General features: G+C 62.2%; 60 protein-coding genes (2 of these 60 only partly in view). 25 read left to right on the forward strand and 35 right to left on the reverse strand.

The genetic code is table 11. The features are described 5' to 3' along the window. The 4 genes from ACWA1U_RS02720 to ACWA1U_RS02735 all read right to left on the reverse strand — a co-directional run. Positions 1-244: the start of a LacI family DNA-binding transcriptional regulator gene (locus tag ACWA1U_RS02720; protein WP_463723812.1), read on the reverse strand. The gene continues 764 nt to the left of window position 1, outside the view; the window shows 244 of its 1008 coding nt (coding positions 1-244); it begins with the start codon at positions 242-244; the stop codon falls past the left edge of the window. Positions 245-349: 105 nt separating this feature from the next. Next, positions 350-1192, reverse strand: coding sequence for a nitrilase-related carbon-nitrogen hydrolase (locus ACWA1U_RS02725; protein WP_463723813.1), 843 nt, complete (start codon positions 1190-1192; stop codon positions 350-352). A gap of 6 nt (positions 1193-1198) precedes the next feature. Continuing rightward, positions 1199-2380: a cupin domain-containing protein gene (locus ACWA1U_RS02730; protein WP_463723814.1), complete on the reverse strand. Its 1182-nt coding sequence runs from the start codon at positions 2378-2380 to the stop codon at positions 1199-1201. 19 nt (positions 2381-2399) lie between these two features. Further along, positions 2400-3395 (reverse strand): nuclear transport factor 2 family protein, encoded by a 996-nt coding sequence (locus ACWA1U_RS02735; protein ID WP_463723815.1) that lies wholly within the window; start codon positions 3393-3395, stop codon positions 2400-2402. A 200-nt stretch (positions 3396-3595) separates the two neighbouring features. Here ACWA1U_RS02735 and hisD (ACWA1U_RS02740) point away from each other — a divergent pair, with 200 nt between their 5' ends. The 3 genes from hisD (ACWA1U_RS02740) to ACWA1U_RS02750 are packed head-to-tail and all read left to right on the forward strand — an operon-like array spanning position 3596 to position 6431. Then, a complete protein-coding gene (gene hisD, locus ACWA1U_RS02740) occupies positions 3596-4918 on the forward strand; it encodes a histidinol dehydrogenase (RefSeq protein ID WP_463723816.1) in 1323 nt (440 codons plus the stop codon). Continuing rightward, entirely contained in the window at positions 4915-5673 is a 759-nt protein-coding gene (locus tag ACWA1U_RS02745; protein WP_463723817.1) for an SDR family NAD(P)-dependent oxidoreductase, read from the forward strand. Before hisD (ACWA1U_RS02740) ends, ACWA1U_RS02745 begins: the two co-directional genes overlap by 4 nt. Next, positions 5673-6431, forward strand: a complete 759-nt coding sequence (locus tag ACWA1U_RS02750) for an HpcH/HpaI aldolase family protein (protein ID WP_463723818.1) — start codon at positions 5673-5675, stop codon at positions 6429-6431. The genes ACWA1U_RS02745 and ACWA1U_RS02750 overlap by 1 nt, the downstream gene beginning before the upstream one ends. A 115-nt stretch (positions 6432-6546) precedes the next feature. Here the strand turns inward: ACWA1U_RS02750 and ACWA1U_RS02755 are convergent, their stop codons facing one another. The 5 genes from ACWA1U_RS02755 to hisD (ACWA1U_RS02775) all read right to left on the reverse strand — a co-directional run bounded on the left by ACWA1U_RS02755 (position 6547) and on the right by hisD (ACWA1U_RS02775) (position 11950). Further along, positions 6547-7242, reverse strand: coding sequence for an alpha/beta fold hydrolase (locus ACWA1U_RS02755; RefSeq protein WP_463723819.1), 696 nt, complete (start codon positions 7240-7242; stop codon positions 6547-6549). 17 nt (positions 7243-7259) lie between these two features. Beyond that, positions 7260-8147 (reverse strand): carbohydrate ABC transporter permease, encoded by an 888-nt coding sequence (locus ACWA1U_RS02760; RefSeq protein ID WP_463723820.1) that lies wholly within the window; start codon positions 8145-8147, stop codon positions 7260-7262. Then, on the reverse strand, positions 8147-9013 hold the full coding sequence (locus tag ACWA1U_RS02765) for a carbohydrate ABC transporter permease (protein WP_463723821.1): 867 nt from the start codon (positions 9011-9013) through the stop codon (positions 8147-8149). Before ACWA1U_RS02765 ends, ACWA1U_RS02760 begins: the two co-directional genes overlap by 1 nt. Positions 9014-9081: 68 nt before the next feature. Continuing rightward, entirely contained in the window at positions 9082-10395 is a 1314-nt protein-coding gene (locus ACWA1U_RS02770; protein WP_463723822.1) for an ABC transporter substrate-binding protein, read from the reverse strand. Between the two features lie 235 nt (positions 10396-10630). Continuing rightward, positions 10631-11950 carry a histidinol dehydrogenase gene (gene hisD / locus ACWA1U_RS02775; protein ID WP_463723823.1) on the reverse strand — a complete coding sequence of 440 codons (1320 nt, stop codon included), beginning with the start codon at positions 11948-11950 and terminating at the stop codon, positions 10631-10633. A 72-nt stretch (positions 11951-12022) separates the two neighbouring features. Between hisD (ACWA1U_RS02775) and ACWA1U_RS02780 the strand changes: the two genes are divergently transcribed. Next, on the forward strand, positions 12023-12949 hold the full coding sequence (locus tag ACWA1U_RS02780; RefSeq protein WP_463723824.1) for a LysR family transcriptional regulator: 927 nt from the start codon (positions 12023-12025) through the stop codon (positions 12947-12949). A gap of 143 nt (positions 12950-13092) precedes the next feature. On the opposite strand, the gene ACWA1U_RS02785 is transcribed toward ACWA1U_RS02780, so the two are convergent. The 3 genes from ACWA1U_RS02785 to ACWA1U_RS02795 all read right to left on the reverse strand — a co-directional run bounded on the left by ACWA1U_RS02785 (position 13093) and on the right by ACWA1U_RS02795 (position 15215). Beyond that, positions 13093-14010, reverse strand: a complete 918-nt coding sequence (locus ACWA1U_RS02785) for a YdcF family protein (protein WP_463723825.1) — start codon at positions 14008-14010, stop codon at positions 13093-13095. A gap of 253 nt (positions 14011-14263) precedes the next feature. Continuing rightward, on the reverse strand, positions 14264-14617 hold the full coding sequence (locus ACWA1U_RS02790) for a YciI family protein (protein WP_463723826.1): 354 nt from the start codon (positions 14615-14617) through the stop codon (positions 14264-14266). Between the two features lie 121 nt (positions 14618-14738). Beyond that, positions 14739-15215, reverse strand: coding sequence for an SRPBCC family protein (locus tag ACWA1U_RS02795; RefSeq protein ID WP_463723827.1), 477 nt, complete (start codon positions 15213-15215; stop codon positions 14739-14741). 196 nt (positions 15216-15411) lie between these two features. Between ACWA1U_RS02795 and ACWA1U_RS02800 the strand changes: the two genes are divergently transcribed. The 7 genes from ACWA1U_RS02800 (at position 15412) to ACWA1U_RS02830 (ending at position 21288) form a co-directional block, all read left to right on the forward strand. Beyond that, positions 15412-16734 (forward strand): APC family permease, encoded by a 1323-nt coding sequence (locus ACWA1U_RS02800; protein WP_463723828.1) that lies wholly within the window; start codon positions 15412-15414, stop codon positions 16732-16734. 118 nt (positions 16735-16852) lie between these two features. After that, a complete protein-coding gene (locus ACWA1U_RS02805; protein ID WP_463723829.1) occupies positions 16853-17596 on the forward strand; it encodes a hypothetical protein in 744 nt (247 codons plus the stop codon). A gap of 109 nt (positions 17597-17705) precedes the next feature. Next, entirely contained in the window at positions 17706-18374 is a 669-nt protein-coding gene (locus tag ACWA1U_RS02810; protein WP_463723830.1) for a hypothetical protein, read from the forward strand. 37 nt (positions 18375-18411) lie between these two features. Then, complete coding sequence (locus ACWA1U_RS02815) at positions 18412-18615, forward strand: hypothetical protein (RefSeq protein WP_463723831.1); 204 nt, start codon at positions 18412-18414, stop codon at positions 18613-18615. Between the two features lie 74 nt (positions 18616-18689). Then, positions 18690-19025 (forward strand): hypothetical protein, encoded by a 336-nt coding sequence (locus ACWA1U_RS02820; RefSeq protein ID WP_463723832.1) that lies wholly within the window; start codon positions 18690-18692, stop codon positions 19023-19025. 123 nt (positions 19026-19148) lie between these two features. Further along, positions 19149-20600: an APC family permease gene (locus ACWA1U_RS02825; RefSeq protein WP_463723833.1), complete on the forward strand. Its 1452-nt coding sequence runs from the start codon at positions 19149-19151 to the stop codon at positions 20598-20600. Positions 20601-20631: 31 nt separating this feature from the next. Next, positions 20632-21288, forward strand: a complete 657-nt coding sequence (locus ACWA1U_RS02830) for an alpha/beta hydrolase family protein (RefSeq protein ID WP_463723834.1) — start codon at positions 20632-20634, stop codon at positions 21286-21288. Between the two features lie 21 nt (positions 21289-21309). Here the strand turns inward: ACWA1U_RS02830 and ACWA1U_RS02835 are convergent, their stop codons facing one another. Further along, entirely contained in the window at positions 21310-22203 is an 894-nt protein-coding gene (locus ACWA1U_RS02835; protein WP_463723835.1) for a LysR family transcriptional regulator, read from the reverse strand. 82 nt (positions 22204-22285) lie between these two features. Here ACWA1U_RS02835 and ACWA1U_RS02840 point away from each other — a divergent pair, with 82 nt between their 5' ends. Then, positions 22286-22987, forward strand: a complete 702-nt coding sequence (locus tag ACWA1U_RS02840) for a LysE family translocator (RefSeq protein WP_463723836.1) — start codon at positions 22286-22288, stop codon at positions 22985-22987. Here the strand turns inward: ACWA1U_RS02840 and ACWA1U_RS02845 are convergent. The 8 genes from ACWA1U_RS02845 to ACWA1U_RS02880 all read right to left on the reverse strand — a co-directional run bounded on the left by ACWA1U_RS02845 (position 22984) and on the right by ACWA1U_RS02880 (position 30162). Further along, positions 22984-23238 (reverse strand): hypothetical protein, encoded by a 255-nt coding sequence (locus ACWA1U_RS02845; protein WP_463723837.1) that lies wholly within the window; start codon positions 23236-23238, stop codon positions 22984-22986. The two genes, ACWA1U_RS02840 and ACWA1U_RS02845, sit on opposite strands and share 4 nt — an antisense overlap. Positions 23239-23475: 237 nt before the next feature. Beyond that, positions 23476-23916, reverse strand: coding sequence for a hypothetical protein (locus ACWA1U_RS02850; RefSeq protein ID WP_463723838.1), 441 nt, complete (start codon positions 23914-23916; stop codon positions 23476-23478). 233 nt (positions 23917-24149) lie between these two features. Further along, positions 24150-25037 (reverse strand): F510_1955 family glycosylhydrolase, encoded by an 888-nt coding sequence (locus ACWA1U_RS02855; protein ID WP_463723839.1) that lies wholly within the window; start codon positions 25035-25037, stop codon positions 24150-24152. A gap of 86 nt (positions 25038-25123) precedes the next feature. Further along, on the reverse strand, positions 25124-25786 hold the full coding sequence (locus ACWA1U_RS02860) for a DUF305 domain-containing protein (protein WP_463723840.1): 663 nt from the start codon (positions 25784-25786) through the stop codon (positions 25124-25126). Positions 25787-25907: 121 nt separating this feature from the next. Then, positions 25908-26387: a hypothetical protein gene (locus ACWA1U_RS02865; protein WP_463723841.1), complete on the reverse strand. Its 480-nt coding sequence runs from the start codon at positions 26385-26387 to the stop codon at positions 25908-25910. Positions 26388-26484: 97 nt separating this feature from the next. After that, positions 26485-28653 carry a heavy metal translocating P-type ATPase gene (locus ACWA1U_RS02870; protein ID WP_463723842.1) on the reverse strand — a complete coding sequence of 723 codons (2169 nt, stop codon included), beginning with the start codon at positions 28651-28653 and terminating at the stop codon, positions 26485-26487. Between the two features lie 48 nt (positions 28654-28701). Beyond that, on the reverse strand, positions 28702-29037 hold the full coding sequence (locus ACWA1U_RS02875) for a heavy-metal-associated domain-containing protein (RefSeq protein ID WP_463723843.1): 336 nt from the start codon (positions 29035-29037) through the stop codon (positions 28702-28704). A 153-nt stretch (positions 29038-29190) separates the two neighbouring features. Continuing rightward, complete coding sequence (locus ACWA1U_RS02880; RefSeq protein WP_463723844.1) at positions 29191-30162, reverse strand: glycoside hydrolase family 43 protein; 972 nt, start codon at positions 30160-30162, stop codon at positions 29191-29193. Positions 30163-30213: 51 nt separating this feature from the next. Between ACWA1U_RS02880 and ACWA1U_RS02885 the strand changes: the two genes are divergently transcribed. After that, complete coding sequence (locus ACWA1U_RS02885; protein WP_463723845.1) at positions 30214-30957, forward strand: alpha/beta hydrolase; 744 nt, start codon at positions 30214-30216, stop codon at positions 30955-30957. Further along, a complete protein-coding gene (locus ACWA1U_RS02890; RefSeq protein WP_463723846.1) occupies positions 30957-31517 on the forward strand; it encodes a dihydrofolate reductase family protein in 561 nt (186 codons plus the stop codon). Before ACWA1U_RS02885 ends, ACWA1U_RS02890 begins: the two co-directional genes overlap by 1 nt. An 8-nt stretch (positions 31518-31525) precedes the next feature. On the opposite strand, the gene ACWA1U_RS02895 is transcribed toward ACWA1U_RS02890, so the two are convergent. The 3 genes from ACWA1U_RS02895 to ACWA1U_RS02905 form a co-directional block, all read right to left on the reverse strand. Further along, complete coding sequence (locus tag ACWA1U_RS02895) at positions 31526-32137, reverse strand: hypothetical protein (protein ID WP_463723847.1); 612 nt, start codon at positions 32135-32137, stop codon at positions 31526-31528. Positions 32138-32205: 68 nt separating this feature from the next. Continuing rightward, positions 32206-32376, reverse strand: coding sequence for a hypothetical protein (locus ACWA1U_RS02900; RefSeq protein WP_463723848.1), 171 nt, complete (start codon positions 32374-32376; stop codon positions 32206-32208). Between the two features lie 67 nt (positions 32377-32443). After that, positions 32444-32863, reverse strand: coding sequence for a VOC family protein (locus ACWA1U_RS02905; protein ID WP_463723849.1), 420 nt, complete (start codon positions 32861-32863; stop codon positions 32444-32446). A gap of 101 nt (positions 32864-32964) precedes the next feature. On the opposite strand from ACWA1U_RS02905, the gene ACWA1U_RS02910 reads away from it, so the two are divergent. Further along, positions 32965-33909 (forward strand): helix-turn-helix transcriptional regulator, encoded by a 945-nt coding sequence (locus ACWA1U_RS02910; RefSeq protein ID WP_463723850.1) that lies wholly within the window; start codon positions 32965-32967, stop codon positions 33907-33909. 23 nt (positions 33910-33932) lie between these two features. Then, positions 33933-34487, forward strand: a complete 555-nt coding sequence (locus ACWA1U_RS02915; RefSeq protein WP_463723851.1) for a GNAT family N-acetyltransferase — start codon at positions 33933-33935, stop codon at positions 34485-34487. Here ACWA1U_RS02915 and ACWA1U_RS02920 read toward each other — a convergent pair. The 8 genes from ACWA1U_RS02920 to ACWA1U_RS02955 form a co-directional block, all read right to left on the reverse strand. Continuing rightward, positions 34484-35554 carry a Gfo/Idh/MocA family protein gene (locus tag ACWA1U_RS02920; protein ID WP_463723852.1) on the reverse strand — a complete coding sequence of 357 codons (1071 nt, stop codon included), beginning with the start codon at positions 35552-35554 and terminating at the stop codon, positions 34484-34486. The two genes, ACWA1U_RS02915 and ACWA1U_RS02920, sit on opposite strands and share 4 nt — an antisense overlap. A gap of 24 nt (positions 35555-35578) precedes the next feature. Further along, the gene (locus tag ACWA1U_RS02925; protein WP_463723853.1) at positions 35579-36598 is read right to left on the reverse strand and encodes a LacI family DNA-binding transcriptional regulator; all 1020 of its coding nucleotides are present in this window, start codon (positions 36596-36598) and stop codon (positions 35579-35581) included. Between the two features lie 49 nt (positions 36599-36647). Continuing rightward, the gene (locus tag ACWA1U_RS02930) at positions 36648-38126 is read right to left on the reverse strand and encodes a GH1 family beta-glucosidase (RefSeq protein WP_463723854.1); all 1479 of its coding nucleotides are present in this window, start codon (positions 38124-38126) and stop codon (positions 36648-36650) included. Next, on the reverse strand, positions 38126-39031 hold the full coding sequence (locus ACWA1U_RS02935; RefSeq protein WP_463723855.1) for a carbohydrate ABC transporter permease: 906 nt from the start codon (positions 39029-39031) through the stop codon (positions 38126-38128). The genes ACWA1U_RS02930 and ACWA1U_RS02935 overlap by 1 nt, the downstream gene beginning before the upstream one ends. After that, positions 39028-40143, reverse strand: coding sequence for a carbohydrate ABC transporter permease (locus ACWA1U_RS02940; protein WP_463723856.1), 1116 nt, complete (start codon positions 40141-40143; stop codon positions 39028-39030). The genes ACWA1U_RS02935 and ACWA1U_RS02940 overlap by 4 nt, the downstream gene beginning before the upstream one ends. A 62-nt stretch (positions 40144-40205) precedes the next feature. Then, the gene (locus tag ACWA1U_RS02945) at positions 40206-41525 is read right to left on the reverse strand and encodes an ABC transporter substrate-binding protein (protein WP_463723857.1); all 1320 of its coding nucleotides are present in this window, start codon (positions 41523-41525) and stop codon (positions 40206-40208) included. A gap of 250 nt (positions 41526-41775) precedes the next feature. Then, positions 41776-44094, reverse strand: coding sequence for a beta-galactosidase (locus tag ACWA1U_RS02950; RefSeq protein ID WP_463723858.1), 2319 nt, complete (start codon positions 44092-44094; stop codon positions 41776-41778). A gap of 49 nt (positions 44095-44143) precedes the next feature. Further along, a complete protein-coding gene (locus ACWA1U_RS02955; protein WP_463723859.1) occupies positions 44144-44905 on the reverse strand; it encodes a hypothetical protein in 762 nt (253 codons plus the stop codon). 182 nt (positions 44906-45087) lie between these two features. On the opposite strand from ACWA1U_RS02955, the gene ACWA1U_RS02960 reads away from it, so the two are divergent. Genes ACWA1U_RS02960 through ACWA1U_RS02970 form a run of 3 tightly spaced genes read left to right on the forward strand, consistent with a single transcriptional unit; the run spans position 45088 to position 45864 of the window. After that, positions 45088-45348: a hypothetical protein gene (locus tag ACWA1U_RS02960; RefSeq protein ID WP_463723860.1), complete on the forward strand. Its 261-nt coding sequence runs from the start codon at positions 45088-45090 to the stop codon at positions 45346-45348. Next, positions 45345-45626 carry a hypothetical protein gene (locus ACWA1U_RS02965; RefSeq protein WP_463723861.1) on the forward strand — a complete coding sequence of 94 codons (282 nt, stop codon included), beginning with the start codon at positions 45345-45347 and terminating at the stop codon, positions 45624-45626. Before ACWA1U_RS02960 ends, ACWA1U_RS02965 begins: the two co-directional genes overlap by 4 nt. Beyond that, entirely contained in the window at positions 45619-45864 is a 246-nt protein-coding gene (locus tag ACWA1U_RS02970) for a hypothetical protein (RefSeq protein WP_463723862.1), read from the forward strand. The genes ACWA1U_RS02965 and ACWA1U_RS02970 overlap by 8 nt, the downstream gene beginning before the upstream one ends. A 41-nt stretch (positions 45865-45905) precedes the next feature. Here the strand turns inward: ACWA1U_RS02970 and ACWA1U_RS02975 are convergent, their stop codons facing one another. Next, positions 45906-46412 carry a GNAT family N-acetyltransferase gene (locus tag ACWA1U_RS02975; protein WP_463723863.1) on the reverse strand — a complete coding sequence of 169 codons (507 nt, stop codon included), beginning with the start codon at positions 46410-46412 and terminating at the stop codon, positions 45906-45908. A 92-nt stretch (positions 46413-46504) separates the two neighbouring features. Between ACWA1U_RS02975 and ACWA1U_RS02980 the strand changes: the two genes are divergently transcribed. Continuing rightward, positions 46505-46726, forward strand: coding sequence for a hypothetical protein (locus ACWA1U_RS02980; protein WP_463723864.1), 222 nt, complete (start codon positions 46505-46507; stop codon positions 46724-46726). Here ACWA1U_RS02980 and ACWA1U_RS02985 read toward each other — a convergent pair. Together ACWA1U_RS02985 and ACWA1U_RS02990 are read right to left on the reverse strand one after the other, a co-directional pair. Further along, complete coding sequence (locus tag ACWA1U_RS02985) at positions 46723-47223, reverse strand: GNAT family N-acetyltransferase (protein ID WP_463723865.1); 501 nt, start codon at positions 47221-47223, stop codon at positions 46723-46725. The genes ACWA1U_RS02980 and ACWA1U_RS02985 overlap by 4 nt on opposite strands. Positions 47224-47278: 55 nt before the next feature. Then, positions 47279-47788: a hypothetical protein gene (locus ACWA1U_RS02990; RefSeq protein WP_463723866.1), complete on the reverse strand. Its 510-nt coding sequence runs from the start codon at positions 47786-47788 to the stop codon at positions 47279-47281. Positions 47789-48610: 822 nt separating this feature from the next. On the opposite strand from ACWA1U_RS02990, the gene ACWA1U_RS02995 reads away from it, so the two are divergent. From ACWA1U_RS02995 to ACWA1U_RS03015, 5 genes are all read left to right on the forward strand, one after another. Continuing rightward, complete coding sequence (locus ACWA1U_RS02995; protein ID WP_463723867.1) at positions 48611-50104, forward strand: type I restriction-modification system subunit M; 1494 nt, start codon at positions 48611-48613, stop codon at positions 50102-50104. Positions 50105-50115: 11 nt separating this feature from the next. After that, positions 50116-51297, forward strand: coding sequence for a restriction endonuclease subunit S (locus tag ACWA1U_RS03000; protein WP_463723868.1), 1182 nt, complete (start codon positions 50116-50118; stop codon positions 51295-51297). Positions 51298-51299: 2 nt separating this feature from the next. Further along, positions 51300-52196 carry a HipA domain-containing protein gene (locus ACWA1U_RS03005; RefSeq protein WP_463723869.1) on the forward strand — a complete coding sequence of 299 codons (897 nt, stop codon included), beginning with the start codon at positions 51300-51302 and terminating at the stop codon, positions 52194-52196. After that, complete coding sequence (locus ACWA1U_RS03010) at positions 52193-52936, forward strand: HIRAN domain-containing protein (protein WP_463723870.1); 744 nt, start codon at positions 52193-52195, stop codon at positions 52934-52936. Before ACWA1U_RS03005 ends, ACWA1U_RS03010 begins: the two co-directional genes overlap by 4 nt. A gap of 119 nt (positions 52937-53055) precedes the next feature. Further along, positions 53056-54868, forward strand: the 5' portion of a protein-coding gene (locus ACWA1U_RS03015; RefSeq protein ID WP_463723871.1) for a DEAD/DEAH box helicase family protein. 1646 nt of this gene lie beyond the right edge of the window; only the first 1813 of its 3459 coding nucleotides appear in the window; the start codon lies at positions 53056-53058; its stop codon lies beyond the right edge, outside the window.

A 54868-nucleotide genomic window follows, 5' to 3' on the forward strand; every position in this document is an offset into this window, starting at 1 on the left:
GCGGGGCGATCAGGTAGGGGTAGAAGGGATTGGTCAGGTCGCTGACAACAACCCCAACCCGCTTGCTGACCCGCGTGACGAGGCTGCGGCCGGCTTCGCTGGGAACGTAACCCAGCGCATCGGCCGCCTTGCTGACAGCCAACCGGGTCTGCTCGGATACCTTCGGATCACCGCGCAGCGCGCGCGAGACCGTGGGCTGGGAAACACCGGCCAGCCTGGCCACATCACGACTCGTGACCGTCATCGCCATCCTCTTTCTCCGGCGCTGATCCGTGCCTTACCGCCGGCGCCCTCGCCATCATAACCGGGCGAATCCTTCGCGCGCGGCACCACGTGGCCCCAGCAGCTCTCACAACCCGGTCTTCCCGTGCTCCGCATACAGGTGCGGCTGACGGTCAAGCCATACGTCGTTATGTGGGCCAAGGGCCTTGCTTACTGAGGTGGAGGGATCGATGTCGGCCACCAGGACCGCTGGGAGCGAGGTTTCGCCGTCGTCGTTCGTTGCAGGGCCTGCGAGCAGGTACCCGGAGTTCTCGCAGATGGCGCTCCCGCCAATCCACTCGGTACCCCTCTCCAGCCCGCAACGGTCAGCCGCGACGATGTGGACGCGGTAGGAGCCGGCCGCCGCCTGCAGTTTGATCACTTCGAGCGGACGCTCTCCGTCGGGGCGAGGCAGCAGCGGCCAGTTGCACGGCGCCGCGATGAGTTCGGCACCAGCCTGCGCTGCCAGCCGCACCCACTCTGCAATTTCGAGGTCGTAGCAGATCAGGACGGCGATCCTGCCGGCAGACGTGTCTACCACCTTGGGCGGGACCTGGCCCGCGGTGAAGAATTCGGGCTCGCTGCCCCACAGGTGCGTCTTCCGGTAACAATCCACCAGCTCACCGTTGTCCACGGTGACGGCACTGTTGTAGATCCGGTCATCCGACCCAAGCTCGCAGATTCCAGCGACGATCACGCAGCCGGTTTCCCTGGAGAGATCCTTCAGGGAGCGAACCGAGGGTCCCTCGAGACCCTCGGCCGCAGCCCGTGCTTCGGCGACCGACTCGAAGCTGTACCCGCTGAAGGCCAGCTCCGGGAGCACTGCTAGCCTGGCGCCCTTCGACACCGCTTCCCGCACAGCATCCTCCGCGATGGAGGTGTTGTGCTGGCCGAGGTGAACGGGGATCTGGCAGGCAGCGACGGTGATCATGGCAGGTTAGTCGTCTTCCGTTGCGGTGCGCATTACTGCGGCGGGTGCAAGGTAGCCGTTCGGGTCGATGACCCAACCACTCTTCGTGGCGGCGCTGATAACTTCGCGGTCCCACTCCAGAGATACGCGGCCGTCGCCTCCGTTGACCACGAGCAGCTCGCCCTTGCCCTGGTCGGCAGGGCGGCCGCCTTCGGCGTCCAGGAGTTCGAACGAACGCCACGCGCCAGCCGGAATCGAGAGGGTGTCCATGGGGCCAAGCTCGACCGTGCGCTCCTCGCCGCTCTCATTCAGGGTGACCCGCCAGTGCCCGGCCTTGCCGGTGACAACTGAAACGTGGTCGTGGCGGTGCTTCAGCACACCTTCTCCGGGCTTTGCCCGCAGCCAGGCCAGGTTGAAGCTGTGCGGCTCGTGGAGCCTCGGGGCTGCGCGGCGGTCTTCGCTCATGCCGTAGCCGATGACGAGGCTGAGTTCAGCTCCGCCGCCCGGCAGTGATGAGCAGAGGAAGGGGTTGGAGATCCACTGGCGGTCGCCGTTCTGAGTGACGCGCGCGCGCATCTGCTCGACGGTGAAGACGTCCAGCTTGTCGATTTCCGACTGGGGCATCGGCTTGATGAGCTCGACGTCGTCGGGGATCGCGTCTCCGGCGACGGTGTCGATCAGCCGGTTGTCCGCGGTCAGGTGGAGGCCGTGGGACTCGGCTTCCTTCAGGACCGACGGTCCCCAGATGATTCCACCGGTGTCGCTCTGGCCGAGGACCGTAAGGAGGATGCCGTCGTCGGGCCCTATGTTCGTGAAGCCGCGGAAGATCCAGGCCGGCACGGAAATGACGTCGCCGTCCTGCGAGACGTATTCGCCCTGCTTGCCGTCGGCGCCCCAACGGGTGCGGAACTCACCGCCGAAGTTGATGAAGACTTCAGCCGTGAAGTGCAGGTGCAGGTTGTTGTTGACACCGTTCGGCATGCCGGCCGCGCCGAGGTTGAACCCGTGGTTCTCCTGCAGGTTGATGAACTGCTCGGCGCTCTGAGAAACGCCGACGCCGATGAACGAGTAATTGTCCTTCTTGTCCGAGCCGGGTGTGCGGCAGTCAATGAAGGCAGCCTTGCAGGGAACCCAGTCTTTGCGGAGGATCGTCCGGCGTTCAAGCTCGTCAGACGAAACGGTGGTCGCGGGGGCGGTGGTGACAGTCATGATTTCGACTCCTAAAGGATTAGTAAATATTAGTGAAGGGGGCGTCGCCGTCGCCCCGGGTGCTGTTGATCTGTGCGCGGAGACCGATCTCGTCGTAGACACGCACTTCACGCTCAATTCGGCCGTCCCGGACCAGGAACTGGGAGACGCCGAGCAGGTCGACGGGCTTGTTGGTGAGCGGGCCGAAGTGTGCCGAACCGTTGTAGGTCCCCTTTAACACCCACATCACTGCGATGCGCAGGCCGGCATAACGGTCGCCGAAGTTGGTCTGGATGTCCCGCACCTCGAACTGCGCGTTGGGGAACGGCGCGATCATGCGCAGGAGCTCCCGCTGGTAGCCGTCCGGGCGGACCACAGTCCGGTCACCGATGGTGTGGAGGAACGAATCCCGGACCATGTACTTAGGCACCAGGCTGAGGTTGCGCTTGTTCCAGACGTTCTCGATGAACTCGAGGACCATCTCGCATTCGCTCCGGAAATCATCGGGGCGGGGGCCGCTGTCACCCTCAGTCAGGACGTCTTTCGGAGCTGGTTCGAGCATGGATCCCGAGAAGCCCTGGAAGGTCATGGCGCGGGCTGCTTCCTCCGGATCCCGGCCGGTCTGCAGCACCTTGGCAAGTTCATCGCGAACCACCCATTCCTCAACCATTTTGCCCCTGCGGTAGAGGCAGTTCGCCACCGTGCGGCCGCGGAGTTCCCGGGCGTTGGCACCGATGGTTACAGCGTCCGCCGAGAACACCAGGTGGGAGCTGAGGAAGGCGTCATTTCCGCGGGCCTCCCAGATGACGTCCTCTGCGACACCCACGTGCTGCGGTGTTTCAGCGATGCGCATCAGGCTTCCCTCGATGACGCCGTCACGGCCAACCAACGTTCCCAGGGAACCGTGGACGATCGAATTCGGCTCGTAGTTGTCAACGATGTGCGAGATGTCCCTTTGCACCCAGATGAGGTCGGTGACCTCCCGGATGAAATCGTCGGGATCAGCCCACGGCTCGTACGCAACCTTGTCCAGCATGTTTGTGCTCTCCTCGCACTCTTCGGACCACTCCCATGGCCCCGAATAAAAAGGTGTATGCGTATGCACACTAGAGGAGTATTGAATGGGACGCAAGGGGATGGCGGGGTGAAAAGGCGCCAATTTGCCCCTGTCTCTTGACGCGCAGGCAACTCCAAGCTTCACTGTTAGTTATACGTATGCAGAAAGGTAAAGCCCCCATGGCATTCCATCTCAAGTCCGCACCTACGGTTTCCTTCGCGGACCGCACCCGGGAAGACGTCTCGGACAGCGTGAAGGCCGTCATCGGTGAAATCCGCTCCGAGGGCATGACCGCAGTGAAGCGGTACTCGGAGAAATTTGACCGCTGGACTCCTGAAAACTTCCGGCTCAGCCCTGAAGAGATCGAGCAGATCATCGCCACCCTGCCCCAGCAGGTCATTGACGACATCGAATTTGTCCAGACGCAGGTGCGCAACTTCGCGCAGATCCAGCGTGACTCATTGAAAGACGTCGAAGTCGAGACCCTGCCCGGAGTGCGGCTCGGCCACCGGCACCTGCCGATCGACGCCGTCGGCGCCTACATTCCAGGCGGCCGCTACCCACTCACGGCGTCCGCCCACATGACCATCGTGACCGCGAAGGTAGCCGGTGTGCCCCGCGTTGTTGCGTGCACGCCGCCCATCCGCGGCGAAATACCCGCAGCCACCGTCGCAGCCATGCACATGGCCGGCGCTGACGAGATCTTCATCCTCGGTGGAATTCAGGCGGTCGCGTCCATGGCCGTCGGCACCGAGGATATGGAGAGGGTCAACCTCATTGCCGGTCCAGGTAACGCCTATGTGGCCGAGGCCAAGCGCCAGCTCTTCGGCGAGGTGGGCATCGACCTGTTCGCCGGTCCCACCGAGATCCTGATCCTTGCCGATGACCGCGCCGACGCTTTCACCACCGCCGTCGACCTGCTCTCCCAGGCGGAGCACGGCCCTGACTCCCCCGCCGTGCTGGTCACCACCAGCGAAACCCTTGGCCGTGAGGTGGAGGAATTGATCGAGAAGATCCTCCCGAACATGCCCACCAAGGACTTCGCGGAACCGGCCTGGCGCAACCACGGGCAGATCATCGTGGCTGACTCAATGGATGAGCTGTGGCGGATCGCGGATTCCTTCGCGTACGAGCACGTCCAGGTCTTCACCGCCGAACCACACGAAGCACTGACCCGCATGAGCAACTACGGTGCGCTCTTCCTCGGCGAGGAAACCTGCGTTTCCTACGGTGACAAGGTCATCGGCACCAACCACGTACTCCCAACCCTCGGGGCAGCCCGCTACACGGGCGGACTCTGGGTCGGCAAGTACCTCAAGACGGCCACCTACCAGTCCATTTCCAACCCGGACAGCAGCGCCGACCTTGGCCGCGTCTGTGGACGCGCAGCCAGGGTCGAGCTCTTCGAAGGGCACGCACGCTCCGGAGACGTACGCGCGTGGCGCTACGGCAACGAGAAGTTCGACTGGATCGAGCAGGTTGTGGGAGCGGAGTCGAAATGACCTCGCTCGAAGGCCGCACCGCCCTGGTTACGGGCGGCGGAAGCGGCCTTGGCAAGGTGATTGCCGAGGCTCTGGTCGCGGAGAAGTGCCGGGTCGTCGTCGTCGGACGCCGGCTGGAGAAGGTGCGCGAAGTTGCCCTCGGGCTTGGCCCGGCCGCGCGTGCAGCAGCGTGCGACGTCGGCGATCCCGCCAGTGTTTCCGCACTCGCGGCCGAGCTGGCTGACGAGCAGATTTCGATCCTGGTCAACAACGCGGGGATCGGCGGTCCGGTGGCACCGCTGGTGGACATCGACCCGGCGGAGTGGGACGAGGTTTTCGCCGCGAACGTCCGCGGCACGTTCCTGATGTGCCGGGCTTTCCTGCCGCAGATGATCGAGCGGAACGCCGGTGACATCATCAACCTCGCATCCGTCTCCGGTAAACGGCCGCTTGCCCGCCGCACCCCGTACTGCGCGTCGAAGATGGCTGTCATCGGTCTCACCTCCACACTGGCCTTCGAGGTTGGCGAGTACGGTATCAACGTCAACGCGCTTTCCCCCGGGCCCGTCGATAGCGAACGGATGGAGCGCAACTTCCGCCTTGAAGCGGAGCGCACCAATACCGATTACGACGCCGCCCGCGAGGCTTTCGTGAACCGTTCCGCTTTGGGGCGTCTGGTGGCGCAGGACGAGGTGGGGCGCGCCGTCGTCGGCATCCTGAATATGCCGGGCATGACTGGCGCCGACATTGACCTCTCCGCAGGGATGGTGGCCTGATGCCGGTACCTTCTTTCACTGTGAAGCAGCGGCTGGCTGCCGGCGATCGGCTGACCGGGTGCCTGCTGCGGATGCCGGCCGAGGAGACGGTCGAGATGCTCGCGTTAGCCGGGTTCGACTTCGTGCTCATCGACTGCGAGCACGGGCCGGCCGACGTCATAGACCTGCGCCAGCACATCGCTCTCATCCAGCTGCACGGAATGGCGCCGTTGGTCCGCGTTGGCCTGGGTGAGCACGCGCTGATTCTGCGGGCGCTGGATCAGGGTGCGGAAGGTATTGTCGCGCCGCATATCGACACCGTCGAGGAGGCTCGAAACCTAGTGCAGGCGGCGCACTACCCGCCGCTTGGTGAGCGCGGTTTTGCCACCTACTCCCGTGCGGGCGGCTTCGGTTTGATCGACACCGCCGAGCACCGCGACAAGATGCTGGATGGGACGCTGATCCTTGCGATGCTCGAGTCCCCGAAAGCAGCGCAGAACGCATCGGAGATTCTGGGCTGTGCAGGGATAGACGGCTACCTCATCGGGACCGCCGACCTCCGCGCCTCCATCGGTGAAGATGACCTGCCCTTTGCCGATTCGATTGCGTCGATTCGCTCGCAGTCCGCGGGCACCGGTGCTTTGCGGGCGGACCTCGCCTCGTCGCTCGAGGACGCCGAAAAGGCGTTCGCGGACAGTGCGCAACTGGTCGTATACAACCTGGCGCACATCATGATGTCGGTGTTCCAGGGCTTGCTGCCGGCTAAGCCGCACGTCTGAGCGGGCAAATCTAACGCGTTACGGGCCAGCGACACAGCAACAACTGCGTCGCTGGCCCGTACTGTGCCATTTAAGACCTACCGCATCAGCGCGCAGCGACCTACGGCCGCCCGGATTAGACCGTCAACCAGCGCGTGAGCTCCGCAGCTACTTCCCGCGGTTGCTCCATCGGCGAGAGATGTCCCGTGGAAGGCAGTACCACCAGTCGCGAACCCGAAATCAGCGCATGCAGCTCCTCATGCCTGGACACCGGGCAGAGCGCATCTCGCTCGGCCGCCAGAATGAGAGTCGGCACGCCAACCCGCGTCAAGGCCCCCCGCTCGTCAATACGCGTGGCTTGCATGGCGAGCTGCTCCGACAAAACGAGCGCACCGACGTCGTCGGCCATGGCCAGAATGTCGGCCTCCAAGCCAGCCCGCACGTCCCCGGATACCAACACGGGCATCAACGCCTGTTGAATATCCCGCGCCGAGCTGCCTGCCCGAAGGGCGGCCGACGTCTCGGCCCAGGAAGCCAACTGCGCAGGGGTGGGCCCATGCGGGTTGGTGGACATGAGGCACAGCCTCGACACGCGTTCGGGGGCCTGACGCACCAACGCCATCGCCACGATCCCGCCGAGACTGAGCCCCGCCAACGCGAATCGCGAGGGCAGGACAGCGAGGAGTTCCTCAACACACTCATCGATACTGGACCCTGAAAGCTCCGCTGCCCGCACATCAACTCCGGGCAGGACGCCCCGAAGTTCCGCCTCCATGGATGTCCAGAGGGAGGCGGAACAGTTCATGCCGGGAAGCAGGACAAGCGGGTCCATGCGGTTGATAGCGGAGGCTATTTCACTGATCCTTCAGACAGGCCCGCCACCAGGTACTTCTGGGCAATGAAGGCGAATCCGACCACCAACAGCGTCAACAGAACCGACGCGGCGCCGGCCTGCTGCAGCATGGGCAGCGTCTGGCCCAGCTGGGTAGCGATGAACAGCGGAACCGTCATGGCGTTCGAGTCAGTGAGGATCAGCGCCGTAAGGTACTCCTGGAAGGCGAACAGGAACATGAAGACGCCTGCGGTCAGGATGCCCGGACCCATCATCGGAATGATGACCCTGCGCAGTGCGCCGAACCGGGAACAGCCGTCGATCATGGCCGCCTCATCCACTTCCTCCGGCACCTTGACGAAGAAGTTTCGCAGCAGCCAGATACTGAAGGGCTGGTTGATCGCCACCAGGGCGGCGGCCAGGGCGAAGGTGGTGTCGTGGATTCCCAGGGCCCTCGACATTTCGTACATGGGAAGCACGACGGCGAAGCGCGGCAGGGAGCGGAACACCAGGGCGATGATCAGCAGGATCGCCGAGACGTAGCCGGGGGCACGGGCAAGTGCGTACGCCGCCGGCAGCCCGATGACCAGGGCGACGATGGTGCTGATGATCGCGACCACCGTGGTGTTGATGAGGTACTGGTAGAAGTTCGTTGTCTCCCACAGGTCGATGAAGGCCTGGAGCGTGGGTTCGTAGAGCATCACCGGTGGACTGACGAACGCCACGTTGGTGGGCTTGGTGACGGACATGATCGTCCAGATGAAGGGGGCCAGCATCGCGAGGCACACCACAATGAGGAACGCCCCGCCAACGAGTGAGGTGGAACGGCTCTTCGTCCGCTTCCCGCCGTTCGGGCTGTTTCCGGCTTGCTTGCCCCGAACTATTGCTTCAGCTGTCGAAGTCATCAGCGCTTCGCCTCCTTGAGAGTGTTGCGGATAAACGGAGTGAGCATGACGAGCATGATCAGGATGGTCAGCACGTTGATGACGCTGCCCAAGCCAAGCTGTTGCCCGCCGTCCTGGAATGCCATGTTGTAGGTGTAAAGGGCTATCGACTCGTTACCGTTCAGCACCGCGTTGGGGGCAAGCGGAACCAGGTTGTCGAAGGTCCTGAGCACATCCATGATGGTGATGATCGCTACGAAACCGACCATGCCCTTGATGGTCGGCAGGATGACGTACAGGTGGCGGCCCATGGTGCCAGCGCCGTCAATCTTGGCTGCTTCGATAATTTCTTTTGGCACTCCCTGGAGCCCTGCGAGCATGATCAGCATGGCGAAGGGAAGCATGGACCAGATGATGTTCAGCGCGATCATCACCCGGTTTGGCCAGGTGTCGGTGAACCACAGGATTTCCTGGTCGGTGAAGAGGCCAAGGATGACGTTTGCCACGCCGCCGAAGTTCTCATTGAAGAGCCAGGAGAACATGGACGCACCAACCACGTTGGGAATTACGTAGGAGATCAGCAGTATCCCGAGAACCAGGGGGCGCACACGGACCAGGTTGTTCACCAGCACGGCGAGGATGTAGCCGAGGACGATCACCACAACCATGACGATCAGCGTCAGCCCGACGGTGAACAGCACCGAGCGTCCAAACCGCTCATCCGTCAGAGCCAGGATGTAGTTGTCGAGGCCAACGAAGGTGCCTACCTCGCCATAGTTGACGTCTTGCAGGCTCCACTCGATGGTTCGGTAGATCGGGATCATCAGCAAGCCGAACATCACCAGCAGACTCGGCAAGATCAAGATCCAGTATTCACGCCTACGCATCCGGACTCCTCAGGGTTTGATGGGGAAGGAGGAGGCCCGGCAGAACCGGGCCTCCTCATCACTTGGGGTTATCGGGCGTCGAGTACTTGTTGTGCTGTTTCCTGCATCTGCTTCACGCCTTCTTCGGGAGTGGTTGCGCCGGTGAGCACCTCCGCGATGACCGGGCGGACCGAGTTGCCCAACTCGGGTATGTAGGGGAAGGGCTCGAGCGTCGGAGCGTTACCGATGGCGTCATTGGCGGCTTCCGCGTACGGGCTGTTCTCTTCGGTGACCAAACCTTCGCGTGCGGGGTAAGCCGCGGGGATGGCTTCCAGTGACGCATCTTCGCTGACCGATGAAGCGATCATGTGGAAGAGAACCTTCGGATCCACCTTGGTGTTGGCCGGAATCGACCAGCCGTCCACGGACAGGGCGCTGAACTGCTTGCCACCCTCAATGACCGACGGCGGTGCAGCAAAAGCGAAGCTGTCGAAGTACTGGCTGTTGCTCTCCTGGGTCAGGTCAGTCATGCGGCCTGAGAACATGATGGCAATCGCAGCGGTTCCGTTGTACATCTGCTGCTGCACCGTCGGCTGGTCAAAGGTGGTGACCTGCGGATCCATGTAGGGCACCAGTGACTTCAGTTCCTCGAACGCCTGTACCGCTTCAGGTGTATCAAAATTCGGGGTGCCGTTCTCGTGGTCCGCCAGGTCCACTCCGAGCGAGCCTAGTGCGGCGTCGTAAGCGGTGAGGATGTCAGCGCTGGCGAGCCAGGGAAGTGCAAGCGGGTAGTCAACGGTGCCGGCGTCCTGAATGGCTGCCGAGACCGTCCGCAGTTCCTCGAACGTTGTTGGCGGTTCGAGGCCCAACTCGTCGAAGATGTCCTTGCGGTAGGCCATCGTGTACACCTGAGCCTGCATCGGCAGGGCGTAGACCTGTCCGTCGTAGCTCATGGCGTCGACCATCTGCTGATTGAGTCCGTCCAGCTGGTACTGGTCACCGAACTCCGCGATGTAGTCATCGAGCGGCAGGATCTTCTCACCGGCAGCAAACTCCGGAATCACGAGGCCGTAGGTCTCGAGAATGTCGTAGGTACCCTCGTCGCCCGCAAGCGTGGTGGTGGTGCGCTGCACCTGTCCGCCGAAGTCCACAGGTTCGTGAACAACCTCGACGTTGTCCTTGGAACAGCTGGCAACCATCGTGTTGGTGAAGGGATCGATGGCCGAAGAGTTGTACGCCAGCACATTCACGGTGAGGTCCGAAGCCGGCGGCTCGAAATTACAGTCAACCTCGGTTGCGTCCCCTCCTCCAGTCCTGGAACCGGCGCCACAGCTGCTGAGCAGCAACGCCGCGGTTGCCCCTAGCGCGAATGTAGCCATCAACGGGGATCGTCGTGCGCTCATATCAAACTCCTATCAAAAATGGGTGGATCAAGGGATCAGGTTCGCGGGCCTTGGCACTGCTCGCTTCGTAACGTTGGTTTATACGTATGTAATTTTGGGATCTGTCCCGATCACACGGTGATTCCGGCGTTCGCGACGTTGCAGTCACCTAATGTGAACCACGCCACATCAAAACCATACCGTAGTGCATACGTATACGCTAGAGCTTTTCCCAACCGGTCGGGACAAGTGACACCTAGCGGTTGTAACGTGCGGTTCGCAGTGTCGCCGTGTTCTTGTGCGCTTCCATTCCCTCGTAGTCCGAGATGTTCGCGACGTGCTGCGCGAGGCGCGGAGTAGCTTCCCGGGACACTCGCTGGAAGGTGAGTGGCTTCAGGAACCGGGAAACGGAGAGCCCAGCGGAGGAACGGGCACCGGTCCCGGTTGGAAGAACATGGTTCGTTCCAGTGATGCCCTTGTCCGAGTAGGCAACCGTTGACCAGGGCCCAAGAAAGATTGACCCGTAATTGGTGAGGTTCTGGTGGTAATAGTCGTCATCCTCGGTAAGGATTTCCAGGTGCTCCGGAGCCAGCGTGTCCATGAGTTCGATGGCGGTCTCCCGGTCTTCTGCGAGGTACACGGTCCCGTAGTCACGCCAGGCCGGGCCGGCGATCTCCTTGGTGGAGAGGACTGCCAACTGCTTCTCGACCTGTTCGATGACGGCTAGGCCCAGCTCGCGGGAGGTGGTCACGAGGGACGCCGGCGACTGCGGGCCATGCTCGGCCTGGCCAAGTAGATCGGCCGCAACAAGTTCAGGGTCGGCTGTCCCGTCCGCGATCACGGCTACTTCAGAAGGTCCGGCGAGCAGGTCAATGCCGACCCGCCCGAACAGCTGGCGCTTGGCCTCGGTCACGTACGCGTTTCCTGCACCGACAAGGATGTCCACCGGCTGTTCGCCCAGGAGTCCAAAAGCCATCGCAGCCAGTGCCTGCACGCCTCCGACGGCGAACGCACGGTCCACTCCCGATAGGTACGCCGCGTGCAAAACGGCCGGGTGACCGCCGGTTGGCGAGGTGGGCGGCGAACACGCAATGACCGTGGGGACGCCGGCGGCCTTCGCCACGCCCACCGTCATGAACGCACTGGCGAGGATGGGGAACCGCCCGGCTGGGAGGTAGGCACCCACGCGGGGAACGGGAATGTATTTATGCCCGGTGATGACGCCGGGGATAAGTTCAGCCTCAAAGTCGCTGAGGTGTTCGCGTTGCTCGATCGCGAACAGGCGGGTCCGCTCAGCACCGGCGGCGAGTGCTTCGCGCAACTGCGGCGAGAGTTCATCACCGGTGCGCGCGAGGTCCGCAGCGCTGATTTCGATGTCGCTTCCCTCCCAGCCGTCGAGCTTGCGGGAGTAGTTGATTACGGCGTCGATCCCGTTTTTCTCGATGTCCGAGAGCATGGAGGAGACGGTCTCAATAACAGCGGGGAGGCGCTGTGCAGGAATGCCGCCGATTTCGGGTTCCTTGAGGACGGAAAACTTGCCTTTGATGTATGCCTTGTCGGCCTCGTTGATTTGCATGCAGCTAACGTAGGTCAGATCACATCGTCAGGACAAGCCTGTATGCGACGATGCGAGGGATAATCTAAACCTATGACACTCGCCCAACTCCGAGCCTTCCTGACGGCCTATGACCTTGGCTCCTTCACCGCCGCGGCGCGCCAACTGGAGACCAGCCAGGCTTCCATTTCCGAGCTCATTGCGCGCCTCGAGGACGAGGTGGGCTTGAGCCTGTTCACGCGCGGGTCACGCAAACTGATACCGACGACGGCGGCAGCTGAGTTGAGGGTCCACGCCCAGCAGGCGCTCACTTCAGTGGACAACGGCCTCGACGCCCTGCGCTCACTGAAATCGCTCGACGGCGGTGTCTCCACCTTCGGTGTACTGCGCAACGCCGGGTACTACGACCTCGCAGACCTCGTGCAGCGATTCCACAAGCGCTACCCGAAGGTGAGGGTACGGATGATCGGCCTCAACTCGGGGCTTGTAGCTGAGTCGATTGCTGCCGGCGAAATTGAATGCGGCCTGGTGGTGCTTCCCATCGAGGAAGAGGGCCTGACCGTCAAACCTCTTTTCAAGGACGAGGTGCTCTATGTATCCACCTCCCGGGATCCCCGTGGCGGGCCGGTGACTATTGAGGAGATGGCGGCAGCTGATCTGGTTCTGTATGACGCCCACTCGGGCTGGAAGGACCCGACGCGCCGCCAGATCCGCGAGCGCGCCCACGTTGCCGGGGTCAGGATTGATCCGGCTATAGAGGTGGAGCACGTGGAGACCGCCATCAACCTCGTAGCCTCCGGCGCAGGGGACTCCATGATCAGCAAGACCATCGTCAACAGTGCCGGCTTCCCAAAGAACATCCGCTCCTTCCCCTTCGCCGAACCGCTGTACGACACCATTGCACTGGTTCAACGGGAAGCTGCATACCTCTCCCCCGCTACCAGGAAATTCGCGCAACTGGCGCAGAAAACCCTGCTCGCGAAAGTTGGTGCCGAGACGGGACGCGAACTCGTCGACTAAACCTGGGTGGAGGTAAGCGCCCTAGATCGAAACGCTCCCGCCTGCGCCGAACAGTGCGCTTTCTGCTCCGGTCCCGAAACGGACTGAATCGAACCCCTCCCTACCTCACCAATACAGTGCCTCGGCGCAAAGTTATACAAGGTTCAAGCACTGAGGGAGACCCAGGCGAAGGTCATCATGACTGCAACTGTCAGGCCCGTTAGACAGAGTAGTAAGCGATGACCGGTCATGACTGCAATAAACTCCCGAAGGTATGCGCTGGGCCAGAAGTATAAGGCGGTAGGTGAGCCGATGGCTTGTGCGTCGATACCCAGCCTTCGTGCCAGAATCGCTGCGCGCGGTGCGTGGTAGTTGTTCGTCACGATCAGGTAAGGCGGATCTATCGCGTACTGCTGCAGCAGACGGGCGCTATAGCGAAGGTTCTCTTCGGTAGTCCGTGCTCGGTCCTCGACGATGATGTGCTCACCAGGAACTCCGTGCTCGCGCAACCACTCCGCCATTGCTTCGCCTTCCGAGCGGGGCTCATCATCACCTTGCCCACCACTCGGCACGATCGGGATGTTCTGACGTGTTACTCGTCGTTGTTGTGCTGCTGTGATGGCTTGATGGAGGCGTCCTGCCAAGAGCGGTGGAACCTTCCCGGACACCAGACCGGCTCCGAGCACAATGACTGCGTGGGCCGGTGCTTGATGGGATGCAAATGCGTAGAGCGCGGTATGAGCGACGAATATGATGAATAACAGGCCAAGACAAACCTGAGCGGTCAGCAAGCCCACAGCTATTGTGCCGGTCACCCTGTTCTCGTGACGCAACAACCACACGACAATAAGGGGAAGAACCAATAGTGCGACCCCCGCTAGCAGAGAGAGCAGATTAGCGAGTGATTGGTGCTCCCGGCGAAGCATAAGAATCCCATTAGCAATCATCAAGAAGGGCAACAGCAGCAGACTCAGGGCACATACCCCAAGGACCATGAGCCTGACGACGTCGGACCCCGTTTCGAGGACCGGCACACTTGAGGTCACGAACGAGATCAGGCCCAAAAAATAGTACGAGGCCACCACGGCCAGAAGACCGTTGCGTAAGGGCCGAGGGTCTCGGCGCAACGACCACCACAGCAAACTCCCACTGAGAACGAATCCGAGGGAGGCAGCGAAGGTCTGAGCGAGAGCCATCTGCCAGGGCACTAGATCCGTCAATGGTTTCCCCCGGTGGCAGGCGTGGTCCTGAGATTTGTGCTTATTATTTCACCTGTCTGATCGCGGAAAGATCAAAAGGGCATGGGCACAGAGACCTTCTACGCGCCGCTCCTTACTAGGCGGTAAGTGTGATCCCTCCACTATGAACGGGGCGGATCTCGACACCACCCGTACTCGTTCTTACCGCCGGGTTAAGCCGAGCGATTGTTATCGCGGCGTCGAAGTCAGGGGCATCGAGAACGTAGAAGCCAGCCACGAACTGGTCTGCTTGTACAAAGGGGCCTGACGTCATGCTGTCACTGCGGATGGACACTGCTGCCGCGCGAGGTGTGAGCGCATAGGCGAGGACCATCGAGCCTGAGGCTTCAAGGTCCCGTGCGTGTTGGTCGTTTTCTTCAAGCTCAGCCTCTGCCGCGTCAAGGGCGTGGATGGACTCATCGGCATAGATGAGGATAGCGAACTGTGGCATTAGTCTTTCCTTTTGTTAGGCCGGTGGAGCAGGTCTAAAGGTAGGCACCGTGGCGACCCTGCAGATCGAACACTGAGGGCAGCGAACGGTTTAGACGAGTCATCGACCGCTTTCAACATCCTCAACGGCGTGCAACAAGCTGGGCTAGGTGTTGCAACGAAGTCTGCAGGTACTCAGCGCCAAATGGTGGGAAGCCTATCGCCTCTCGGGCCTGGTCGGTTGCTTCCGACCAGTCGTAAGTGAGGCAAGCCCGAGTCGCGCCATCCGGTGCTGGTGCAAGGTCATAGCGCCAGACCCAGCCGCCGAAGCTCAGGCGCCCCACGGAATCCTCCGTCCCAGGCCGCCAGGAAATCACCCGCAGGTGATCAAATTCTCTGATCTGGTTGGCGATTTCGTAGTGGCCGTCAGGGTGAGCGGCATGAAACATACTCATACGGAACACCTGCCCGGGCTCAGTCAGTGATTCGGTGTCCAACGCCTCACAGACCCAGCCTGTGCCATCAATTTCTGCGTGACTTGCAGAATCAGTGAGTACCGCGAACACTGCGTCCGGCGGCGCTGCAATAGTGATTGTCGCTGAGAGGGCCTCTACTGGCATGGTTTCCCTTTTCAGTTGCTGCTTACAGGTACACAAGAGACGTAACGACAAGCAGAAAGTCATCGGCCGCCGCCACCATGAGCTGGCTGTTGAGTTGGGGGCAGCCTGGACAAGCGGCAGGCGGCGAGTGTATCCGAACCCATTCAGCCTCAAACAGTGAAACCAAGCAGGCTTACTATCCGCTAGGATTCGGAAGATGACCATTGAGACGGCACCGGAATCCAAACTCAAGCAGGGCATTTCAGGCAAGCTGCTGTACCTGTTCATCCTTGGTGATGTGCTCGGCGCGGGGATCTACGCCCTCGTCGGCGTGATCGCTGGTGAAGTGGGCGGGGCAATCTGGATCCCACTGATCGTGGCCCTTGCGCTTGCGCTGCTGACTGCCGGTTCGTACGCGGAACTCGTGACGAAGTATCCGAAGGCTGGCGGCGCCGCCGTCTTCGCGAAGCGTGCCTACAAGGTCCCGTTCATCTCATTCCTCGTGGGGTTCTGCATGCTGGCTGCAGGCGTCACGAGCGCAGCCGGCCTGTCCCTTGCATTCACGGGCTATCTGGAAACGTTCGTTGCCGTGCCGGTGTCTCTGGCCGCCGTCGTCTTCCTCGCTCTGCTCGCCCTCCTGAACGCCCGCGGCATCAAGGAATCGGTCCGCAGCAACGTGGTCATGACGGTGATTGAGGTTTCCGGGCTGGTGCTTGTGATCGTCCTGGTTGCCATGTTCCTCGGTCAGGGGGGCGGCAATCCCGAGCAGATTTCACAGTTCCCGCAAGGCGTCAACCCCGGAGCGGCCGTCCTGGGTGCTTCCCTGATCGCCTACTACTCCTTCGTGGGCTTCGAGGTGTCCGCCAACGTTGCCGAGGAAGTGAAGAATCCCGCGAAGGTCTACCCCAAGGCGCTTTTCGGTGCACTCGCCACGGCAGGTGCTGTATACCTGCTGATCGGTCTCGCCTCCGCTGCCGCGTTGCCCGCCGAAGACCTCGCCGGATCCAACGCTCCACTGCTCGACGTCGTTACCGCCACCGGCTTCGGCATCCCGCCCTGGCTGTTCAGCGTGATCGCGTTGATTGCAGTCGCCAATGGTGCGCTGCTCACCATGATCATGGCCAGCCGGCTTACCTACGGCATGGCGGAAGAGCGCCTGTTCCCGTCGGTTCTCGGAAAGGTCCTGCCGAACCGCCGCACGCCCTGGGTGGCCATCGTCGCGACGACGCTCGTAGCCATGGCGCTCACCCTTACCGGCAATCTCGAATCGCTTGCCGAGACCGTGGTGCTGCTGCTCCTTTTCGTGTTCATCAGCACCAACATCGCCGTACTGGTCCTGCGCAAAGACAAGGTGGACCACAAACACTTCCGCATCCCCACGGTGATTCCCTACCTCGCAATCGCTTCCTGCATCCTGCTGCTCACCCAGCAAACCGCCGAAATTTGGCTTCGCGCAGCAATCCTGATCGGGGTGGGCGTGGTGCTCTACGCCATCAGCGCCGTTGTCACCAAACGCACCGAAAACTCCGCCCGCTCATGACCGGTTCCGCAATTTCGATCGGTATCTTCAACGGCACCCGCTTTTCGGGCGCGATAGACGAGATCGATCGATACTGCGGCAGGAAAGTAGAAGCAGGAAGGAAACGTGATCGGCGGAGATGGCGCTGATAGGTTCCCTTGTCATTGCGATCATCCTCGCGGGCCTGCACCTCGCAGCCACGCACATTCGCAAATTGCCGCTGGTCCCTGAGCATGTGACAGCGTCATTCGCTGGTGGCCTGGCCGTGGCTTATGTCTTCCTGCACTTGCTGCCTGAGATCGCGGAGGGCAACGAGGCAATCGGTGAACTGCTCGAGGACACCATCGAGGTCACGCCGCTCTTTGACCTCAGCATCTTCGTGGTCGCCCTCACCGGGTTCACCGCGTTCTACGGCCTGGATCGCCTCGCCACCACCCGTCGCGAGCAAAAGGCCGGCGATTCGGCAGGCGTCTACTGGCTCCACGTCGGGGCGTTCTCCATCTACAACGCCCTCATCACCTACACCATGACGCTGCGAATCGAGACGGGCGTGATGTTTGCGATCCTGTTCAGCATCGCGATGGGCCTTCACTTTGTCCTGACCGACAGGCATCTTGAGGAGCATTACACGCACCGGTTCAAGGCCAGCGGCCGGTTGGTGCTCGCAGGTGCGCTCCTGTTCGGTTGGGTGTTGTCGGTGCTCTTCGCCCCGACGAGCACCGTAGTGGTTGCGATCCTCACCGCGCTGCTGGGCGGCTCGGTGCTGCTCAACGTTTTCAAGGAAGAACTGCCCTCCAACCGGGGATCCAGCTTCCCCTGGTTCCTGACCGGCCTGGTTCTGTACTCGGCGCTGCTGGCGCTGATAACGGTGGTGGCCGAATGAGAAAGCAATCCGCCGACCTTGCGTGGACACGCCCCGGCTGGGACACCCTCCTTTTCAATGCAGCGTCGGAGGACAGCCAGGAGAAGAAACTGTTGACGGGAGTGGTGTGATGAAGGTTCTGTCCCGACTGGCACAGGCGGCTGGATCCGGCCTCAAGGCGGTCTTCGCCTTGCTCAAGGTGCTGCGGCCCGACCGACCAATCCACCGGCACGGGGTGGTGCTCGAAGGGACTCTGACGCACAGCCCGGCTTCCAGCGGTGAGGAGTGGATCAACGCAGCCGGTGAGGAGCCGGTCCATGCGCGGATTTCCCGGTCGATCGGACTGCCTGATGCGTTGCCGGACATCATCGGGCTGGCGCTGCGGATCGGGGACGCTGATGTGTTGCTCTCGACGACCGGGCAGGGTTTCCCAGGCCGATTCCTCCTGACGCTGCAGCGGTCCGTTGTGGACGGGCCGTTCACCTCGCTGATGCCATTCCAGGGGGTAGGCGGTCCGCTTGTCCTTGCGGTGAAACGCGACGGTTGGGCGCCTAAGCTCTCCCGGTTGTCGGAATTGCGTAGCCACGACGGCGAACTGCAGTTTGGGGTGTATTACAGCCGGCTGCTCGGCCCCTGGACCCGGTTCGGCACGTTGCGGCTTTCAGTCGCCGTGCTGCCCGACGAGGCGCTTCGTTTTGACCCGGTGGGCCGGCCGCCTGCGGGCTTGCGGACGTACGGGTGGAGCCGTAGCCTGCGCTTTCCTTCCTACACCCTCGCCCAGCGCAGGCGGCGCGGTTAGACTTCGAGAAATAACCATTCGAAGTCGAAAGCGACCCATGGAAACGAACCATAAAATTACTCCTGATGACCCGTTCCCCGAGGACCTCACCACGCTCGACGATATCGAGGTGGCGGTGCTCAACAGCCGTGTCCACAGGGAGCTCGATGCGGAGTACGCCGAGGGTTTGCCGGAGCCCGAGACGGAGGTGCGGCTCGAAGAGGTCAACCTCGAGTTGAACCGCAGGGAGCAGCAGGGCTGACACTTCCCGCCCGCTTCCTTTATTCGAAAATATGTTCTACTTTTAACTTCCGGCGCAGCGGAAGGTAGCAGGGCATGACGGCACAGACAGACGAAGTAGACCCGGGGTCAAGGCCCCTCAACGAGGAAGCGGATGTCCGCTTCAACTCACGTCATGAACCACTGGCACTGCGTTGGCGCGGGAGCATCTGGCAGGTGGTGGGCGAACCGCTGAGCTGGAGCAGCTCCCGCAGCTGGTGGGAGCCGGATCCGGCCGGGATCATGGGGCAGGGCAGTCTCATCACCCTGCGGTACTGGCGGTTCAAGGGCCAGACGGGGCCAGCATCGCCCGTCCTGGTGTTCGACATCTGCAGCGATCCGCGGTGGGAAGGTTGGCGCTTGATTCGGGTGACCAACCTGGCGGCGCACTAACTTGTGCCCTACAAGCGAAACCTATAAGGGTCATTGGGATGCATGTGGTTGTCCTGTCCCTGTGATCCGGGTTACGTTCTTCGGTAGGCAACTCCTCAGACACGGCATCTAGGACGGACGCAAATGCACACCGACAGCAAGCACCCACCAGCGGCCAACGGCTCGCTGAAGAAGACACTTGGCGTAATCGACGCTTACGCACTCGGTTTCGGCGCGATGATCGGGTTCGGCTGGGTTGTCCTCACCGGTGGGTGGATTAACGACGCCGGCACCATGGGCGCTGTCGCAGCGATGCTCATCGGGGGGCTCATCATGGCGGTGATCGGCCTGACCTACGCGGAACTTACCTCAGCGATGCCCCGCGCCGGCGGGGAACACCACTACCTGCTGCGCGGCATGGGAGCGCGCTGGTCGTTCATCGGCTCGTGGGGAATCACCGGCGGCTACGTGACCATCGTTGCGTTTGAGGCCGTTGCCCTGCCGCGCACCGTCGAGTACATCTTCCCGGGCCTGAGCCAAATTCCGCTGTGGACTATCGCCGGATCCGAGGTCAACCTCATTTGGGCGCTGGTGGGCGTCGCTGCCGCCGTCGTCATCACCGGCATCAACATCCTCGGCATCAAGCAGGCCGGGGTGACGCAGACGTTTGTGGTCATCTTCCTGCTCATCGTTGGCCTGATGCTGATGTTTGGATCCTTCACTGCCGGGTCGGTGGCCAACATGGAGCCGTTCTTCACCAACGCGGGGGGCCTGCTGACGGTTCTCGTCGTCGTGCCGTTCCTGTACGTGGGATTCGATGTGATTCCGCAGACCGCGGAGGAACTCAACATGCACCCGCGGCGGATCGGCAAGCTGATCATCATCTCCGTTCTGATCGCCACCGCCTGGTACGTCATGACCATCCTGACCGTTTCCTCCTCCATGCCGGCCGCCAGCTTGCTCCAGACTGACATCGCCACCGCCGACGCCATGGGGCTGCTCTTCAACAGCGACGTCATGGCGAAGATCCTCATCGCGGGAGGCATCGCGGGCATCCTCACATCGTGGAATTCGCTGTTGATCGGAGCCTCCCGGCTGGCCTACGCAATGGGCAAGACCGGCATGCTGCCCGCCTGGTTCGGGAAACTGCACCCGCGGTTCGGCACACCGGTCAACGCGCTGCTGTTCATCGGCGGTATGTCCGTGCTCGCGCCGTTCTTCGGCCCCGGCATGTTGGATTGGCTGGTTGCCTCTGGCTCACCGAGCATCGTCATCGCGTACCTTCTGGTGAGCATCGTCTTCGTGATCCTGCGCCGGCGGGAACCGGGGATGGAACGGCCGTTCAAGGTGGGGCGCGGAAACTCCGGCATGGCGCTCGGCATCCTTTCGATCATCCTCTGCGTCGCCCTGCTCTCCCTCTACATTCCGGGAATGCCAGCTGACATCGGCACCATCCCATACGTCCTCTTCGCACTCTGGTGGATCCTTGGCACGGTGTTTCTGCTGCGCATTCCGCGCGGGATCGAGCCCGGGCCGCATGCTGAAGAGACACTCATGCGCCGGTTGTCGGAGAAAGCGTCAGGCCGCACCCGCTGATCCTTCCGAGGTGATACGGCATCATGGTGGGATGGCTTTCACCGAGCAACTCACGATGGAGGCTGACGGCGCCAGCTTCTCCGGCACTTACGTCAGGCCAGAGACGACGACGGCGACACTCGCCATCGCGCACGGCGCTGGCGCCGGGATGGACCATCCGTTCCTCTTCGGCTTCAGCGATGCGTTGAACGCACTGGGCTACGCAACGCTGCGCTTCAACTTCCCGTACATGGAGGCCGGCAGACGCTTTCCGGACAAGCCTCCGAAAGTGATCGCGGCGTGGAGACGGGTTCTGGACGAAGCCTCAAGGCGCTCGGATGGAGAACCGGTGTGGGCGGCCGGCAAGTCCTTTGGCGGCCGGATGGCGTCGATGGCCGTTGCGGAAGGCATGCCCGCGGCGGGCCTGGTGTTCCTCGGTTACCCGCTGCATCCGCCGGGCAAGCCCGAAAAGATCCGCGACGAACACCTTTACGGCATCACGGTTCCGATGCTCTTCCTGCAGGGAAGCAACGACGCCTTCGCGAAACCGGACCTGCTTGACGCCGTCGTCGGGCGCCTGCCGGGTGCCACCCTTCAGGCGGTAGCCGACGCCGACCACTCCTTCGCGATCAAGGGCCACAAGCGGCATCAGCTTGAGATCGGCGCCTCACTGGCGCCGGCGGTGGCTGAGTTCGTCGCGACGCACTGACCTCGTGGGAGAAACTGCCCGCTATCGCGCTGCAGCCTCCCGCAGCGCACCGAGAGCCGCCCTGATGAGCTGATCCCGCGCAGGATGCATCCGCGCGTGGGCAACAATGCGTCGATAGACAGGCGGGTCAGCGAGGGGTCGTATCACCAGCGACTCGGTCAGCCCCGCTATCGCCATCCGCGGCAGCACTGTTATTCCCAACCCTGCCGCTGCCAGGCTGATCGCCGCGTGATGGTCGTCGAGCCGGGCAACGTAGCGCGGCATAAACCCCGCACTCTGGCATGCCCGTGCAATGATCTGGCCGGTCGGGCCGTCATGCATGTCGTGATCGATCCACGGTTGATCACCGAGCTCACCGAGAGAAACCGCGGGTCCGGCCGCCAAATCATGCCCGGCGGGCAGCACCACGTAGAACTCCTCTTCGGCGAGCACGCGACGCCGGTAGCCCTCAAGCTGAAGACCCATTCCCTCAACCGCTTCATTCCGGACGTCGACGTCCGGTCTCTGCCGGCCGCCGCCGGGATTCATCTCATTGCTGCTCATATCGACAACGACGCCGGGGTATGCCGCATGCAGTGATCGCACAACGTGAGGCATCCACGCCTGCGCCACGGAGGCGAAGCAGGCGATAGCTATCCGCTCAGAACGTCCGTCGCGGAGATCCTTCACGGTGCGCTCGAGGCGTTCGAGGCTGACAAGCGCGTCCTCGCTGGCCTCGGCTAGATGACGGGCTGCCGGCGTGGCTTCGATGCCACGGCCCGCCTTCTCAAACAAGACAAGCCCGGTCTGCCGGGCCAGTGATTGAAGGTGCAGGCTGATCGTAGCGGGTGAAAGGTGCAGACTTCTGGCAGCGGCGTGAACCGACCCGGCCGCAACCACAGCGCGCAAGACGGTCAGGCGGTGGGGGTCAAGCATGCACTCACTGTATGTCAGTACCGAACGATTCGATGGAAATCTTTGCTAGTGCAAGGCAGTCGTCCGATGCCAGAGTGATTCTATGAACACCTCGAGCTACCTCGCCCTCCTGGGCGTCGCCATCGTCCTCGCCATTACCCCCGGCCCGGACACCATGGTCACGCTCACCAACGCGCTTCGGGATCGCCGCGCCGGACTCATGTCTGCACTCGGAACCACGGTCGGCGTCTTTGGCTGGGCCGCGCTCGTCGCCGTCGGCGTGGCAACGTTCCTCGCAGAATCGCCAATGGCGTTCCAGGCGCTTCGCCTGCTCGGCGGCGCTTACCTGCTCTACCTTGGGTACCGCGCGGTGCGGACCTACCTCCGACCTGCCCCTGCAGTCGAACCCGCAGCAACTGGCGAGATCGCGTCGAGTGGAGGAGTAACAGGAACGACGACGGCGGTCAAGGTGCGCGCGATCGCTCCCCGAACAATACGCTCAGCCTTCACAGCCGGGCTGTTCTGCTGCCTCACGAACCCGAAGACGGGCCTCTTCTTCCTCGCACTACTCCCCCAGTTCACGCCGCCGGGGGCGGGAGCCCTGTTCGTCGTCGTCGTCATGGGTGGAACGGTGGCGGTCACGCTGGGTGTGTACCTCGTCGTCGTCGCGCTCGCTGCGCATACCGCAAGCCGCTGGCTGAAACGGCCGAGCGTCACGCGTTGGATAGAACTTGCTTCCGGCGTCATCTTCGGTGGGCTGGGCCTGATGGTCGCTATGCCGGTAATCCTGTCCTGGCTCGGCTAGTCCCCTGGAGGATTGAACACAAGCTCGGCCCTTGGCCGTGCAGGCAGTTCGTCGATCAGTTCGTTGAGGGCAAGGGCAATCGTGTTTCGCTCCCGCACTGGCAGCGGGTATATCCCGTGCAGGTAGGCGTCCAGTTCGTACGGCTGAAGGTTGCCGCCGACGCTGTAGTAGTGGAGCCAGATGTCATTGGCGCTCAAATTCGCCGCGCATGCAGCTATCCAGGTGCTGTGCTGTTGGGTCTGCTCAGTCATGATTGCCTACTTAGGCGTACGACCGGGAAACGAATAATGCCCGTGCTCTTGAAAACACACCAGGGAACCGGAATAGCCCCAGGTGGGCAAATAATTATAAGTAAGCTTACCTTCCGGTCCCGCCTGCTTGCTAGGGCGGACCGGGTAGATAGGCTCGGCAATTGGCCCCGCTCAACCCGTTCTGGCACAACCTGGCGCGCACCGGCCTATGCGGGCCTGTCGTTTCTCTGGATGTCGTTACCCGTTGGCTTGATGGAGCGCTATTTCGCTGGGGAGTGTGTCGCCTGCTTCTTGCTGCACCTGAGCAAAAGTGTCGACGTCGTTTGTAGCTTGGTAGAGGCCCGCGTTGCTGCCGGTGATGTAGAACTGGGAGGCGAGCTCACCGGTGAGCCCGGAGGGTGTGAGATAGAGAAGGTAGGTTTGCCCTGTTTCCATGAGCGTCGTCGCTGCAGGCTGGGAGTTGGATCCGATTTGCCTCACGACCACCCTTGATCCTTCGGTGAGTGGCCCGTCCGACTTAGCGACGTCCGTGACGGTGACGGTTGACAGGGTGAAAGGTGTGGTGGAGTCAATGTCCGTTGCCACCTGCTGAGTGGAGACAGACCCCACGAGGACAATTGAGCTGTCCTCCGCCAGGGTGGCGACAGAGTCATACAGTTCGACACGGGAAGCGCTCATGCTGCCGCGATTATCACCGTTACTGTCAGCACTGGCATTGGTAGGACTGCACCCTGTGATGGCAGCAACGAACGCGCTGGCACTTATGACCAGCGCTACCCTTTTGCTTCGCGTTGTGTTCATTAAAAGCCCGTTTCCTGGAACGCGTTCGACGCTCGCTCACACAGACGGTACTCCTCAGTCACGTTTCCGTAAATCGTCAGAGACATGTCACAACGTTCTAGGCGCTCTACTTATTGGTGGTGTGACCGTATGTCGGTGAAGGTCTGACCGTTGTCGTTGGAAACTTGGGCACTGTCCGAGGTCGCCACCCAAATTCTTAGAGTCGAGTCATCGAGTGTGTCGGCTGCGATAGCAGCGGCTTGGCCTGGGAACATTCCTCGTTCGGTCCAGGTCAGGCCGGCGTCTTCACTGGTATAGATCTGGCCTTCGGGTGTGATTCCGGCTGCTTGATCTTCGGAAAGGGCGGTGAGCATCAACAAGGGGGCATCGGGTACGGCTGCCCAGGTTGCGCCGTGGTCGGTGGAGCGTTGGAGGCCTTCTTCGGTGGTTGCCAGGACGATACCGTCGCTTGGTGTGGCGGAGAGCTGGTAGGCGGCAAATTGCTGTTGTGCTTGATCCCACGACATCCCGTCGGAGCTTGTGCGGAGCTTACCGTCGAAGCCGATGATGCCGGCGTCTGTGGCCGCTAATGCATGGAAGTCGGATTCTTCTTGGCGGGACAGCGGCTGCCAGGTTTGTCCGCCGTTTGTGGATCGGATGAGGCCAACCGGGTCGGGCAGTTCTGATCCTGGGCCGGGGTGGCCGGAGGCGTAGAACTCTCCGTCAGCCGTCGCGGTGAAACCCATGAGGTCGATGGTGGGGCCGACCTGGATGGCGGGCACTTTTGAGACGTTGAAGAGACCGTCGTGGGTCGCCAGTAGCACCCGGTTGGAGGAGTCCACAGTCATACCGTGAATGTGGCCTGTCGGGTAGCCCTCGGAAGCGGCGGGTTGTCCGGCTGTTTCCGCGTTTCGCGTGGCGTCAGGCGAGCAGCCCGCAAGGGCGAGGACTGCCGTTGTGAGAATGGTGGCAGTCATGACAGTGCGCTGGTGTGAATGATGGAGGCTGGCCCGGGGCATGATGGTGGTCCTTAAAGGGTCGGGAGAATCAGGAAGGGTGGGAGGGCCAGTCTCACTGGCCCTCCCTTGGTGTGAGCTCGGGCCGGTTAGAGTTCGGCGAGCAGCTCTTCCATTTCCTGGATCTCGGCCTGCTGAGTTTCGATGATGGTTTCGGCGAGGGTGATCGCGTCGGGGTTTTCGCCGTTGTCGATTTCCTCTTGAGCCATGTCGACGGCGCCGTTGTGGTGCGCGGTCATGGACTCGAGGAACATCCGGGCTGCTTCTTCACCTTCAGCAGCTTCGAGCTCGGCCATCTGGTCTTCGCTCATCATGCCGTCCATACCCTTTATACCGCCGCCCATGGAGCCCATGTCGTGGCCTTCCATTCCGCCTTCAGCTTCCACGGGTTCGCTCCAGGCGTCGAGCCAGCTGGTCATCGTTTCGATCTCGGGGGCTTGGGCTTCCTTGATCTTGGTGGCCAGCGCGGTGATTTCCGGGCTGATGTCTTCCTTGGCGAGCATGATGTCGCTCATCTCCACTGCCTGCTGGTGGTGAGGAATCATCATTTGGGCGAACATGACGTCCGCTTCGTTGTGCTCTGCCGACACTTCTTCGGTGCCGGACTCGGGTGAGGTGGTTGTTTCGGGAGCTGAGGCTGATGCTGATGGTTCCCCGGCTGGGGGTACGGTCTCGAGGGCATCGCTGCCGCATCCGGCGAGGGTGATGACAGTGGCAACGCTTAAGGCTGAGAGGGAAAGGTAACGCTTCATGGTGATCTGATCCTTCGGGTTTACCTGATGTGGACTGTGCTGTGCTGCCTGGGATGGGCAGCCCGTGACCGCCACACACGTCAGCCACTTAACGGCGAACGGTGACGGCTTGCGCAGTGGATCATGTCCGGCTGATGCAGAGCCGGATCAGTGAAGGAGCAGGAAAGGTTAACGGTCGCAGGAGTATCTGCGGAGGACCGCGCAGGAGTACGGTGCCGGGCACGAGTCGTCCAGCGGTAAGGAGGAAGGCGAGGAGGGTGATGACGATGAACGCCAGAACGCACAGTCCCATGGCAGCAACTTCATCCCCACATGAACCAGCACAGCCGTGCCCTACTTCGGTAGCGTTGGTTGTGTTCGCGGATGAGGCGGTATGCGTTTGCTCGGCTGATCCGGTGTGTGAGCTCGCCTCGAAAACCAGTGAACCCGAGAGTGTTGCGACGGGATCGGTGGGGATGGTAGGCCCGTGTGCAGCGGATCCGTGTCCACCCATCCACACGTGCATGGCAAGGATCCCGACGATGACAGCACTTAGGCCGAGGAACCTCAGGGCGGCACGCGGGAAAGCCAGGGCTGCCCTGATGCGTCCTGCTTTGCTCACTGCCACTTTCCTGTCCTTTCCTGTCCGATGCTTGGTCCTAAGCCTAGTGAAGGACCCGCATCCTCCCCCAACGTAGGGGAGGATGCAGGTCATGGTGTTAGTTACTACTACGTGCCGGTGCGATGATGCGTTCCGGGCTGAGGTCGATCCGGCGCAACAGCTGCGCATTCAACGCGACCACGATCGTGGAAACGCTCATCAGCACTGCACCCACGGCCGGTGAGAGCACGAACCCGGCAAATGCCAGGACACCGGCGGCCAGCGGTACGGCCAGGACGTTGTAACCGGTCGCCCAGACCAGGTTTTGGATCATCTTGCGGTAGCTCGCCCTGGACAGGTCGATCATCGCGAGCACCGAGCGGGGGTCATTTCCTGCCAGGACGACGCCGGCGGATTCCATTGCGACGTCGGTTCCTGCTCCGATCGCGATGCCCACCTCGGCGCGTGCCAGGGCGGGGGCGTCGTTCACACCGTCGCTGACCATCGCCACTTTCAGCCCGCGTGACTGCAGTTCGGCGACCTTGGAGTCCTTGTCTTGGGGCAACACGTCGGCGAAGACTTCATCGATGCCCAGCTCGGCCCCGACTGCCTCCGCGACCTGGCGCGCATCTCCGGTGATCATCGCAACCTTCACCCCACGGTCCTGGAGGGCTTTGACTGCGGCCCGGGACTCGTCCCGGACACGGTCCTCGAGCCGGACCGCACCGATGATCCCGCCGTCCTGGACGATATGCAGTACGGAAGCGCCTCGGGCCACCCATTCCTGGACGGTGCCGGTCATGGCCGCCGGAGTTTCCAGGCCGAGTTCCTCGAGCATGTTAGGTCCGCCCACGGCCACGTCCGAGCTGTTGACCGTTGCCCTCACTCCGCGTCCGGTCATTGAGGAGAAGCCGCTGCCGCGGTAACCGAGGCGTGCAGCCTCAGGGTGATCCGCGGCCGCTTGCACGATTGCCCGGGCGACCGGGTGCTCGCTGTCTGATTCGACAGCCGCTGCAAGGGCGAGCATCTCTGCTTCGCTGACACCGCCGGTTGTGGTGGTGGCGGTGACAGCGTGGCGTCCTTCGGTGAGGGTGCCCGTCTTGTCGAACAGGACGACGTCGATAGTGCGCATACGCTCTAGGGCCATCCGGTTCTTGATCAGCACTCCGGCTTTAGCGGCGCGTTCCGTTGAGATGGCAATGACCAAGGGGATGGCCAAGCCGAGTGCGTGGGGGCAGGCAATCACGAGAACTGTGACGGTGCGGATCACCGCGTCATCCGGGCTGCCCAGCATCAGCCAGGCAATGAACGTCAGGATGCCTGAACCTAACGCGAAGTAAAACAACAGCGCAGCCGCGCGGTCTGCCAGGGCTTGGGCCCTTGACGAGGATGCTTGTGCTTCCGCGACCAGGCGCTGAATTCCCGCGAGGGTAGTGTCCGAGCCGGTCGCGGTGATCTCCACCCTCACGGCGTTGTCAGTGGCAACCGTGCCGGCCACGACTGTCTCTCCGATGGTGCGGGAGACGGTCCGGGACTCACCGGTGATCATGGACTCATCGAACTCTGCTGCCCCGTCAACGATGTCACCATCTGCCGGGACCCGGGCACCGGAACGGACCAGCACGATGTCCCCAGTGGCCAGGGAGGCAACCGGAACTGTTTCGATGCCGGCATCAGTGACCTTGTCCGCTTCGTCCGGCAGCAGGGCCGCCAACGCGTCCAGCGCTCCTGCTGCTGAGCCAAGCGCGCGCATCTCCATCCAGTGGCCCAGCAGCATGATGAGGACCAGGAGAGTAAGCTCCCACCAGAAGTCGAGGTTGAAGTTGCCGATGCCCAGGGTGGTGATCCAGGAGGCGATGAACGCAACACTGATGGCCATGGCAATCAGTAGCATCATGCCAGGCTGACGGGATTTCAGCTCGGTGACGCCGCCCTTGAGGAACGGCGCACCGCCGTAGAAGAAGATGATGGTGCCAAGAATCGGTGAGATCCACATGGCACCGGGGAACTCCGGCGGCGTGTATCCGACGATCTCGGCGAACATGTGGCTGAACAGGACGACCGGGACGGTCAGGATCAGGCTGACCCAAAAGCGGTTCTTGAACATCGCCGTGGAGTGCCCGGCATGCTGACCGTGCGAATGAACCTCATGCTCGGCATCCGTGTGGTGAAGATGGCCGTCGTCGTGGCTGGCGGTCAGCGCGGATGCCGGTTCCGACACAGGCATAGCCTGTCCGTGGGTATTGGAATCCGCGGTGTCCGTGCTGTGGTGTGTTTGGTGTTTCATGATGATTCTCCTTCGGTCTCGCAGGGGCTTGGCCCCGGACCTGGAAAGTCAGGCGTTGGTTAGCCGGTAGCCAGCCTGCTCGACCGCGGAGCGTACCGCTTCGGCAGGGACGGGCTGACCGCTGTGGACGGTGACCGTGGAGGCCCCGCCCGGAACGAGGTCGACAGTGACGTTCGAAACCTCATCAAGAGCGCTGATAGCTGACGTGACCCGGGAGGCGCAGGAACCACAGGTTAAACCGGTCACAGCGAAGTCAGCGGAGATGCTCTCGTCAGCCGGTTCGGTGATTTGCGCCTCTGCTTCCTGTGAAGCGCAACATGCGCATCCGGTGGAGGACTTGTCGGTCAAGGTCAGATCTGAAGTGGAAGTAGAAGTGCCGCACATGATGATCTCCAAAAACGAGGAAGTGGTTATTTGAGAATCAGCGCCTGCAGTGAACCGGTTGGTCAGATACCGTCGCAGCCGCGTCGAGTGACCTTCAAGGAGTAAGCGGCCCAATCAGATGGGCTCGGACTTCCCGCTCCGGTAACCATGAATTTATACCCCCAGGGGGTATATGTCAAGGCCCAATCCGAAAGCATTCACCAACGCATTCCGCTCCTCCATGGTGATCCCGAGCAGGGATCCGTGCCGTGCGCCTTCGGGCAGTCGCGCTTCCTCCGCGGGCTCCCAGAGACCGGACGCCAGATCATCAGTCCGGAAAGCCGTGTATCCGCGGTTGGAAAACTCATCGATCAGCAGGATCCACGAACGTCCAGACGGGTCTGCGGTGACAATCGGCCCTTCGCCCTGGGCAAGAGCTGAGGATCCGACGCCCTCAGCCACCAGGCTGAACTCACCGAAAACACCTGCCTCGCTGCGCTCCTGGAAGACGTGCTTTCCGTGCGGCGCTGCCGCTGACCGCTCCCGCTCATCCTTCGTGAACCGGTGGACCGTGCCGTCCTGCTCCAGGAACGTCGTGTCGATGACTGAGTACCCGGGGTCGTGATAGGTCTCGGCAGGAGTGAAAGCAAGGAAGTCGCGTGTCCGGCTGGAGAGAATACGGAGGTGACTCTCCCGCTCGCGCCGGGGGTCGCCGTCGTCGTACTGTGTAGACGCCCAGACCACCACGTACTCCCCCGTGTTGCGGTCGAAGGTCGCCTCGGGCGCCCAGGTACAACCCGACGACGACGGCGAGACGGTTACGCTGCGCGGCCCGCTCCAGCGGCACAGGTCAGCGGAGTCCCAGACGATGATGTCGCGGCTGCCGTGCCGGAGGGCGGCGGACCAGTCGTGTGCGGGGTAGACGCGCAGGTCGGTCGCGAGGAGGTGGAATCCGCCGTCGAGCCCGTTCCGGACGAGGAACGGATCGCGTACGCCGCGCTCGGACACCAAGACCGGCTTCCCGCCATTCAGCGGGGAGAAATCGAGCGGTGCTTGCGGGCTGCTGAGTGCGAAATAGACCTGCTCACCGTCGGCGGTCGATTCGCCGCGAAAGTAGGCGAACAGGAAGGCGGCAGGCGATGACATGCTCGAAAGTATCCCATCACTGCCGCGCGGAAATGACCTACGGTGGACACCATGAGCCCAGCCGGACCCGCGAACCTGACCGTCGTCCCCGCGCAGGCGGACCCCACCACGCCGCTTCCCGCCGTCCTCGTGCTGCCGGGCGGCGGTTACGGCCAGACGTCCGCGCATGAGGCCGAGCCCGTAGCGGAGTGGCTGGCGAAGATCGGGATTCACGCATTCGTGCTGCGCTACCGGGTGGCACCGGAACGGCATCCTGCTCCCCTTACCGACGCCAAGGAAGCGATGCTGTGGATTCGCGGGGGCTCCCACGGACTGGCCGTTGATACTGACCGCGTGGGGGTGCTGGGTTTCTCTGCCGGAGGGCACCTTGCCGCGACGCTGGCCACCGCTGCGGCGACCGGTAACGCTGCCCTCGACGTCCCCGGCGCCGTGCCGAACCTGTCTATCCTCTGCTACCCCGTCATCTCCTTCACTGACGCCGTGCACCAGGGGAGCATCGACAACCTGCTCGGCCACGCGCCGTCGTCGGGCCTGATCCGGGAGCTCTCGCCGGAACTGAACGTGACGTCCGCAGCGCCGCCGTCGTTCCTCTGGCACACAGCCAGCGACGGCGTCGTGCCCCTCGACCACAGCCTCGCCTACGTGCGCGCACTCGTTCGCGCGGGAGTGCCGGCTGAGTTGCACGTCTTCCCGCACGGTGAGCACGGGCTGGGTTTGGCTCTTGCGGATCCGGGCGCGGACCAGTGGACTGGACTGTGTGAGCGCTGGCTGGCGCGGCAAGGATGGGTGGACTGATGGCGAAGCTGATTTACTCGATGATCGGGTCCCTGGACGGCTACGTTGCCGACTCCTCCGGCGACTTTCAATGGGCCACTCCCGACGACGAGATCCTCGACTACATCAACGCTCAGGAACGCCCGATCGGCACGTACCTCTACGGCCGGCGGATCTACGAGTTGATGACCGTGTGGGAGACGGATCCGGATGTCGTTGCCGATACACCGGCCGCTCAGGAGTACGCGGAGATCTGGCAGGGTGCGGAGAAGATTGTGTACTCCACAACCCTTGAGCAGGTTACGACGACGAAGACCCGCCTCGAGCGGGCCTTTGACCCTAACGCGGTGGCGCGGTTGAAGGAGGAGACTTCGGCGGACCTCGGGATCAGCGGGCCGACTCTCGCCGTTCACGCTTTCCGCGCGGGGCTGATCGATGAGGTGTACCTGTTGCTGTTGCCGGTGATTATTGGCGGCGGTTTAAGTCTGTTTCCGCCGGATATCCGGCTGGACCTGAAGTTGAAGGACACGCGCAGGTTCGGCAACGGGACGGTGGCGCTGCAGTACGACGTCGGGCGTTAGCGGGCCAACTAAGCTTCAGAACGCTCGGGCTGGGTCGACTTCAGGAAGACCGTGGTCCGGCGGAACTCCCACACCAACGTCGAGGCCGCAGCAACGAACACGGCGATGAGCAGAATGGAAAAAAGATCCCAAAGATCCCAAATCCCTAGCGCTTGAGGGGCGAAAATGAGCAAGAATCCCGGAGAGATCATCATTTGTGTTGCGAGGCCCTTGCGCATCTGAATCGCTATACCCCGAGCAACAACGCGTTCCTCTCCGTCAGCAGGCATTAGTCCACGAGCCTGGCGGCTCGCACGCTTCGCCTCGTCCTCGTCGACCAAATACCCGATGAGCGGCCCATCCGGCGTGACCCACGGGCTCACCCGCTTCGAGGAGTAGACGAACCCACTAACCATGACTGCTACACCAGAAAACATCACCCCGATACCGATGTATTGCCAATCGGTCCCCCCGAAAACGATCAGACCAACGATCCACCCCGCGGCTACGCACCCAATCAAAACAGGAAGGAAAACGGTGACGTAGAAGCGTTTCACGGCGCCTGAGATGCCGTGATCCTCAAGCCGACTGGCGTGACAGATAGCGCGCGCCCAACCGGAGGAACGCTCGGTCACATCCATGTTTCCCCCTTCATGCGAAGCGGCTTCAAGCATCTCCCGCCGCACCTGCTGCCACAAGGGCTCGTGAATCAGAGGAGTTGTACGAGGATGACCGCGACCACGAGACTGAGCGCCGCCACGACACCGATGTGCAACCACCAGCTTCCGGAACCGACTGGACGGGCCCGCTGTTCCGCTTTCGGAACGGTGATGCCCAAAAGATCCGTTATCTTCCGCACGCGCCCGGGTTCATTACTCATCCTCAGAGGCTACCCTCGGCTGACGATACCCACGCGTAGCCAAAAGGACGCGGGCGGGCCATGACGGTTACCGATTAGCGCGGGCAGCAAGTATTTCCAGGTAATGCGGATTGTGCATGATGCCCAGGACATTTCCGAAGGGGTCGACCACCGAGGCCGTCGTGAAACCAGTCCCGCGCTCGGTGATCGGCTCGTATTCGGTGGCGCCCATCGCGAGCAGTTTTTCCATCGTGCCGGGGAGGTCATCGACGTGCCAAAACATTACCGCTCCGCCTGGGGCGGCCACCGAACCGGAGGGAGCGTAGCGGCGGTCGATAAGGCCGAGTTCGTCTTCATCGTCGCCAACCCTGAACTCCAGGTAGGCCGGTGCCGCAGGAGGTGCGGGAAAAGCATAGTACGGTTCCATCCCCAGCAATTCGGTGTACCAGCCGCTGGCCGCAGCCAGATCATCCGCGTAGAAGCTGATGGTTGCAAATCCTCGAAACATGGGTTCTCCCCGGTGTGAAGGGCGTAGTTCCGCCGCGGTGAATAACATCATGCGCCCCTAAAGTGCTCATCTAATGAACACTTTTCTGGAAGGATCTAGGCATGCGCGCGGATCGGTTAGTGGCCACACTGCTACTCATGCAATCTCGCCGCCGCGTCACGGCAGCAGAGGTGGCCGCTGAGTTCGAGGTCTCGGTAGCCACCGCCCGACGTGACCTCGAAGCACTCTCGGCGGCCGGCGTCCCTGTCTACCCACAGACCGGAGGCGGAGGCGGATGGTCGCTCATCGGAGGCGCTCGTACTGACCTTTCCGGCCTTACATCAGCTGAGGCCAGGGCTCTATTCCTGCTCGCGGGTCCGGCCGCTTCCCTCGAGCCACCGGTCCGGTCGGCTCTGCGTAAGCTCGTGCAAGCTCTGCCTGATCCATTCCGCGTTGACGCGGAGGCGGCCGCCGACGCCGTCGTGGTCGATTCCGCCGGGTGGGGCGAGCATGACCGTGTGCGCCCAACAATGGTGCACACTCTTCAGGACGCAGTCATCCACCGACGGAAAGTCCTACTGGAGTACGAAAACCGCGGGGAACGGACTCGGCGCCTCATTGACCCGTGGGGTCTGGTTGATAAGGATGACGTTTGGTATCTCGTCGCTGGCACCGCCAAGGGGCAACGGACCTTCCGCGTTGACCGGATCATCGAAGCAACCCAAACTGACCTCGCCGCCGAGCGGCCCACCGGCTTCGAGCTGTTGCCCGAATGGAACCGAGTCGTTGACGAAGTCGAACAGCACCGCGCACGATTCTCTGCGACTGTGCTCATTGCCGAACGCCTAATGCCGGTCCTGCGCGCCCAGTTCGGCCGGCATTGCGAACCGCTGGAAACCTGCGACGACGGTCGCGTGCGCGTACGCATCGCTGCACCCATGGCGTTGTCAATCGCTGAAACCATTGCTGGCTGGGGTGCCACCGTTGAGGTCCTGGAACCCGATGCAGTTAAGGCTGAACTCGCCCGGCTCGGGGCCGAGCTCGTAGCGCGTTATGCACAGAGCTAGGGCCACCTACTAGGCTCGGACGCATGACGAACGCTGCCCGGCAGGGTCCGCTGGCGACCCTCCGCCAGTGGACAGCCAACGACGACGGCGCCCTCCACCGCGCCGTCTCAGCCAGCGAGGACCTGCGGGTGCAGTTCGGCCAGCACGACCTTTCGACATCGTACGAATGCCGCCGCTACATCGAAGCTGAGCTCGCCACCGAGAGCGCGTCGGCGCGGCATTTCGCTGTAGACGTCGACGGCGAGGCAGTGGGCAGCATCGGCGTCACATCCATGGAGTTCAATCACGCAACGGCCTGGATTTCCTACTGGCTCAGCGCCGATGCACGCGGTCTGGGCCTTGCCTCCCGCGGACTGTCAGCCGCCTGTGAATGGGCGTTCTCGGAGGGCCTCTTTAGGCTTGAGCTGGGGCACCGCGTGAACAACCCGGCGTCGTGCAGGGTGGCGACGCGGGCCGGCTTCCCAGCGGAAGGCATTGAACGCGCCAAGCTGCGTTACGGCGTGGAACGGTTCGACGTCGAAACCCACGCCCGCCTGGCCACCGACCCCGCACCGGAGATCGACCCGCTGCCGATCTAGCGGTGAAGGTCGCTCGCATACTGAAGCCCGAGCTGCCCGCGGATCTCGTCGAGCAACCGCATCGTGGAAACCGTGTCGGCCCACGGCATCGTCGGGCTTTCCCGCAGTCCCGCCTGGATGCAGCGGGTAACCTCGCGCAGTTGATAGACGTAGTTGCTGCCGTACTGCTCGAAAGTTTCAGTCCGGACTTCACCGTCAGCGCCCTGGATGGTCAGCTCCGATGGGTTGGGCAGCGACGCACCAGTCTTGAGCCAGCCCGCGCTCCCGGTGACCGTCGCCGTACTTGGGCACACCGAGGAGATCGACGTGACGAGCTGTGCGAAGCCACCATTTACATAGCGGAGGGTGAGCGCATTACGGATGTCGACGCCGTCGTGCAGTGTTCCAGTCGCCGCAACTTCGGCGGGATGGCCCAGCGAACCCAGCGCCCACGTGAGCGGATAGACCGCCAGGTCGAGCAGCGCGCCACCACCGGCGGCAGGGTCCCAGAGCCGGGACCCGGCGTCGTAGGAAGCCGCGAAACCGAGGTCCGCCTGCACCCACTCAACGTCCCCAATCTCGCCGGACGCGATGATGTCCCACGCCCGGTTCACGCTCGGCAGGAAGCGCGTCCACACCGCCTCCATGAGAAACACCCCGTTGGCCCGCGCGAGGTCCACCAACTCTTCGGCCTCAGCTGCGTTCACGGTGAACGGCTTCTCGCACAGCACATGCTTTCCCGCAGACAGGGCAGCCGCGGCCACTTCGCGGTGCTGGGTGTGGGGGGTGGCGACATAAACGACGTCGACGTCGGGATCCTGCACCAGCCGCTGGTAGCCGGGGGCGCCGTCGTCGTCGTGGTAGCTCGTAGCGAAGCCGAACTCGCTGGCGAACGCAGCGGCGTTCTCTTCCCTGCGCGAGCTCACGGCGTGCAGCACTGAATCCTCGAGCAGTGCGATGTCGGTGGTGACCTTCCGGGCAATCTGGCCGGTTGCCACCACGCCCCAGCGGATTGGCCTGCCGGTCGCAGCGCGCGGATCAACGCCCGGCTCGGCGCAGGGAGGGACGGCGAAGATGTGCTGGGGCATGGGATTCCTTGGGGTTGAGTGCGGCTACACCGAGTCCCGGACAACCAGCGAGGTGGACAGCCGGACCTCTGGCTCGGCCGGCCTGCCCTCAATGAGGGCGAGGAGCACCTCGGTCATCCGGACCCCGATCTGGTCGATGGGATGGTGCACTGTGGTGAGCGCGGGGGTCACCGAAGTGGCAAATGCGTCGTCATCGAAGCCGACGACGGCGATGTCCCGCGGGATGCTCAGGTTGTGTTCCGCGAGGACGGAGTATGCGCCGGCGGCCATCTGGTCGTTGGCGGTGAAGAGGCCGTCGATTTTTTCGCCCCGCTCGAGCAGGCGGCGCATGGCGTGCGCGCCTGAGGCTTCGGTGAAGTCGCCGAACTCAACGAGGGAGGCATCGAGCCGTGCCTCCCTCAGCGCGCTCTGCCAACCGTTCAGGCGCTCGATGCCGGCGTGCATGTCCTGCGGGCCCGCGATCGTGGCGATGTGCTTCCGGCCGGAATCGACCAGCAACTGCGTTGCCCTCGCGGCAGCCGGGTGGTTGTCCACCTCGACGTAATAGCTATCGATGGGCCCCTGGATCGGCCTGCCGGCAAAGACCATGGGTAACGAACCGCTGAGCCTCGTCCACGAATGATCACCACTGTGGTGCGAGACCACCAGTGCGCCGTCCACGTTGCCGCCCAGCAGATAGCTGCGGGTTTTCTCGGGCCGCGACTCGGAGGAGACGATCATGGTGAGCGTGTACTGGGTCTCCACGAGCGCCTGCGCGATGCTTTCAACGAGCGTTGCGAAGAACGGGTCAGCGAACACCTTCGACGTCGATTCCGGAACCACTACCGCGATCGAGTTGGTGCGTCGGCTCGCGAGGGAGCGGGCTGCCCGGTTCGGGATGTAGTTGAGGGTGGAGATTGCCTTCTGCACGGCCTCGACGATATTCGGGTCCACGTTCGGGGCGTCATTGACCACCCTCGACACCGTGGATCGTGAGACGCCAGCCAGGGCGGCCACCATTTCGAGCGTTGGCGTTGGCCGCGCCTGGCTGGGGTCTGTCTTCACAATCTTCTCCGTGCATGAGCTGGAACGTGTTGCTCCAGTTTAGGTCCGGTCAGGCACCGGCCGGAGCGAGGACCGCCGTACGGGATTCCGCTTCCTGCGCACGGGCGTGCGCGATCAGCTGCTGGTACACGAGCCCGCTGTGCTTGATGGTGCGTTCCAGGGTGTCGTAATCGACCCGGACAATCCCGAAGCGCTTCCCGTAACCCCATGACCATTCGAAGTTGTCCATCAGCGACCACACGAAGTAGCCGCGAACATCCGCGCCCTGCTCGATTGCCTGCGCCACAGCGGAGACGTGGTCGAGGATGAAGTGGGCGCGGTCAGTGTCCTGGACGCTCCCATCCGGGCTGACGGCGTCGTCGTACGCCGCCCCGTTCTCCGTCACGTACAACGGGGGCAGAGTTGGGTACTCCTGGCCGAGGCGCACCAGGAGGTGCCGGAGGCCGCTCGGGTTGACCTCCCAGTTCATGGCCGTGCGCGGGAGTCCGCGGCTCGGGAAGGCCAGGTTCTCGGCACCGATCCACGGTGAGGCAACCGGGCGGTCAGCGCCACCGGAGTGGCCGTCGTCGCCTGAGTTGTCCGGATGACCGCTGATGAGGTCGTCGTGGTAGTGGTTTACGCCGAGGAAGTCGATCGGAGCGCCGATAATCTCGAGGTCTCCGTCCTGAATGACGTCCTTCAGGCCGAACGGCTCAAGGTCCTTCAGGGAGTCCTCCGGGTAACGCCCCAGCACGATCGGTTCGAGGAAGATGCGGTTCTGCAGGGAATCGAAGAGCCTGGCAGCTTCGAGGTCCACGGGATCGTTGGCGTCCCGTGGGATGGAGTTGCTGAGGTTCAGGGTGATGCCGAGTTCCTGCGCACCACGGGCACGCAACTCGTTGACGGCCAGGCCATGCGCCAGGTGCTGGTGGTGCACGGCCGCAATAGCTGCGCGCGGTTCCTGACGGCCAGGCGCGTGGGCACCGGATCCGTATCCGAGGAGGGACGAGCAGAACGGCTCGTTGAAGGTGGTCCAGTGCTGCACCCGGTCACCGAGAGCGTCATAGACATCGGTGGCGTACTCGACGAACTTGTAGGCGGTGTCGCGGGAAGCCCAGCCACCGGTTTCCTCCACCGCCTGCGGGAGATCCCAGTGGTAGAGGGTCAGCCACGGCAGGATGCCGGCGCCCAGCAGTTCATCGACCAGACGGTCGTAGAAGCCGATGCCCTTGGCATTCAACGGACCGTGGTCAGGACGCACCCGCGCCCAGCTGGTGGAGAAGCGGTAGGAACCGAGCCCCAACTCCTTCATCAGGCGGACGTCAGCCTCCATGCGGTGGTAGTGGTCAGCAGCGACCTCGAGGTTGTCACCGCGGCCGACAGCCCCTGGCACCCGGGCGAATGCGTCCCACACCGAGTCACCTTTGCCGTCCTCGTGCCCGGCCCCCTCAACCTGCGCGGCGGCCGTCGCCGATCCCCACAGGAACCCCTTCGGCCAGGTGATGTTCGCCCTGCCTGAGATGTTCTCGTTTGCGCTTGCCTCTTTCATTAACCCTTCACTGCTCCTTGCATGATTCCTGAGATGAGTTGTTTACCTGCGAGCACAAACAGTGCGAGCAGGGGAAGTGTTGCCATGATGGCCCCGGCCAGGACCACCGAATAATCGACGTAGCGGGCCGACTGCAGTTGGCTCAGCGCCGTCTGCAGGGTGGGGTTGCCGGCGTCGAGCACCAGCAGCGGCCAGAGGAAATCGGTCCACGCCGTCATGAAAGTGAACAGGCCGAGGATGGCCATCGCCGGCCGTGCCGCGGGCAGCGCCACGTGCCAGAACGTGGAAATCATGGACGCGCCGTCCACGCGGGCAGACTCGATGAGCTCATCCGGGATGACGTCCACAAGGTACTGGCGCATGAAGAACACACCGAAGGCGGTCACCAGGGTGGGGATGACGACGGCGCCGATCTCACCTGTCCAGCCGAGCGTGCGCATCATCATGAAGAGCGGGATGATGCCGAGCTGGGTGGGGATTGCCATGGTGGCGATCACCGCGACCATCAGCCCATTGCGGCCCCGGAAGCGGAGCTTCGCGAAGGAATAGCCGGCAAGGGTTGAAAAGACGACCACCGAGATAGTGATGATTCCCGAGATCAGGACGCTGTTGCCCAGCGCCAGCCAAAATGGAATGGTGTCGAAAACCTCGCCGACGTTCTTCCACAGGTTGCCGCCCGGAAGCAGCGGCGGCCAGGTCTCACTCAGCGCCGCGTTGGATCGGCTGCCGATGATGACCGACCACCACAGCGGGTACGCAGAGCCTATGAAGAAGGCAAACAGCAGCCCGTACGTCAGGAAGCCAGGGCGCGTTCCGCTGCCGAGGAACGTCCGGCGCAGGCTTCGGTTGCCGGGGCTGGCGCTCTCGTTCTGCTGGGTGCGGCGCTTACGGTCGATGACGGTCATTGCCCGCTCCTCGTCGTCGTTCCTTCTGCTGCTGGTTGCCCTGTGTCTGCCGCGGGCGCAGGCGGCTGGGAGCCGACAGCGGGGGCGACGACGGCGGGCGGTTCGCCGCTCTTCTTCCGTCCGAATAGTCCCGCCCCGCCGGAGCCGCGGCGGTCGCCCGTAGTGGCGATGCGCTTCGAGATCAGCCAGTTCACGAGGCCGAAGAGAACGATGATCAGGAATAGAAGCCAGGCGATCGTTGCGGCCTTGCCGAAGTTGGAACGCTGGAACGCCATTTCCCACAGATAGAGGACTGTGGTCTGGAACTGGCGGGCGGTTCCACCGGCGGACCGGGGGTCGTAGAGCTTCGGCTCGGTGAAAATCTGCAGGCCGCCGATGGTGGCGGTGATCACTACAAAGATCATGGTGGGCCGGATGCTCGGCAGGGTGATGCTGAAGAAGCGGCGGAACGGACCTGCTCCGTCAATGGCTGCGGACTCGTAGATGTCCCGCGGCACGGCCTGCATTGCCGCCAGCAGGATGAGGGCGTTGTATCCGGTCCATCGCCAGTTCACCATCGTGGCGATAGCGATGTGGCTGGGCAGGGTTTCATTCATCCACATGATCCGGTCGATGCCAAGGCTGGCCAGAATGTTGTTGATGAGCCCGTACTGCTCGCCGAACATGTTCGCGAAGATCATGGCAACGGCTACCGGAGTGACGATGTAGGGGAGCAAGATGCTCATGCGCCAGAACGTCTTGGCGCGCAGGTTCTGGTCCAGGACTGCCGCAATGGCAGTTGCCACAACCAGCTGCGGAATGGTCGAGAGCAGGAAAATGCTCACGGTGTTGAACAGCGAGTTCCAGAAGAACCGGTCCTGCAGTACCTCGACGAAGTTCCTGAAGCCCACAAACTCGCCCTGGCCCTTCAGCAAGTGCCAGTCGAAGAGGGAGACCACGAAGGTGTAGCCGAGAGGGAAGAGCCCCACGAGACCGAACAGGATAAAGAACGGTGCTATGTAGAGGTACGGAGACGCCTTCACATCAAGGACGTTCAGGCGCTGGCGGAAAGTCGGTGCCGGCTTGGTGGCAGCAGGGCTGTCGACTGCCGGTCGATTCAGTGTCGTGGTCATAACGGTTCCAGACTCCAGGGGGGCCTCCGGTGATCCGATCCGGAGGCCCCACGGCGGTACTGCTAGTTGTTGACGACGAGGTCGTTGAGGAGCGTCACGGCTTCAGTCCAGGCTTCGTCTGCTGTGCCGGACTTCGTATCGAGAATCTTCAGTGCAGGAGCGAATACGTTCTCCTGGATTTCCGAATCGCGCGGGCCCTTGAACTGGGCAACAACACCTTCAGCGCGGGAAGCGAAGATCTCACCGTAGGGAGCGTCATTGAAGAGTTCGTTGGGTACTGCATCAGCCACGATCTTCTCCTGCGCTTCCAAGGTGCTCGGGAAGTTGTTCGCGGCGGCCGACTGCTTGACCTGCTGCTCGGGAGCGGTCAGCCAGGCTGCGAGCTTCGCGGCTTCGGCGGGGTGCTCCGAGCTGGCCGGTACGGAAAGGAATGCTCCACCCCAGTTGGAGGCACCGCCGGGGAAGACATCAGCGACGTCCCAACCGGTTTCGACTCCGCCACCTGCAGACTCCAGCTGTTCCTTGATGGTGCCGAGCATCCAGGCGGGGCAGACGTGGACAGCGAAGGAGCCGTCAACGAATGCCTTGCCCTTGCCCCAGTCGAACTGCTTCTGGTTGGCGGACAGACCGTCGGCGGTGCCTGCTGCGAGGAGGTCGAACTGGGCACGCATCTTCTCGTTGCCCTCGACGTTCAGCTCACCATCGGCGGTGTAGTAGCCCTCTTCCATCTGGTTCACCATGGAGTTCCAGACGAACGCGGACTGGTCATACCAGGCCTTGCCCGTGGCCTCGTTGTACTCGCGGCCCAGATCGAAGTAGGTTTCCCAGGTTGCGTCATCGCCGCCGAACATCTCGGCAACTTCCTCCCGGTCGGTGGGGAAGCCCGCTTCTTCGAAGAGAGCGCGGTTGAAGCAGAGGGCCTGCGGGCCGATGTCGGTGCCGTAACCGATTACGCGCCCGTTGGGGTCAGTGCCCTGCTCGAACTTCCAGTCAACCCAGTTGCTCTTGATGTCCTGGGCGCCGTGCTCGTTGAGGTCGACGAACTGGTCGGAGACCTCCATGATCGAGCCGAGCCAGCCTTCCTCGACTGCTACGACGTCGGCAAGTCCGGAACCGGCTGCGAGCTTGGTGAAGGCGTCGGTGCGGGCGTTGGCGCTGCCGTCGATGTTTGTTGCCTCGATGGTGACGCCGGGGTTTTGTTCCTCGTATTCGGCGTAAAGGTCGTCATAACCGAACTGTCCGAAAGTGGTAACGGTGAGTTCGATGGGGTTGTCGGCGCTTGCCGGTGCCTCGCTGTTGCTGCCACATCCGGTGGCTGCGAATGCGAGGGCCAGCGTGCCGGTCAATGCTGTGAATGCTTTGGTGCGTCGTGAAAGGGTCACGGTCACTCCTTTGTGTGTGCGTGCTGTTGAGCGTGGGATGAAGAGGTGCGGGATGGACTGGCATTGCTGTCCGGAGGCACGGCAAATAGGCCTCTTCGAATCAGTAATGGAAACTTGATGGAGCGCTCCATCGGCGGTTCAGTAAATGTACAGATGACTTGCATCACATGTCAATAGAGCGCTCCATCAAATGATTCTGATGGGTGTCCTGAAGGCAATTTGTGCGTTACGGAACGCCCTCCTAGAGCACCTAGGTTGCGACCGACCAGCTGAGCAGCTCCTCGTGGAACGTAACCACCGATGCCCCGGTAATCTTCGCCGTCGGCTCACTCAGCCCCGCCCGGATCCGGTCCGCAGCCTCGGGCAGCCAGGCCGGAGTGGACGCTGTCAACGGGTAGATCGCCACTTCGACCACACGCCGGTCGGTATCAGCGGTCGGTGTGATGTCGATGTCCCACTCGGAACCATCCCAGTAGACGTCTTCCTCGCGCCCGGCAAACACGGACGATGCCACATCACCCACGAAATCCAACCGCAGCAAGGAACGCTCCCCCGCTTTCGCGAACCCCTCGACGGTGACCCGGAAACGCGCGGCGCACCGCTCGAACTCCTGCTCGTCCGGGGCCGATGCACGGCCCGGCACAACCACGGGCCGATCTGATGGAACCAACGCAGGAGCCAGCTGCTCAACGGAAACGCCGACTTTTTCGAATGATGAGCCGTAGGCGTGCTGCGAGAATCCGTGCTCGCATAGCTCACCACGTGGCGGAAAGGCTTGCGCGATGCCAGCCGCAGACGCGATGGCCGCCAGGCCGCCGCCCCGTTCCCCAACATCCCGTTCCACGACATCCGCTTCCGCCAGCACCAGACGACGACGGCCGTCAACCACGGGCGTCCACGCCTCCAATGCCTCGCGGGCGGAAAGGACGAGCAGGCGCAGGGTGCCGCCGTCGTCGTTCACCAGTGTGATCCACCCCGGCGCAAGGTTCTCCAGAACCAACTCCCCGCCCACCTCGACCGGTACGTGCCCTTCGACCGAGTAGCCGGCCGGAACGGCGAGGTGGCGTTCGACGCCATCGTTCGCGGTCAGCACCAGCACCGGCGGCTCACCCTCAGGCTCGATCAGCGTGAGGGCGTTGAGCGTCGCCCAATTGAGGACGACGCCGCCCACCTCCAGATTCACCGGCCACGCCATGAACTCGCCCGCCGGGAGGTCGATCGGCCGGTGCGGCACCGTCACCACTCCGCCGTGGAGCCCAAGCTCGAACTGCACCGCGTGCTGTGTCGGCAGAGGATCGTAGGGCCGATGGTTGTTGATGAAGACAAATCCGGTTGTGCCGTCGCTGCGGAGCGCCCAGCGGAGGGCACCGTCGTCGTCATTCCCGGGAATGGTGGCTGACATGTTCCCGAGACGCGCGCCGAAGGCCGCGAGGAAGGAGTGCTGGTTGCGCAGCCGGTGAAAGGTCTCACGGGTCTGGAGGTGGGCGCCGACGGGTGCGCCGAAATCGTAATTCCATTGCGGAAGGTCGTTGGGGTAGCCCGTGGCGTGGGACTCCTGCAGGGTCTTCCCCGGATTCATCCCGCCCGCGTACATGTAGTAGCCCTGCCAGGCCGATCCGCTGCCAAGCTTGCACAGCGCGACGGCGGCGATATCCCTGGCAGCCAACGCAGGACGGCGGTGGTAAGCCTTCGCCATTCCGCCGCCTAGTTCGCAGGTTGCTGCCGGGAAATCCGGGTGCTTGGCACCGACGACGCCGGTCCACGCCTCGCCGGCGAGATCCTTGCCGATACCCGGGTCATCCCACTGATGCGAGAACGTGAAGTGCGTCTGGAAACTCTCGTCCCACCCCTGCTCGCTGTCCACCCAAAAGCCGTCCGCGTACCCGCCGTACAGGGGAAAAACCTCGCCCACCGGGATGTCAGCGCTGCCCCATGCCGTCGCCGTCCAAAGCGGAGCGTGCAGTCCAGCGTCACGCGCGATTCCCTTGAGCGCGAGGATGTGGTCCGGCTGGTCGTAGATCTCGTTCTCAAGCTGGATGCCAATCACCCGACCGTCCTCGCCACACAGGTCCGCCACCTGGCTACCGATCTGCCCGAACCACTTCTTCACCGCGTCGAGGTAGCGGGGATCGTTGGTGCGTTCGGGGTAGTCGGCGTTCACAATCCAGTCCGGATGGCCGCCGTTGCGGACCTCCCCGTGGCACCAGGGGCCGAGCCGAAGGATGACCTCAAGCCCAACATCGTGGCAGGCCATCACGAACGCCGCGAGGTCGAGGCTGCCGCTGAAGCTGGGGTCCTGCGCTTCTTCCGGCTGGTGATGGACCCAGAAGATGTAGGTGGAAACGACGTTGATCCCGCCGGCCTTCATGAGTCGGAGTGCGTCGTCCCAGCGCTCGCGCGGCTGGCGGCTGTAGTGAAGCTCACCGGTGACGGGAATCCACGGCTCGCCGTTGCGAAGGATGCTGCGGCTGGTGAGGCTGAGGCCGGGGCGGGAGTCGACGTCATTCGCCATGCGCGGCCGGGATTCCGGACCGTCCCAGCCGACGTGCGTGAGTTTCGTGAGGGGCATGGATCCGACGGTAAGCGTTTTCCGCGCACGGAGCAATCAGGCTGGACTCTTACTCAGTTCCCCCGCGGAAAACGTCCACATGGACGTGGTCGAGGTGGCGCAGGATTTCGTTGCTGGGATCCGGCGAGTCGTAGGTGTGCCACTGTGCCCGCGCAAGGCGAGCGCTCCAGAACTGGTCGTCGAAAATGACGTATTGAATATCCAGGTCTTCTGCGTGGGCAACCAGCCAGTGGGCAAGAATCCAGCCCTGACGCCTGGTTTCCTCACTCACCGGGCGAAAGAAGACGTCGATGGCGCGACCGCTGTAGTGAGTCGACTCCTCCCCGTGCCCCTGCCCTACCCCTCCGGGTGCGAACCCGCCCAGGCCCTGTTCACCGAAAACTTCGGTCATCGCCACACGCACCTGCTCGGCGCGGGGCGTCAGGCCAGTGGCCGTCAATTCCTCTTCCGGCAAGCCGCTGGTGGCTGAGCCGCGGCAGGAAAGGCTCGGGCCGGCGTCGTCCGGTGGTCCTTCAGTCAGGCGCTGCAGCACAGTTTCGTCGATGGCAGTGGTATCCGGGGCCTCCAGCCCGCGGGCGCGAAGCGCAACGGCCGTCGTCGCGAGCTTGGCCTCTTCCCGGTCGAGCCCAACCTCTCCCTCCGAGGTCTCGACCACGCACTCCGATCCGCCGAGCAACGATCCGCCGCCAGCCCGCAGGCCGTTGGCGAGGGTAGGCCCGATGAGCACCAGCACCAAGCCAATGGCGCCGAACAAGACGACGCCCAGGAGCAGGCGGGAGCGCCTGCTCCCCTTTATCCGGTCGCTGGTCATGCTTGGACTACTCATGCTTGGACAACGACGGTGCGGTGCATTTCGTTGACGCGATACGGGCGAGCGACCTGGTTGCAACGGTGTCCTGGATCCGGAACGCGTCCACTCTGGCTCGGAAGCACGTTGAAGCGCTAGTGTTCGGATCAGTTCGCGTCCGTTCGGAGCGAGGATTTGGGGGAACCATGCGCTGGATACGCACCAACCGGCTGCTGACCGGGGGGCTTGCTGTCGCCGTCGTCGGGCTTGTGTTGTTGGCTGTTGCGGCCTTGATACCGCAGCCGGGCACGCAGAGCTTCGGATGGTTCGCCTACGCGCCTCCCGCCGTTACCACCGTGCTGCCCGGCCCAACAGTTGGGCAGGTTTTCGGTACGTTGTTGAGTGGCATCGGGCTCATCTTAATTGCTGGCGCGCTGGGGTACTACGCAGCAAGGCGGCGCGGGTGAAGCGGCTCACGTTGTTGCTGTGGGGCCTCGCGGTTCTGATGATCATCAGCGGGTCCGCACTGTTGGTCGGCCAACCATCCACGTTCTACGCCATACAACCTGCCGCTGAAGGGGCCAGCGTGGCGTACTCCTCCGAACTCGTGATCGCTGTCGACGCCGGGCGAACGGTGTCTGATGTGCTTGCCGGCTTCGGCGTTGCACTTCTGGTGGGCGGGCTCATGGTGAGCGCCGCAACGATTGGCTGGCGGAACGGACGGAAGGCTGTAAGTAATGAGTGAACTTGAGGGCCAGGGTTCCCGCAGCGCCCGCGTTGTGCTGATTGTCGGCCTTGCGCTGCTACTGGTCGGCGTCTTCATCGGGCTGGTTGCCCAGCCGGTCACGACGACCGACTTCGCCTACATCGCAGGGCAGGAGTCCACTGAGTTCCCCACCCGCTTGGTGGGCGGTTTGCTGCTCGGGGCGGGCATTGCGATTGCCGCAGCTCTGGGCGGGTATGCGCTCGGGCGTCGGCGCTAGCCTGAGCACGGTCGTTCTAGGTGCCGCGGCGTTACCGTCCGTTATCCCGCGCCGGTGGGGACCCAGAAGCGGAGGGTGCCGCCGTCGTCGTCGTTCTCTTCATGGACGCCGCCGTTCCGGAGGATGGTCGCTTTGGAAGCGGCGTTGTCGGCGTCGCAGGTTACGAGGGCCTTCTCGATGCCCACGTTGCGTGCTGTTGTTAGGGCCTGCTCCAGCATCAACGTCGCGTAGCCTCTTCCGCGGAACTGTGGACGCACGCCGTACCCGATGTGCCCGCCCTTGCTGCGAAGGAAGTCGTTCAGTTCGTGGCGGATGGACACCCGGCCGACGATGTTACCGTCATCGTTCTCGCCGACGAGGAAGGTCGCCGGGACACGTCCCGCGCGAAGGTTTTTGCCATGGCGCGCGTCATCCGTCGCGTCGAGATACGGCTGCCACTCCATGGCTGGCTCATAACCCAGGAGGAACTCGAAGCCCTCCCGGGCGAGTTCATCGTGGGCCTGGAGCGCAACGCGTTCGTCGTCGGGAGTGAGGGCCCGCAGTTTCATGGGTTCGAGGTTACGCGTTCACGGAAGAAGGCATCCGCGTGATCACCGTGCGGAGACGGTGACCGCTTGCTCAGATGTGGCAGGCTCAGGCCATGAACATCAACGGATGGTGGCCGCGGCTGGACTCCTCGACCAGGAACTGGCTGATGGCCCACAACGGCGAACCGCTGCCGCCGCCGGTCCTCGAGCAACTGAAGGCGGCTGGTGCGGGCGATGAAGTCGAACGTGGCTCGCAGGACGAGGACGGCTTCCACTTCGCCGACGATGTAGTCGACCGGATCGAAGCTGCCGCCAACGGCGAGGATCTGACCTAAAGCTGCAGCTTCATGCCCTCGTGTGAGGCCGTGAAGCCGAGACGCTCGTAGAAGCGGTGGGCCGACGTCCTGCGTTTGTCGGTGGTGAGCTGCACGAAGGCGCAGGCCCGTCGTCGTGCCTCTTCCGCCGCCCAGGTGATCATCGCTGCGCCCAGTCCCTGGCTGCGGAGTGCGGACGCGACCCGGACAGCCTCAATCTGCGCACGCAGCGCACCGCGTCGGGCGAGCCCAGGCAGGAAGGTCAGTTGCATTGTGCCGACCACCGCGTCTTCAAGCACCACGACGACGAGCAGGTGGGCGGGGTACGCATCAATGGCGTCGAACGCCCGAAGGTAGGGTTCGAGCTCGCTGGCGCCGTCGTCGTTTGTGGCGCCCCGTTCCCGGCCGAGTTGGTCGTCGGCAAGGAGTTGGACTATTGCCGGAACGTCCTCGCGGGTAGCGAGGCGGAGGGCCGCGGACTGGCCGCTGGGAAGGTGCAGTTGGGTGAGGCTCGTCATGGCTTCACCGTAGCGGTATGGGCACCGTGAGTGCGTCATCCCTCAAGAGGTACTGCTATTCGAGGTTCTCGAGGTTAAACCGCAGGCGTCGTTCGATGGCGGGCAACTTTAGCGAAGCCGCAGCTAGGACAACTGACCGGCGGAGTTTTCCCATAGCTCGAAGCTCAGCTTCGTCCCTTAGCTTCTTCTTTTCGTCCAGTCTTCGCGACGATTTCGCCCTGCTCCGGTGAACGTACTCGCTGATCGCAACTCGCGTTATGGCGCCGGGCCACCAATCTGAGGGAACCACCCACTTCCGGTTCTCTCTGTTCCACTGCATGCCAACGTGTACAAGGATCGCTGCACACAACAAATCTACGAGTAGGTCGTATGCGAGCGACGGCCACGCGCCCTGACTAATCGCGACCAGGGCGGAGAGAGCGATACCGAGAGCAAAGGAGGCCGCCATGCACCACGATCCGAGCCTGGTTGTGGAGTCTGGCGATCGGGTACCAGCGCCAAGGAACACGTATGCGAGTGCCACCCACAGCGCGACAACTGTGCTAATCAGGTACACGACGATCATCTTTCGAGTGTCCAACTGAGACTGTGCCCCCCAAGTAACCGAGTTGATGACGGCCGCGGGAAGCCCAATCAGGAAAAGTTGCATGACTAACCAAGTGATTCGTTGCACCCAACCTGCGCGAGGCCAAGATGTGAGCGGCATTCGGACGCGCCTAAAGTGAGCAAGTATTCGTCGCTCCAACTTAACTGCGTGGGCAAGAGCTGGCACGCCCCCAGCATCTATTCGCCCCAAGGCATCCACAGCAGCGAGAGAAATCAAGTAGGTCAGTGCCAGAACGAACAGGATCATGCCGAAGTTCGGCGGCGCTGATTGCACCAGGCCGAAGACGGTCAGATAACAAACAATCACTGCAACCGCGGAACATGCGAACATGCCCTCGGCCAGCCGACGATCGCGTTTCCACCCATCCGAAAAGTCCGACCGGTTTCCCGTCTTCTTTGGCCACGCTTTGACTTGCAGACTGATCGCGACCGCCGCATAACCGATGAGGGCAGTGAGCCCAATCTCAAGGTCAATCGTGGGCAGAAAGGAGTCGGCGCGCGGGATGCCTTCTGGGGCATTGTCCCAAGCTATCCATGAACCCCAGACGATGAGTGCGGTGACCATTGCACCGAGAACTGCCAATCTCGCCACCGAATGCCCGGGTTGCTGAACTGCCCTCCACGACTTGGACAGCCTCCGCTTGCGAACAGCAAATGAGATGCGCACTTATACCTCCATGAGACCCTGTGGTGCCATGACCAGCACCATCGAGGAAGACCCTAGAACCCACCCCTGACAATTCGTCTCAAGCGGAAGAGTGACGCCACTAAGCTGTAACGCGTGATCAACGGGACAGTGCGCGCGCAGGTGGACAAAGTTTGGGACACGTTCTGGACCGGGGGCATTTCCAACCCGCTGGAGGTGATCGAGCAGATCACGTACCTGCTGTTCCTGAAGCGGCTGGACGAGGAACAGACCGGACTCGAGAAGCGCGCGAACCGCACCGGCACGCCCATTCAGAACGCGATTTTTCCCGAAGGAACGGATCCACGCGGCCGGAGTTATGGCGATCTGCGGTGGGGTAAGTTCAAGGCGTTCTCCCGCGAGGAGAAGTTCACGCTCTTCGCCGAGCACATCTTCCCGTTCATGCGCGAGGAGCTCACCCGCCAGTCAAACGGCGAACACTCTACCTACAGCCATCATATGAAAGACGCGCGCTTCACCATTCCGAACGCCGGCGTGCTCGAACGGGTTATCGACATCATCGATGACATCGACATGACTGGCCGCGACACCAAGGGCGACTTGTATGAGTACATGCTCTCGAAGATCGCCACCGCCGGCACCAACGGACAGTTCCGGACGCCACGCCACATCATCGAGCTGATGGTGCAGATGACGGACCCGCAGCCGATGGAGGCAATCTGCGATCCAGCGTCTGGAACGTGTGGTTTCCTGGTTCGAGCGGCCGAGCACGTGTGGGATTCACCGGACATTCTCACCAATCAGCAGCAACTGGATTTCTACCATCATCAGCAGTTCCACGGTTACGACTTCGACAACACCATGCTGCGCATCGGCTCGATGAACATGCTGCTCCACGGCGTCGAAAACCCGGTCATTACCTACCGCGATTCGTTGGCTGACCTGCACTCAACGGAAGAGGAAAAGTATCACCTGATCCTTGCGAACCCACCTTTTGCTGGCAGCCTCGATTACGAGAATGTTGCGAAAGACCTGCTGAGTCTGGTCAAGACCAAGAAGACCGAGCTCCTCTTTCTCGCGCTGTTTATACGGCTGCTCAAGCCTGGCGGTCGCGCCGCGGTGATCGTGCCAGACGGCGTGCTGTTCGGATCCTCCAAGGCGCATAAGGACCTTCGCAGACTGCTGATCGAGGAGCACAAGCTGGACGCCGTTGTTAAGCTTCCTTCCGGCGTCTTCAAGCCATATGCCGGTGTATCAACTGCGATCCTCTTCTTCACCAAAACCAACTCCGGCGGCACCGACAACATCTGGTTCTACGACGTGAAATCCGACGGCTTCAGTCTTGACGACAAACGCGCACCGCTCGGTTCATCCGACTTGCCCGACGTCCTCGAGCGTTACAAGCAGCGCACGACGACGGAAGCTGAGCGTGCGCGAAGCGACCAGTCCTTCCTCGTCCCCAAGTCCGAAATCGCCGAGAACGGTTACGACCTTTCACTCAACCGGTACAAGGAAGTGGAGTACGACGAGGTTGAGCATAAGGCGCCGGGGGAGATCATTGCGGAACTTGAGCTGCTCGAAAAGGAGATTGTCGACGGGATGGGCGAGCTGAAGGAACTACTCAAGTGAAGTCGGCTCGAGTGGGTGAAGTCGCTGAGCAAATTCGGGGCGTCTCGTATGCAAAGGGGGACGCCGCCGACGAGTCCCAAGACGGATATTTGCCGCTTCTCCGCGGAGGGAACATAACGGAAACCGGCTTATCCCTTGAGGACTTGATCTTTATACCCGCCGACAAGGTGTCAGTCAAGCAGCAGCTCCAAAAAGGCGATGTCGTCATTGCAGCTTCTAGCGGCAGTCTATCTTCCGTCGGCAAAGCTGCTTCGGTACCGGCCGACCTACTGGGTACTTTCGGTGCCTTCTGCAAGGTACTGCGACCTTCGTCGCTCGTGAACGATCGCTACTTCCACCACTTCTTCCAGACGAAAAACTACCGTGCCTCAGTGTCCAGTCTGGCGTCCGGTGCCAACATCAATAACCTGCGGAACGAGCATCTTGACGACATGCGCATTCCGCTTCCGCCCCTCGACGACCAGCAGCGCATCGCGGCAATCCTGGACAATGCCGACGAGATCCGAGCCAAGCGCCGCGAGGCCCTCGCCCGCCTCGACGCTCTCACCCAGTCAATCTTCATCGACCTGTTCGGGAACCGATCAGATCTCATCTCCACGACTGTGTCCGACCTTGCCGCGGCGGGGAAAGGATCCGTTCGGACTGGACCCTTTGGGTCTCAGCTACTGACGAGTGAGTTCACGGACGAAGGCATCGCTGTCCTAGGCATAGACAACGCCGTCGAAAATAAATTCAGTTGGAAGCAACGGCGCTATATTTCACACGAGAAGTATGGCTCGCTTGAGCGATACACAGTGCGTCCGGGAGATCTCATAATCACTATTATGGGCACTCTTGGCCGAGCCGCAGTGATCCCTGACGACATCCCCCCAGCAATCAACACTAAGCACCTCTGCTGTATCACCTTGGATCGGTCGAAATGTCTCCCTGAGTTCCTTCACTCTTACTTCTTGCTGCATCCCTCCGCGAGGAAATTCCTCAACCAAACCACAAAGGGTTCCATCATGGGAGGTCTCAATATGGGGATAATCAAGAGTCTTCCCGTGGTGCTTCCCCCACTGTCCACTCAACAAGCATTCGCCACACAAGTTGCCGCCGTCGAACGCTTGAAGGAACACCACCGCACCCAACTCGCCCACCTCGACACCCTCTTCGCTTCCCTCCAACACCGCGCGTTCAAAGGGGACCTCTAGACGTGAGCTGGGACGTTGTCGATCTAAGCGAGTGGAAGCTGTCTCAACAGGAGACCGAAGGCGACAACGAGAAGCAGTGGTACGTCGAGCCGAACACAGGACTTCGTTGGCTCTTCAAGCCGAATCGTCCCGACCGTTCTCCTTTTGAAGGTCATGCGGAGGTGATCGCATCCCGAATCGCACAGCTCTTGGATGTTCCAGCCGCGCAAGTTGAACTCGCGAGGTCTGGAGACTCTTTTGGATGCGTCTCGAGGAATGTCCTTGCGCACAGAGACAATCAGGAAATCCGCCCGGACCAGATCCTCGCGATGCGCGTTGAGAACTACGAACCAAAGGCCAAGATCCGGGTCGGACACAATCGGGGCAACATCGTCGAGATACTGCAGTCCTGTAAGGCACCGAAGACGGTCGAAGATGGTCAGGGACTCAGCGCAGTCGATTGTTTCGTTGCTTACCTATTTTTCGATGCGCTCATCGGCAATGTCGACCGCCACAGCAGCAACTGGGCACTCGAGTTCGACTGGTCGGATTCCGCGAATCCTTGTATCCGTCTAGCGCCCTCCTTCGATCATGCTTCATCTTTGGGGGTCGCGATGAGGGATCGCGGGCTTGACCGGCTGATCGCCCGCCCGGGCGGACCCGCTGAATACCCACTCAAAGCGAAAGCTGGCCGCTTCGAAGATGGGATTGACGTTTCGTTGATCGACTACGCCTGTACATATCTACCCCACTGCTCGGAGGACGGCAGGCGGTACCTCGAACAGCAGTTCACGCGAGTACCGGTCGATGCAATCACAGCCATCATCAGCTCAGCTAATTTGTCGCCGGCCAGTACTACACTGGCGCATACACTCATCAAGATAAACACGGAGAGGATCGCCCGGTGCCTCAGCCAATGACAACGCACGCAATTCTTCCTTCCCGTGAAGCTGCGCCGGACCACACCTTCAAACTGCTGGTTGCTTGGCGCAACCCTGTTCATAAGGCGTACTTGTTAATCGGTTCCGTAGTGCACCAGGAATCACCCAGTGGTGAACGATACGAGTTCTCCTACCGCAAGGATGTTGATAAGAAGCCGCTGTTCCACCCAATTCCGGGGTTCAACGACGTTGGCCACGTATATCAATCGAAGCACCTGTTCCCTTTCCTTGCGGGACGGATCATGAGCGACAGCCGGCCCGACCGGGGGCGCTGGCTGAATGCGATAGGTGCTTCGGTAAGTGCTGGGCCGCTGGAGATTCTGTCGCACTCCTTTGGAGTTCGCGCAAACGACACCTATGAACTCTTCGCTGCACCTAGCGCTGACGAAGCCGCAAACACGCTCACCTTCGACGTGCTTGTCCATGGAACTCGTTACCAGGAGCCCCAAGACGCTGTTCACGCAGAGATCAACCTCATGGCGCCTGGCTCGGCGTTGGAGATAATTCCCGAACCCGAGAATGAACGGGACCTTCGGGCACATGCTGTCCATGCGGCGAGCGGACAGCGGCTCGGGTACGTCCCAGCGCCAGTGCTCGATTACTTGGAGGAATACTGCCCCATCACCGGACACTTCACAGCTAAGCTCCTCCGAGTCAACCCGGAAGAGCTAGGGCCGCATCTCCGCTTGGTCATGCGACTCACCTATCATTCGCGATGACTGTTTCTACGTCCTGATGCAACCCTGAACTCAACCGGCCGACCCGCACACGCTGAGGTGGACCACCCACACGAACACTGATCAGATATCCTGCAGCGAGGACCAACTAAGGGGCATAGATGGGGGACGCGGTTCAGCCACAGAGCAACTTCTCGTTCCTGCGCACCGAATGGCCTGACATCGCCGTTGAAGCCTGCAACGCCGAACGCTTCGCCCGTATCGATCCACGCACATCGCTCCTGTACTGCCGCCGCACCCTCGAATTCACTCTTCAGTGGATTTTCACCGCTGACACCTCGCTGAATCAGCCGTACAAAGACGACCTCAACGGCATGCTGAACGAACCCACCTTCAAGCGGCTCGCTGGTGAACGCCTCCTGGACAAGATGCACGCCATCCGTAAAATCTCCAACAAAGCCATCCACACGAACGTTTCCACCAACGTCCAAACCTCCGAAGCAATCCTCCGCGAGGTATTCCAGACCTGCTTCTGGCTCGCCCACCGCTACTCCCGCAATGACCAGAACCGTCCGACGACGGGACTCACCTTCGACAGCGCGCTCCTCAGCCCGCAGCGCCGCCCCATGCCTGCGCCGCCCGGAACTCCCGGGCCAGCACCTAGCCAGCCAGTCGACGTCGTACCCAAGACCGCCGAGCAAGTGGCGTCCCTTGCCAAGGAGCTTGAAGAACGGGACCGGAAGCTTGCCGAGGCCGCTCAGCAAAAGGCGAATCTCGAGGACGAACTCAACGAGCTGCGGGAACAGATCAAGCTGGTCACCGCCCAGCGCCGCCATGAACCTGACCGCCATGACTACAACGAGGGCATCACCCGTACAGACCTCATTGATCCACAGCTCGAATGGGTTGGCTGGGATCTGAAGCAGCCCGATGTCAGGGAATTCCCGGTCGACACCATGCCAACGCCACAGGGCACGCTCACCGGCAAGGGAGCGGCTGACTATGTACTGTGGGGCGCCAACGGACTGCCACTGGCCGTCGTCGAAGCTAAACGAACCACCAAGGACCCACACAACGGACGGCAACAAGCGCGGCTCTACGCCGATTGTCTGGAGCGGCGGTTCGGGCAGCGACCGGTCATCTACTACACCAACGGTTACCAGACCTATGTGTGGGACGACGCGTTCTATGCGGAACGGAAGATCCAGGGATTCCACACCCGCGACCAACTGCAACTCATGGTCGACAGGCGATCCACGCGGAAACCCCTCGCTGAAGCCGTCATCGACGACGCGATAGTCGAACGCGATTACCAGCACGGGGCCATCCGCGCGGTGACGCAGGCGTTTGAGGGCGACGCCGAAAGGCGCGCTCTGGTCGTGATGGCAACCGGAACCGGCAAGACGCGTACGGTGATCGCCCTCGCAGACCTCCTGATGAAAGCCAACTGGGTGAAACGGGTGCTGTTCCTGGCAGACCGGGTAGCACTGGTGGATCAAGCGGCGAGAGCCTTCAAGACCCACCTCCCCGGTTCCGCCCCGGAAATACTCGGGCGAGACAAGCCCGCGGACAGCCGAATTCACCTCGCCACTTATCCCACCATGATGAACCTCATCGACGAGACGGTGGGGGACGGCAAAGTGAACAGGGACCGCTTTGGGATCGGCCACTATGACCTGATCATCGTCGACGAGGCACACCGATCCGTTTACCAGAAGTACAAGGCAATCTTCGACTATTTCGACTCTTTCCTCATCGGTCTTACCGCAACACCAACCGATGACGTCGACCGCAATACGTTCAGCCTCTTCAACCTTGAGGACAAGGTCCCAACGTTCGCGTACGAGCTGAACCGCGCCATCGAAGAAGGCTGGCTGGTCCCTCCGCGCATCATGGAAGTGCCGCTCAAGTTTCCCTACGAAGGCATCCGTTATGAAGAGCTCAGCGATCAGGAGAAAGACGAATGGGATTCGC

This window comes from Arthrobacter sp. TRD_SC_6 (genome assembly GCF_055361185.1).

Coding starts and splice junctions, on each gene's coding strand:
- ACWA1U_RS02725 (WP_463723813.1), bottom strand. CDS start 1,192: ATGATCACCGTCGCTGCCTGCCAGATCCCCGTTCACCTCGGCCAGCAC.
- ACWA1U_RS02730 (WP_463723814.1), bottom strand. CDS start 2,380: ATGACTGTCACCACCGCCCCCGCGACCACCGTTTCGTCTGACGAGCTT.
- ACWA1U_RS02735 (WP_463723815.1), bottom strand. CDS start 3,395: ATGCTGGACAAGGTTGCGTACGAGCCGTGGGCTGATCCCGACGATTTC.
- hisD (WP_463723816.1), top strand. CDS start 3,596: ATGGCATTCCATCTCAAGTCCGCACCTACGGTTTCCTTCGCGGACCGC.
- ACWA1U_RS02745 (WP_463723817.1), top strand. CDS start 4,915: ATGACCTCGCTCGAAGGCCGCACCGCCCTGGTTACGGGCGGCGGAAGC.
- ACWA1U_RS02750 (WP_463723818.1), top strand. CDS start 5,673: ATGCCGGTACCTTCTTTCACTGTGAAGCAGCGGCTGGCTGCCGGCGAT.
- ACWA1U_RS02755 (WP_463723819.1), bottom strand. CDS start 7,242: ATGGACCCGCTTGTCCTGCTTCCCGGCATGAACTGTTCCGCCTCCCTC.
- ACWA1U_RS02760 (WP_463723820.1), bottom strand. CDS start 8,147: ATGACTTCGACAGCTGAAGCAATAGTTCGGGGCAAGCAAGCCGGAAAC.
- ACWA1U_RS02765 (WP_463723821.1), bottom strand. CDS start 9,013: ATGCGTAGGCGTGAATACTGGATCTTGATCTTGCCGAGTCTGCTGGTG.
- ACWA1U_RS02770 (WP_463723822.1), bottom strand. CDS start 10,395: ATGAGCGCACGACGATCCCCGTTGATGGCTACATTCGCGCTAGGGGCA.
- hisD (WP_463723823.1), bottom strand. CDS start 11,950: ATGCAAATCAACGAGGCCGACAAGGCATACATCAAAGGCAAGTTTTCC.
- ACWA1U_RS02780 (WP_463723824.1), top strand. CDS start 12,023: ATGACACTCGCCCAACTCCGAGCCTTCCTGACGGCCTATGACCTTGGC.
- ACWA1U_RS02790 (WP_463723826.1), bottom strand. CDS start 14,617: ATGCCACAGTTCGCTATCCTCATCTATGCCGATGAGTCCATCCACGCC.
- ACWA1U_RS02795 (WP_463723827.1), bottom strand. CDS start 15,215: ATGCCAGTAGAGGCCCTCTCAGCGACAATCACTATTGCAGCGCCGCCG.
- ACWA1U_RS02800 (WP_463723828.1), top strand. CDS start 15,412: ATGACCATTGAGACGGCACCGGAATCCAAACTCAAGCAGGGCATTTCA.
- ACWA1U_RS02805 (WP_463723829.1), top strand. CDS start 16,853: ATGGCGCTGATAGGTTCCCTTGTCATTGCGATCATCCTCGCGGGCCTG.
- ACWA1U_RS02810 (WP_463723830.1), top strand. CDS start 17,706: ATGAAGGTTCTGTCCCGACTGGCACAGGCGGCTGGATCCGGCCTCAAG.
- ACWA1U_RS02815 (WP_463723831.1), top strand. CDS start 18,412: ATGGAAACGAACCATAAAATTACTCCTGATGACCCGTTCCCCGAGGAC.
- ACWA1U_RS02820 (WP_463723832.1), top strand. CDS start 18,690: ATGACGGCACAGACAGACGAAGTAGACCCGGGGTCAAGGCCCCTCAAC.
- ACWA1U_RS02825 (WP_463723833.1), top strand. CDS start 19,149: ATGCACACCGACAGCAAGCACCCACCAGCGGCCAACGGCTCGCTGAAG.
- ACWA1U_RS02830 (WP_463723834.1), top strand. CDS start 20,632: ATGGCTTTCACCGAGCAACTCACGATGGAGGCTGACGGCGCCAGCTTC.
- ACWA1U_RS02835 (WP_463723835.1), bottom strand. CDS start 22,203: ATGCTTGACCCCCACCGCCTGACCGTCTTGCGCGCTGTGGTTGCGGCC.
- ACWA1U_RS02840 (WP_463723836.1), top strand. CDS start 22,286: ATGAACACCTCGAGCTACCTCGCCCTCCTGGGCGTCGCCATCGTCCTC.
- ACWA1U_RS02845 (WP_463723837.1), bottom strand. CDS start 23,238: ATGACTGAGCAGACCCAACAGCACAGCACCTGGATAGCTGCATGCGCG.
- ACWA1U_RS02850 (WP_463723838.1), bottom strand. CDS start 23,916: ATGAGCGCTTCCCGTGTCGAACTGTATGACTCTGTCGCCACCCTGGCG.
- ACWA1U_RS02855 (WP_463723839.1), bottom strand. CDS start 25,037: ATGCCCCGGGCCAGCCTCCATCATTCACACCAGCGCACTGTCATGACT.
- ACWA1U_RS02860 (WP_463723840.1), bottom strand. CDS start 25,786: ATGAAGCGTTACCTTTCCCTCTCAGCCTTAAGCGTTGCCACTGTCATC.
- ACWA1U_RS02870 (WP_463723842.1), bottom strand. CDS start 28,653: ATGAAACACCAAACACACCACAGCACGGACACCGCGGATTCCAATACC.
- ACWA1U_RS02875 (WP_463723843.1), bottom strand. CDS start 29,037: ATGTGCGGCACTTCTACTTCCACTTCAGATCTGACCTTGACCGACAAG.
- ACWA1U_RS02880 (WP_463723844.1), bottom strand. CDS start 30,162: ATGTCATCGCCTGCCGCCTTCCTGTTCGCCTACTTTCGCGGCGAATCG.
- ACWA1U_RS02885 (WP_463723845.1), top strand. CDS start 30,214: ATGAGCCCAGCCGGACCCGCGAACCTGACCGTCGTCCCCGCGCAGGCG.
- ACWA1U_RS02890 (WP_463723846.1), top strand. CDS start 30,957: ATGGCGAAGCTGATTTACTCGATGATCGGGTCCCTGGACGGCTACGTT.
- ACWA1U_RS02895 (WP_463723847.1), bottom strand. CDS start 32,137: ATGGATGTGACCGAGCGTTCCTCCGGTTGGGCGCGCGCTATCTGTCAC.
- ACWA1U_RS02900 (WP_463723848.1), bottom strand. CDS start 32,376: ATGAGTAATGAACCCGGGCGCGTGCGGAAGATAACGGATCTTTTGGGC.
- ACWA1U_RS02905 (WP_463723849.1), bottom strand. CDS start 32,863: ATGTTTCGAGGATTTGCAACCATCAGCTTCTACGCGGATGATCTGGCT.
- ACWA1U_RS02910 (WP_463723850.1), top strand. CDS start 32,965: ATGCGCGCGGATCGGTTAGTGGCCACACTGCTACTCATGCAATCTCGC.
- ACWA1U_RS02915 (WP_463723851.1), top strand. CDS start 33,933: ATGACGAACGCTGCCCGGCAGGGTCCGCTGGCGACCCTCCGCCAGTGG.
- ACWA1U_RS02920 (WP_463723852.1), bottom strand. CDS start 35,554: ATGCCCCAGCACATCTTCGCCGTCCCTCCCTGCGCCGAGCCGGGCGTT.
- ACWA1U_RS02930 (WP_463723854.1), bottom strand. CDS start 38,126: ATGAAAGAGGCAAGCGCAAACGAGAACATCTCAGGCAGGGCGAACATC.
- ACWA1U_RS02935 (WP_463723855.1), bottom strand. CDS start 39,031: ATGACCGTCATCGACCGTAAGCGCCGCACCCAGCAGAACGAGAGCGCC.
- ACWA1U_RS02940 (WP_463723856.1), bottom strand. CDS start 40,143: ATGACCACGACACTGAATCGACCGGCAGTCGACAGCCCTGCTGCCACC.
- ACWA1U_RS02950 (WP_463723858.1), bottom strand. CDS start 44,094: ATGCCCCTCACGAAACTCACGCACGTCGGCTGGGACGGTCCGGAATCC.
- ACWA1U_RS02955 (WP_463723859.1), bottom strand. CDS start 44,905: ATGACCAGCGACCGGATAAAGGGGAGCAGGCGCTCCCGCCTGCTCCTG.
- ACWA1U_RS02960 (WP_463723860.1), top strand. CDS start 45,088: ATGCGCTGGATACGCACCAACCGGCTGCTGACCGGGGGGCTTGCTGTC.
- ACWA1U_RS02970 (WP_463723862.1), top strand. CDS start 45,619: ATGAGTGAACTTGAGGGCCAGGGTTCCCGCAGCGCCCGCGTTGTGCTG.
- ACWA1U_RS02975 (WP_463723863.1), bottom strand. CDS start 46,412: ATGAAACTGCGGGCCCTCACTCCCGACGACGAACGCGTTGCGCTCCAG.
- ACWA1U_RS02980 (WP_463723864.1), top strand. CDS start 46,505: ATGAACATCAACGGATGGTGGCCGCGGCTGGACTCCTCGACCAGGAAC.
- ACWA1U_RS02985 (WP_463723865.1), bottom strand. CDS start 47,223: ATGACGAGCCTCACCCAACTGCACCTTCCCAGCGGCCAGTCCGCGGCC.
- ACWA1U_RS02990 (WP_463723866.1), bottom strand. CDS start 47,788: ATGATCGTCGTGTACCTGATTAGCACAGTTGTCGCGCTGTGGGTGGCA.
- ACWA1U_RS03010 (WP_463723870.1), top strand. CDS start 52,193: ATGACAACGCACGCAATTCTTCCTTCCCGTGAAGCTGCGCCGGACCAC.